Consider the following 56,876-nt stretch of genomic DNA (forward strand, 5'->3'; position numbering starts at 1 on the left):
TGAATACCTTCCGCAAGAGCACCGCTGCTATCGCCAAACGGCTGCTGCCGCGCAGATGGCTGGAGTACCTCAAGTCAGCCATGTTCGGTGCTGTCCCGGCACCGACGCCCGGCAACTATGGCCAATTGCAAGATCTGCAAAAACTTACTCCTCCCGTTGAATTTCTGATTGATGACCGGTTGATCGCCGAACTGTCGGCCATGGAGAATTTGATCAGCGGTTTCTACCGGGCAAGAAAAGGGCACGCAGCATGACCCACAGCGTCCTCATCTCCGGTGCAGGCCAACTCGGCTCGCGCTACCTGCAAGGCCTTGTGAACTGTGCCAGCCCGCTTTGCATTCACGTTCAAGACGTCGATCCGGTGTCGCTCGCGAGAGCGCAACAACGCTGGGACGAGGTCGCGAAAGCGAACAGAGCCCATGAGATCCAGTTGCACACCTCCCTCGCAACGGTGCCGGCAGCCATCGACGTCGCGATTGTTGCAACTACCGCACGCTGGCGACCTGAGGTGGTGCGAGAAATTGCCGCGCGGACGACGGTAGGCGCCTGGATCCTCGAAAAGGTGCTGGCACAGAGTGAGACAGGGCTCGACGAGATTGAGCATCACGTTGGCCACGCCAGAGCCTGGGTGAACACGCCGCGAAGAATGCTCGACTGGCATCAACAGATCAAAGCGCAGCTAACGCCCGGTAAACCAATGCATCTGAAGGTCAGTGGAGGTGCATGGGGACTGGCCTGCAACTCAATCCACTTTCTGGACATGTTCGCCTGGTGGACCGGTGAAACGCCCACAACATTTGATACCAGTGAACTCGCACCTGGCTGGATCGAATCCAAGCGCCCCGGCAACTGGGAGGTCATGGGCACGCTTAAAGTCGACTTCTCGGGCGGATCAACTGCGACCCTGGAAGCCGGCGACGGAGATGTCTTCTACCGCTTTGAACTCGATGACGGCATACACCGCTGGGCCATCGACGAAGCGGCCGGCACCGCAAAACGATCCGACGGACTCGATTTGCCGGGGCGCCTCCCCTTCCAGAGCGAAGTAAGCGGCGCACTCATCGAGTCGATTCTTGTCGGCAACGATTGCGCGTTGCCGACTTTGGAGCAGTCGCTCGAGATCCATCGTCCTTATATTCGAGCCCTGCTTGATCATTGGTGCGTCGCCGTCAATGCCGAAGCCGGCGCTGTCCCCATCACCTGAAACCGAGGAACATAGACGTGAACATCTGGTTGATCGGCGCGGGGCCGCATGCCCGCGAATACGCCAAAGTCTTGCAACATCTGGGCCTGGACTTCGAGGTGATCGGGCGTGGCGAATCATCTGCACTGGCCTTTGAGGCCGCCACCGGCCACGCCGTACGGCGTGGCGGCTTGGTGCAAGCGCTCGCTGAGTCAGGAGCGCCAGCACGAGCGATCGTGGCAGCGAGTTTCGAGGAGCTTGCGCCGGTTGCACTCCATTTACTGGAGGCCGGCACCCGGCGCATCCTGCTTGAAAAGCCCGGTGGCCTGAATCTGGCTGAACTCGGCGCGGTCGCGGCGGCAGCCGAGCAGCACCAGGCCAATGTGCTGATCGCTTACAGCCGGCGCTTCTACGCCGCGACCCGGCAGGCACGAAAAATGATTGAGGAAGACGGCGGCGCACTCAGTTGCAGCTTCGAATTTACCGAATGGGCTCACACGATCGTACCGATGCCCCTACCCGATTCGGTCAAGCAGTCCTGGGTCATCGCCAACTCGTCGCACGTGCCCGACCTTGCGTTCCATCTCTGCGGCTTCCCGAAGGACTGGAAAAGCTGGCGTGCTGGCGCGCTTGACTGGCATTCGGCTGCCGCGCGGTTTTGCGGCGCCGGCGTAACCGAACGCGGTGTGCTATTTAGCTATCACGCTGACTGGGAAGCTCCTGGCCGCTGGGCCGTAGAGGTGCTGACCCGCAAGCGCAGGCTTATCTTCAAACCAATGGAACAGTTGCAGGTCACCCACCTGGCATCAGTCAAAGTCGAACCCGTCGTCATCGATGATGTAATCGACAAAGAGTTCAAGCCGGGATTGCATGCTGAGACCCGCGCTTTCATTGAAGGCGACGACACGCTGTTCTGCACGATCACCGATCAGCTTGAACACGGCGCTATCTACAGCGAGATGGCCGGTTACACAGCGACGCCCGAGACAGGCAGCAAGGCGGCCTGAAAAGATGACCTCGCAACTGATCGTTTTCGACAGGGACGGCACCCTGATAAGGCATGTGCCTTATCTCTGCGATCCGGCGCAGGTGGTCTTGTTGCCGGGCGTGCGCGAGGGCTTGACGCGGCTACGGGCCGCCGGTCACCTATTGTTTTTGCACACCAATCAGTCGGGGGTCGGTCGCGGCTATTTCCCGTTGGAGATGGCGGTTCGCTGCAACAACGAAATGCTGCGTCAGCTCGACCTCGGTCCGGCGCCGTTCGAAGAGATTTGCATCTGCCCGGAAGTGCCCGAGGCGCCCGCACTGTATCGCAAACCATCACCCAGGTTCGGCCTCGAACTGCTCTCGAGATATTCGAAACAGGCCGCCGATATCTGCTATATCGGCGACAACCTGAGCGATCTCATGACGGCTGCCAACCTCGGCTGCCGCGGCATTGGCGTAAACACCGGCGTGCACAACCTGCACCAAGAGCTCGCGGCTCGTTCGCTTGAGGCACATTTCGAGGTATGCGACAACTTCGGCGAGGCCGTTGACATGCTGTTGGCCTGGAGCAGTGAACATCATGGCTGAACCTCGCCTGCTGGTGCTCGCAGGTGGCTTCGGCACGCGCCTGCGCAGTGCCGTCTCGGACGTCCCCAAACCGCTGGCACCGGTCGCAGGCGAGCCCTACCTCGGCTATCTGGTCGACAACTGGATCGCCCAGGGGGTACGTTCGATGACCTTTCTGCTGCATCACCAATCCGAACTGATCGAAGAATTCGTTGGCGGGCTTGCGCAAACAGGTCGGCTTCACGGCTGCGAAGTCGACTTCCTGGTCGAACCCGAACCGCTGGGAACGGGTGGTGCCGTAGCCTACGCGGTACGGCAACATGCCCTCGCGGGTTCCTTCCTTGTCAGCAACGCCGATACCTGGCTCGGTAGCGGTATCAGTGCGGTATTTGCGGCCGAATCGCCTTCAATGGCCGTAATTTGCGTAGAAAATACGGAACGCTATGGCAGCGTACGGACGTCGGCCAATAAAATAGCCCTTTTTGAGGAAAAGCAAAGCAGCCGCGGTAAGGGCCTGATTAATGCGGGTCTGTACCATCTCGATGCGGACCTGTTTAGGCATTGGGATGGCAAGCCCTTTTCCCTGGAGCGGGATGTCTTCCCGGATTTGGCGGCCGCCAGCCGGCTGACAGCTGTTTCACTGAATACCGACTTTATCGATATCGGCGTGCCGGAAGACTATTTCCGGTTTTGCCGATGGATAGCGTCAAACAAGGCGGGAACCCTGTGAGCTTCGAATTATTCTTGATTTCAGAAAATGCGTCGTTGCGCGATGCATTGACGCAACTTGAAGCCAACCACCATGGCATCGTGCTGACGACCAATGCCGAAGGCATGGCGACCGGATTGGCGACCGACGGGGACGTGCGGCGCAAGCTGCTCGAAGGCGCGCAACTCGAGGACGCCATCAAGTCCTGCGCCAACCCTGACTTCGTCTGGGCCGACAAGGCAAGTTCGCGCGAACTGCTGCTCAAACAGCTCGACCACCACATCAAAGTCATACCGCTGCTCGACGAAAACCGGCGCCTGGCCGGAATCGTAAGCCGCGACCACATGCCGCGTCAGATCGAGGAGCCAGTCTATGCGCGGGCGCGCTCGCCGGTGCGGATCAGCTTTGGCGGTGGCGGTTCAGACCTCACGCATTTCTTCGCCGGTGAAGGCGGAGCCGTGATCAACACAACGATCTCGCTCTACAGCCACGCCACTTTGCGCAAGCGCGACGACACGCGCATCGAGATCCATTCACGCGACCTCGGTGAATCGCTGCATGCCAACGACCTGCAGCACGCGCTGTCACAAAAGGGCCGTTTCGGGCTGATCCTGGCATTGATCAAGGCAGTACACCCAGACTTTGGTTTTGAGCTCTACCTGCATTCCGATTTCCCGATGAATTCCGGGCTAGGTGGCTCGGCCGTACTCGCGGCAGCCGTGCTTGGCTGCTTCAATCAGTTTCGCCAGGACCGCTGGGACTCGCACGAAATCGCGGAACTCGCATTTCAGGCCGAGCGGCTCTATCTGGGTATTGCGGGCGGTTGGCAGGACCAGTATGCGACGGTGTTTGGCGGCTTCAATTTCATGGAATTCCGGATGGACCAGAACATCGTTCATCCACTGCGGATACCGGCCGATGTTCAGCTCGAACTTGAGGAAAGCCTGGTACTTTGCGATACCGGCTCACCACACGACTCCGGCGACATCCATCAGGACCAGCGCCAACAGATGCAGCAGCACGACATCAGGCAGAAAGTGCAGAACAATGTCGAGCTCACCTACCGCATTCGCAACCATCTGTTGCGCGGCAGGCTGCTGCAGTTCGGCCAGGCGTTGCATGAGTCGTGGCTGCTCAAACGCCAGTTCAGCAGCAAGATATCGAACGACCGGCTCGACCAAATCTATGAGGACGCGCGCGCGCACGGAGCCCTTGGCGGCAAGCTGCTTGGCGCCGGCGGCGGCGGGTTCTTTCTTTTTTATGTCACACCGTTCCGTAAACACGAGCTCATTGGAAAGCTCGAAAGCCTGGGCCTGAATGTGCGCCCATTCCGCTTCGAGCAGGAAGGGCTGCGCGCCTGGTCCGCGCGCGAAGGCAAGAATCAACCCCACCCGGAAAAGACATGAGCATCAGCATCTCCAATTTTGAGGTCGGAGCCGGCAGGGCATTTGTGATCGCCGAGATCGGGAACAACCACAACGGCAGCTTTGAGCGCGCCAGGCAGATGGTCGACCTGGCCGTCGAGATGGGCGCGGATTGCGCCAAGTTCCAGCTGCGTAAACTCGACGAGGTCTACCGCCAGCGCACCCTGCGCAAGGACGGCGAGGACCTCGGCACCGAATACGTGCTCGACCTGCTGCGCCGCTTCGAACTCTCAATTGAACAGCACCGCGAACTCGCAGCCTATTGCGGGAGCAAGGGCATTCTCTACCTCTGCACGCCGTGGGATCAACACAGCGTCGACGTGCTCGAGCAGTTGCACGTGCCGGCCTACAAGGTAGCCTCGGCCGACCTGACCAACCTGCCGCTGCTCGAGAAGCTCTGCGCAACCGGCAAACCGCTGATCCTGTCTACCGGCATGAGCCTGCGCGAGGAAGTCCAGGTCACCGTCGACTTCCTTAACAAGCGCAACGCTTCGTTCGTGCTGCTGCACTGCAACAGCACCTACCCGGCGCCGCTGCACGACATCCACCTGCGCTGGATGGAAAAACTCAAACTGATCCATCCACTGGTTGGTTATTCAGGCCATGAGCGAGGTATCGCCGTCACCCTGGCCGCGACCGGCCTCGGTGCCTGCGTGATCGAACGCCACTTCACGCTGGACCGCGGCATGGAAGGCCCCGACCACGCGGCCAGCCTCGAGCATGCGGAATTCAAGCGCCTGATCGAGGGTATCCGCGAGATCGAGCAGGCGCTCGGTGACGGCCGTGAGCGCCGCATCTCACAAGGCGAGATGATCAACCGCGAGAACCTCGGAAAAAGCCTGGTCGCCGCGAAAGCCCTCAAGAAGGGCTCGATCGTCCGGCCTGAGGATGTGCAGGTGCGCAGCCCTGGCCAGGGCCTGTCGCCGCAGCACTACGAAAAACTGCTGGGCCGCACCTTGCAGCACGACATGGCGGCAGAGGACTTCTTCTATCCGTCGGACCTCAAGGACGAACGGATCGAGCCACGGCCTTACCGCTTCAAGCGCCCTTGGGGGGTGCCTGTCCGTTACCACGACTTCGGTGAATACAACTCGCGCATCAAACCCGATCTGTTCGAATTTCACCTGTCGTATTCGGACATGGAGCTCAAGCTGGACGATTTCCTGAGTGGCACTTATCCCTGTGATTTTGTGGTCCATGCGCCCGAGCTGTTCGCCAACAGCCGGCTCATGGATCTGGCCTCGCCCGACGAAGACTACCGCCGCCAGTCGATCGCTGAAACCCAGCGCGTCATCAATATCACGCGCGGCCTCAAACGCTTCTTTCCGAAGACCATCCGACCGCCGATCGTCGCGAATATCGGCGGCTTCACGATGGACGCGCCGCTGCCGCCCGACGTCATCACGGCCTATTACGAACGCTTCGCAAAAAGCCTCGGCGAACTCGACATGGAAGGCGTCGAACTGATCCCGCAGACCATGGCGCCGTTCCCCTGGCATTTCGGCGGTCAGCGCTTCCAGAACATCTTCGTCCGCATCGAGGAAATCGTCGACTGGTGCCAACGCCTGAACCTGCGCATGTGTTTCGACATCTCGCACACGCGCCTGACCTGCAACCATTTCGGCATCGACTTCTATGACTTCGCCGAAAAGATCGCGCCGATCTCGGCGCACCTGCATCTCGGCGACGCCCAGGGCCTCAACGGCGAGGGCCTGCAGATCGGCGAAGGCGACATCGACTTCACGCGACTCGGCAGAATCCTGGAAAAAGGCTGCCCGACCGCTTCGTTCATCCCCGAGATCTGGCAGGGCCACAAGAACGGCGGCGAAGGTTTCTGGATCGCGCTCGAAAAGCTGGAAGGTACCCTGTGAGCTTAGAGCAGATCAAGACACAGATCGAAGCGTCCATCGCGGTCAAGCAAGCGCTGCTGGCTGACGGCGCGTTGCTGCAGCAGATCGAGAAACTCGCGCAGGCTTGCCTGGCCTCGCTGAAGGCCGGCGGCAAGATCATTTTTGCAGGCAACGGCGGCAGCTTTGCCGATGCACAGCATCTGTCGGCGGAGTTCACTTCGCGTTTCCTGTTCGACCGCGCGCCGCTCGCGTCGGTGGTACTGGCAGCCAACAATTCAGCGATCAGCGCGATCGGCAACGACTACGGCTATGAGTTCGTGTTTGCGCGCGAGCTCGAGGCACTGGCGAAACCGGAGGACGTCTTCATCGCGATCTCGACCAGCGGCAACAGTGCCAATATCCTGATGGCCGTCAAGGTCGCCCGCGAGCGCGGTGTGAGCACATTCGCCTGGACCGGCGCGAGCGGTGGCAAGCTCAATGAAGCTTGCGAATGCCTGCGTATTCCGTCGAATGAAACCGCGCGCATCCAGGAGTGCCACATTCTGGTCGGGCATATTCTGTGCGGCCTGGTCGAGGCCTGGTATTTTCCAAAGGGAGCCGAAAAGAAATGACAAAAATCGTGGCGCTGATTCCGGCGCGAGCGGGCTCCAAGGGAGTTCCCCACAAAAATATCAAACCCCTTGGCGGCCACGCGCTGTTGGCCTGGTCGATCGCCGCCTGCCTGCGGTCGGCAACCATCGACCGCGTCATCGTTTCAACCGACTCGGCCGAATACGCAGCGCTGTCACGGAAACTCGGCGCCGAAGCGCCGTTCCTGCGCCCTGAAGCGATCTCGGGCGACCGTTCGACCGACTATGACTTCATTGTCCACGCGCTCGACTGGCTGGCAGCCGAAAGCGGCGAGCCCGAATACATCGTGCATATCAGGCCAACCACGCCACTGCGCGACCCGCAGTTAATCGATGACGCAGTGAAAGCTTTCATCGCAGCGCCGCAAGCAACCGCGCTGCGATCGGTACACGAGATGTCCGAGTCGGCCTACAAGACCTTCGAGATGGCGGAGGGGGGCCAGCTCAAGCGCCTTGGTGCGGACAATACCGAGCTTGACGCGGCGAACAACGCGCGCCAGCAATTTCCGAACACCTACCAGGCCAATGGCTATGTCGATGTGCTGTCGAGCGCGTTCATCCGGAAGTCGGGTCTGATGCACGGCAACCATGTGCTGCCCTTCATCACGCCATCGGTGGTCGAGGTCGACACGCTTGACGATTTCGAACACCTGGAATTCCAGATCACCCGGATGCCGGGTGTATCACAAAAACTTTTCAACTGAAGACAATCATGGCCGCACATTCTTTTTCCCGCCTGCCCCAATCCGTTCCACCGGTCTCGACCGCCAACCGCCTGATCCAGACCGCGATCCCGACGCCGGGCACGCGCGAAGTGCTCGAACGGCTTGAGGCCTGCGAATCGCGTTCCATGCACGGGCAGTTGCCGCTGGTCTGGGATCGGGCCGAGGACTACAGCATTTACGACGCCGCTGGCAACCGCTGGATCGACTTCACCTCGACCATTTTTGTCGCGAACGTCGGACATTCAAATCCGCGCGTGACCGCCGCCATGAAAGAAACGCTGGACCGCCCGCTCTATGGTTGTTATGCCTATGCGAACGAAAACCGCGCGCGCTATCTCGAAAAACTGGTCGCGTTCGCCGGTGCGCCGTTCGAAAAGGCTTTCCTGCTTTCGGCCGGCACCGAGGCGACCGAAGGCGCACTCAAGCTCATGCGCATGAACGGCCAGAAGGAAGGCAAACGCCGCCGCGGCGTGATCTGCATCGAAGGCAACTGGCACGGCCGCACGATGGGCGCGCAAATGCTCAGCAGTAATCTGGCCCAGCGCGAATGGATAGGCTACCAGGATGCCGACATTCACCACATCCCGTTCCCCTATCCATGGGCCCTGGCCGGGCGCACGCCGGAAGCGTTTCTGGACGAAAGCCTGGCCAGGCTCGAGAAGGCCGGCATCGACATTGCGCAAGACGTTTGCGGCTTCATGCTCGAAACCTTCCAGGGATGGGGCGCAGTGTTCTACCCGCCAGAATATGTACAGGCCATCGAGCGCGTCTGCCGCAAGCATGGCATCCTGCTGACCTTTGACGAAATGCAGGCGGGCTTTGGCCGCACCGGCAAGGCCTTCGGCTTCCAGCACTACGGCGTGACACCCGACCTGATCTGCTGCGGCAAGGGCATGGGCGGAGGCGTACCGCTGTCCGGCGTGATCGGCCGCGCCGCGATCATGGACCTGCCCGATGTCGGCAACATGAGCAGCACGCACTCGGCGAACCCCCTGGTCTGCGCCGCCGGCCTCGCCGTCATCGAGGAGATGGAGGATCGCAATCTTGTCGCCGAGACCGCGCGCAAGGGCGAGCTGCTGTTTGCCGCACTGCACAAACTGCAGGCGCGTTTTCCCGATCGCATCTCACACCTGCTGGGTCGAGGCCTGATCGCGGCGGTACTGTTCAAACACCCCAAGACCGGCACGGCCGACGGCCCGTTCACGAGTGAGGTCGCTGAACTCTGCATGCAGAAGGGGTTGCTGGTCGTGCATACCGGGCGCGAATCGATCAAGATCGGCCCTCCACTGACGATCACCGACGAAGCCCTGCTCGAAGGTGTGGATGTGCTCGGCGAGGCTATCGCCGAGATCGCGGCCAAATGATCACGCAGATTCGCCATACCGGCCTGGTCGTCGCCGACCTCGATGCGGCGCTGCGCTTCTGGCGGGACCTGCTGGGGTTCACCGTGGCACGGCAGATGGACGAGTCCGGGCCGCACATCGACGCAATGATGGGCCTGAAAAACGTGCGCCTGACAACGTCGAAACTTACCGCACCTGAAGGCGGCATGATCGAGTTGCTTTATTTCCATTCGCACCCAGACAGGCCAGCCTGGACCGGAACACCTTATTCCACCGGCTTTACGCATGTTGCAATGACCGTGAAAGATATCGACGTCCTCTGCAAAAAACTCGCAGGTGCGGGCGTCACTTTTTTTGCACCACCACAGCATTCCCCAGACGGCAAGGTCAAGGTCACCTACTGCCGGGGGCCCGAAGGCGTATTGCTGGAACTGGTCGAAATATTGCAGGAATGATCCCACAATGATCTTTACCCAACACTCTCACCAAGCCAGTTGCCCGCTCTGCAGGCAAGCAACCGCCAGCGTGCTGTCTACTACTTTGCGACGAGGCACAGGTATCGTTTTTTATTGTGAGTCCTGCCGACACGGTTTTCTTTCGGAGAATCAGGCACCGGACGCCAAAGCCTACTACGCAGAGAATTACCGCCAGGAGTATTCGCACAATGCCGAAGCCGCGGCGACCAACGCGCGCGAGATTTTCGACGTTTACAAAAATTACCAGCATGATCGGCTCAAGGCCATCAGGCCATACCTGTCGGCCGAAACCCGCCTGCTGGAAGTCGGCGCCTCATCGGGGCAGTTCCTGGTCAATGTCAAGGATCGCGTGGCGCTCGTCAACGCGATTGAGCTCGACAAGGCCTGCTGTGACTTCATGTCATCGGAGCTGGACATAGAGGCGGACTCAGAATTTCTGCGCGAGTCCCGCTTTGCGGACCAGCGATACGATGTGGTCTGTGCATTCCAGGTGCTCGAACACGTCGAGGATCCCGTTGTGTTTCTGCGCGACCTGCAACAGTCGACCCAAAAAGGTGCGACGCTGTTTATTGAAGTGCCCAACCTCAACGACCCGTTACTGTCGGTCTGGAATGTCAAGGCATACCAGAAGTTCTTCTACCATTCAGCGCATCTGCACTACTTCACCGAAGACTCACTAAGGAAAACCGCGCAGCTCGCGGGTTTCGGCAACGCGCAGATCGATATCTCATTCACTCAGGACTACAACCTGTTGAATCACCTGAACTGGATCATGAACAACGGACCCCAGGCGACCTGCAATGTTGGCCTCAGCGAAATCGACCTGGCCGGCACGGACACCGATATGTCGGCCTGGCTCACCGCGAAGATGAAAGCACTCAACGATGAATACGTCGCGCGACTCGTAAAGAACAAGGCAACCGCCAACATGATGATGGTGATCAAAAATGTCTGAGCGTATTGGTTTCATGCAGGGACGGCTGTCGCCGCTCGTCAACGGCCGCATCCAGGCTTTTCCATGGGACTGCTGGCAAGGTGAGTTTCCCACGGCCGCGGCTCATGGCTTCGGCCTCATGGAGTGGACGCTCGATCAGGACCTGCTCTACAGCAACCCGCTGCTGACCGAGGCTGGCCGCGCGGAGATCACGGCGCTGCGGGCAGGGCACGGGATACGCGTCGGTTCGCTGACTGGTGACTGCTTCATGCAGAGCCCGTTCTGGAAGGCCGATGCGGCACAAGCCGAGCAGTTGCAAGAGGATTTCCGCGCCGTGGCCAAGGCTTGTTCCGCGGTCGGCATCGTCATGATGGTCCTGCCACTGGTCGACAACGGCAGCCTGGCGACACGCGCTCAGGAAGACCGACTGGTCTCCGTGCTGCAGGCTCACGCCCCGCTGCTGGCCGAACTTGGCGTGCAGGTGGTCTTTGAGTCGGATTTCGGGCCGTCCGAGCTCGCACGTTTCATCGACCGGCTCGATCCAGCATTGTTTGGCGTGAACTACGACATTGGCAACAGCGCTGGGCTCGGCATGCGGCCTGCCGACGAAATCGCGGCCTACGGCCATCGCATCGTCAACGTGCATATCAAAGATCGCGTGCTCGGCGGTACCACGGTGCCACTTGGCACAGGCAGCGCTGATTTCGAAACTGTTTTTTCGGCACTCGCAAAAGTTGACTACAAAGGCAATTACATCCTGCAAACCGCCCGGGCACATGACGGCGACCATGCGGGCGCGCTTTGCCGCTACCGCGACATGGCTGTCAACTGGATAGCACGCCATGGAGCTTGAACTCAACGGCAAAACAGCCCTGGTCACCGGTTCCTCACGCGGAATCGGCCGGGCCATTGCCGAGGCGCTGCAAGCCGAGGGCTGTAGGGTCGCGATAAACGGACGCGACGCCGATGCCTTGAAGTTGGCATCTATGACCCTGAAATCCGCGGCGGCTGTCGCGGGCGATGTCTCCGACGCAGGCCAGGCACGACAGGTTGTCGATGAAGCGACCCGGGCGCTCGGCAGGCTCGACATTCTGGTTTGCAATGTCGGTAGCGGCCGTTCGGTGGCACCAGGCCTGGAGACTCCCGAGGAATGGCAACGCGTGTTCGCACTAAACCTCTGGAGCGTCACCCATACGGTCGAGGCAGCGCGTACCGCGCTCGCCGCTTCGCGCGGCGCTGTGATCTGCATCTCGTCGATCTGCGGGCTCGAGGTCATTCCGGGTGCACCGGTTACCTATTCTGCTGCCAAAGCCGCATTGCACGCCTACGTGCGCGGCATTGCCCGACCACTCGGCGCCCAGGGTGTGCGCATCAATGCGATAGCACCCGGCAACATTCTGTTTGACGGCTCCGTGTGGGACAGAAAACTGGCAGCCGATGCAAATGGCGTGCAGTCAATGCTGGCCGCCAACGTCGCACTGGCGCGCCTCGGTACGCCGCAGGACATCGGTCAACTGGCGGCGTACCTCGCCTCACCACGCTCGGGTTTTGCAACCGGTGCAGTCTGGACACTCGACGGCGGCCAGGTCCGCGCATAGCGGCAACTCGAAGGAACACCCATGACTACCGCATTCAAAAAGTTCGATCTCACGGGAAAAACCGCGCTGATCACGGGTGCCGCAGGCTTGCTCGGCCGGCAACACGCTGCGGCCCTGCTCGAAAGCGGCGCGAGCGTGGTGCTTACCGACATCGGCGAGGACGCACTCGCGTCGGCTAGGGAATTTCTCGCGGGCACAGCGGAAATCGACCGCATCCACACGGCGATCCTCGATGTTTCGAACCCGGAAGCGGTCGCCGCGCTATCCGCGCGACTCGCGGCTGCCGGACAACGGATAGACATTTTGGTCAACAACGCGGCGATTGACCCCAAGGTTACGGCTGGCGCCGGCATGGTCGAAAGCTCTCGTCTCGAGAACTTTCCGATCGATCAATGGAATCTGCAAGTCGCGGTCGGGCTGACCGGCGCGTTCCTGTGCAGCCAGGTCTTCGGCACTGCGATGGCCGCCGACGACAAGGGCGGCGTAATCCTGAACATCGCATCAGACCTTTCGGTGTTCTCGCCGGACCAACGCCTGTATCGCAAACCGGGACTGCCCGAGCATCTGCAGCCCGTCAAACCGGTTACTTACTCCGTCATCAAGGCTGGCCTGATCGGCTTGACGCGTTACCTCGCAACCTACTGGCCAGAACAGGGCGTGCGCGCCAATGCAATTTCTCCGGGCGGTGTGTTCAATGGCCAGGGCGAAGAGTTCGTGACCCGGCTCAGCGCATTGATCCCGTTGGGCCGCATGGCGGCTGGCGACGAGTACCGTGCCGCCGTGCAATTCCTCTGTTCGGACGCCTCTTCGTATATGAATGGCCAAAATATCGTGATGGACGGAGGAAGGTCGGTCTGGTAGCAGCGTCCCACGGGCCGTTCAGCGCTGCGATGGCATCAACCACCAACCCCCATCACCACTCTCACCGGCTTTGCACACGTATGGTTTATTTCTCAATCGACAACGACCATCACACCAACCTGGCGTTGTCGATCATAGAAGAGAATCGGCTTCCCAAGTCCGGCGTGACGTTCATTTCACACCGGTCACCGCGCAACCAGTTGGCAGGGTCGCTAGGCTTCGCTCTTGAGCCGGTGGACGTCCATCCGCTATGTTCCGGCCTCAGCTTCAAGAATCCAATAAGTTACTTGAAGGCATATTTTCACCAGATACGGCTAAAGCACCGCTTTCAGTTCCGGTCGGGAGACTTGCTTGTCATCACAACGGAATATGAAATCAACAACGCATTTCTAGCCGCGCAGATGCGGCACGCTGGTGGACAGGTTTATCTCTACGACGAAGGCATTGGGTTTTATTTCAACAACAGCAGCTTCCACGACCGGCATCTTTCGTGGACCGACCGGTTATTCCTGGTCCTTTACAACTTTGCCTTCAAGGCATTGGGTATACCGGCCTATGCCAAAAAAGGATTCGAAGGCCGGATGTATGTCCGAATACGCGAGAAATACCTCAATGCCATCTATTCGAGAATGCGCCTGCCTATCGATCGGCCCGTGGAGATTCGCGGTTATCGGCATTTTTTGGTGTCCGAACAGTCGTTTTTGCCAAAGAATGATCAGGTTGCGATCTTCTTCGCCAACAATCTCGACGCTTTTGGCCTGAAAACCGAAGAGCTTGCAATCTCCGCAGAAGCCCTGCGCGTGTTGGCCGCAGCTTTTTCGGAGGTTCACCTGAAAATTCACCCGGGAGATTGGGCCGCTCAAAACGAAGTGTGCAGCTTCTACACTGCGCTGGCTGCTCAGCATTCCAATATTCATCTCATCGATAACGCGATCTCCAGCAACACTGCCATGGAGCAAATAAGGCCTGGGGTTGTCGTTGGAACCATGGGCGCGGCGATGTTCGATGCTTTCTTTTTCGGCTGTCAGCCGATTTTCCTATTTCATCTGCTGCCATCCGTCAGAGAATTCGGCGTCTGCAACTTCACCTTGGATGGCTTGGGCTACCGCTACATCGCGAATCTGCGGGAAATTGACCCGGGATACAAGTCCGGCGTGAACATTTCCTCGTTACTCTACGACGGCCCGCAGACCTGGAATTCGAACGTGGAAACGCCGGCTTCGCAGACTTAGCCAGTCATGAGACACCCATGCTCAAACATCTGATCAAACAAATTCTGCCGCCCATTCTTTTCGTATTGGCGCGCGGAGCCTTGCAGCGGCTGAAGCCGGAACGACCGATTTATGACGGCCTCTATCGGGATGCAGCGGAGCTACAGCCGTCAAATGACAATCCATTCGAGCACCCGAACTGGATTTCTTATGTTTCCGAAAGGGCTCACTCCCGCGTCGACGGTGTCAGTCACCAAGACATGAACGAGATGTGCCTTTCGCTGATCGCATCGATCGCGCCCGCCGGTGATCACGCAGCCTCTTGTCGCATCGTCGATTTCGGTGGCGGCGTGGGTATGTATTGGCCGGCCCTGAAAACGCAAAATAAAGGGGGCAGGCAGCTTGATTTCACGGTCGTCGACAGCTCCGCCAACTGCGCACTCGGAACCAGGTTGTTCGGCGCAGATGGCGTGTCTTTTTCAACTGATTTTGAATCGCTGTTGACACACAGCGCCAAGATAGACGTACTTAACGTTTCAAGTACGCTCCAGTATTGTCTAGATTACGAAGCAACGCTGGCACTGCTGTGTCGCAGCCAGGCCAGGTTCATCATCGTATCCCGCCATCCGGCCCCCGGGGGCAATCAGCCTGTGGCCTACACCATGCAAAACGTCACGACCGTCAAAGGTTTTTGCGGGCGGATCCCGGTTGTATTGCTCAGCGTCGAACGGCTGGCTCAACTGATGCGCGGCCAGGGCTATGAGATGATTGCGGACTACTACAGTAACGCCGATTCCGGCAAATACTGGAAGAACGGCAAGAAGGCGATTCCAGAAGAATTCTCCCAAATTGTCGATCACGCCCTGGTTTTTCAGAAGCAACCGGGGCCACCTGCCGGCGATGCATCTGCGACTTCCGTCGTTGCTCTATGACCGGGAATAGAACGTGCTTGTAATCATCTTCGGGCGTGCCGCCCAATTCATCCTGCTCCTTTTGGTCATGCGGGTGGCTACGACTTATTTGCCACCTAGCGAAATGGGCCGTCTCTCGCTGATCACCGCCGCCACAGCCTTTTTTGCGCTTTTCCTCGTCAACCCGATTGGTATGTTCATCAATCGGAGGTTTCACGCCTGGGATGAACTCGGCCGCGCCAAACACTACCTCAAGCTGCACTGGATCTATCTTCTTGGTGTCTGCCTGTTCGCGGCGCTGACGCTCGGCGTGCTCAACAAAATCCACGCCTTCGGCTTCCAGTTCAATACCGCGTGGCTGCTGGTGCTGGTCTGTGGCTCGCTGTTGTTCAACACGATCAACCAGACCGCAATCCCATCGCTGAACCTGCTGGAGTTGCGCGGGCGTTTTATCGTCCTCACGCTCGCAACAATCGGCGTGGGCCTGGCGAGCGCCTATGCGCTGGTCGAATCCTTCGCACCGACAGCTGAATACTGGTTGCTCGGCTTGCTGATCGGCCAGACGGTGTTCGCGATCATTGGCGTCAAGTTGTTTTTCGACAAACTCAGCCCGGAGCAGCCCGCAGACAAACTGTCGCGCTCGCACCTCAAGCTGCTGTTCGACTTCGCCTGGCCGGTTGCAATCTCGGTCGGGTTTAATTGGCTGCAGACGCAAGGCTACCGCTTTTTCGTCGCCGACTCGCTGGGCTTGGCCGCACTCGGCCTGTTTGTCGCAGGCTACGGAATCAGCGCAGGGCTGATGGCCGCGTTCGAATCGGTGCTGACAACCTACTTCCAGCCGCGTTTCTACAAGCGGGTCAGCACCAGCACGATCGAGGAACAGTCCGCCGCCTGGAATAAATATGCTGGCGCGATCCTGCCCTCGCTGATGCTCGTAACCTTTTTGTTGATCAGTCTGGCGCCGGAGTTGACGCGATTCATGGTGGGCCCGGCATACCAATCGGCATCGCAGTTCGTGATCTGGGGCGTCCTGGCAGAAGGTGCACGCGTTGTTGCTGGCGTCTACAGCATGTCGGCCCACGCCAAGATGAAGACCCGTCTGCTGCTGCTGCCGAACCTGCTCGGCGCGGTCATCTGCATCGTGCTGATCAAGTTTCTGGCGCCTGGCATGGGTGCGCATGGCGTGGGTCTGGCGCGCTCGCTGGCCGGCGTCGGCATGTTGGTCGCCATGCACTACCTGATGATCGTCGCGCTCGACATGCGGCTGCCATTGCGTATGCTGTTCAAAGGCACCGCAATGGGCGCTGGCCTGATGCTGCTTGCGACGGCCGGCCGGTGGGCCATGAACAGCCAGGGCATCATTGCGGCGGGTGTGTTGATCGTTGTCACCGGGCTGGCCTTTCTGCCGATGTTCTACTGGCTGCTTTATCCATATTTGCCAAGGCACGACAAAGTTTCATGAAAATCCTCCTTGTTTGCATGTCGTATGACTATGGAGACCCGACGCGCGGTCATTCGTACGAGTACTACAATTTTTACCAGAGCCTGCTGGCGCTCGGACACGAGGTCGTGTTGTTTGACTACATGACCGAGATTCAGCACCTGGGCAAGCCAGCCATGAACCGCAAGCTGCTCGAGGTCGCGGCGGCGTCCAGGCCTGACTTCGCGATGTTCTCGCTTTACACCGATCAGTTCGAGCCGGACACGATCAAGGCGATGAAACAGCTCACATGCACACTGTGCTTTTTTCACGACGACACCTGGCGCGTCGAATTTTCCCGCTACTGGGCGCCACAGTTCGATTTCTTCACAACACCCGACGTATATGGTGAGCGGAAATACCGAGCATTGGGCCTGGAAAATGTGATCTATTTCCCGTTCGGCTGCAACAACAGCATTTACCGAAAAGCGTCTGTCGAAAAAATATACGACGTGTCGTTTGTAGGTGCCTGGCACCCCTATCGCGAATGGCTCATCAATCGCCTGCGCAGAGCGGGGTTCAATGTCAAAGTTGCCGGGTACCGCTGGCCAGGCGGCATCGTGTCGCACGAGGAGATGGTCCAGCTGTTCAATGAAAGCCGCATCAACCTGAATATGTCGAACTCGACCTCCTGGGACGCGCGTTACCTGCTGTCGTCCCCGCGCGGTCTGGTCAATCGCATCCGCTCGCCGAAGTCCGTCGAACAGATCAAGGCCCGTCATTTCGAGATTAACGGCACTGGCGGGTTTCAGCTCTCGTACTACGTTGAGGGACTGGAACGGCACTACGGTATAGGCACAGAGATCGCCATCTACCTGGACCCCGACGACCTTCAGCAAAAGGTTGCGCTTTATCTTGCAGAGACTGCACTGCGAGAAAGCATCGCCGATGCCGGTTATGCCCGGACTCTTGCGGAGCACACCTTCGGCCACCGCTTTCGACACGCGTTCGCCAGGATGGGACTCATCGATGCCTGACAATACACTGCCACTGGTCTGCATCTGCATCCCGACTTATAACGCGGAAAAAACCGTCGCAGCCACTTTGCATTCGGTGCTAAACCAGAGTTACGGGAACCTCAAAATTCACGTGGTCGACAATCATTCGACCGACAGCACGATCGCAGTTGTCGAAGGATTTTCTGACAGCCGCATCACGCTCTACCGCAACGCGGTCAATATCGGTGGCGAAGGCAATTTCAATCGTTGCATCGAACTGGCAACGGGGAAATACACCGCGATTTACCATGCGGACGATATCTACGAATCAGATATGGTCGCGTCACAGGTCGCATTTCTCGAGGCGCACCCACAAGCCGGAGCAGCGTTTACACAAGCACTGCTGATCGATGAGGACAACCGCCTCATCGGTGCGATCCAACAGCCCCCCGAATTGGCGGCCACTGGCCCGCTGCATCATTTTCCTGAGGTCTTCAGGGCGATTCTCAAGCACTCCAATTTCCTGATCTGTCCCAGCGTGATGGCGCGCACCAACGTTTATCAGCAGAACATCAAGAGCTGGCGTGGGGAACTGTTCGGCCCGAGCGGCGACCTTGACGTCTGGCTCAGGATGCTGCAGCTTGGGCCCGTCGGAATACTGCCGGGAGCGACCATGCGATACCGCATCAGCAGCAGCCAGTGGTCGGCAAATGTGCGCCTTGATACGCGCCGTGCGGCTTTTTTCACAGTGATGGACTACTATCTCGCACAACCCGACGTGCGCAAGCTGGTTACCGCCGAGGATATGGTCAACTACGGACGCCTCGAACGTCGCGACCAGGTCATGCGCGCCGCCAACGCCCTGTTGCGCGGTGAGCCGCAGCTGGCTCAGGAACTTTTCCCCAATGTATTTTCACGGGACGCCCTAAAGGCAGCTCTACAGACCAAACGGGGGCTCGGCGTTTTTCTGCTGGGCCTGTACCTCAAGGTCATGCTCGGTTTGCGACTCGATGGCCTGGCAAGGATTTCGCTGGTTCATCTCAAGAGGATAAGCAAGAAGTGATTCCCGCTCCAGTGTCCGACGAAATTTACATCGACACGCCGCCGGCCTACCGGCAGGACCAGATGTTCGACTTGTCGAATCTCGCGCTCAATCGCGACGGGACATTGGTGCCCTACGCGCGCGTGCGCGAAGTGCACGCCAGTGCCGGCAGAACCGTACGCACCGCCGATTACCTGATGTCCTTGCCAGCAAACAACACCCCCAAGGACTACTACTCGCTCGGCGTCCTCGACAACTTCAAGATGCTGGCTGCACGTCCTGATGTACACCTTCGAGCCTTTTTGGTGCTGGAGCCGCCCGTCGTCGACCCGAGTATCTATAAGGCCTTACCGGAATTGACCGCAGCTTTCGAGCGGGTCTATGTCCACAACTTGAACGGTGACGGCTATTCGCTCGCAGGTGTTGACAGCTCGCGATTGCGCCAACTCTATTGGCCGCAGCCTCGCGAAGATGTTATGGAACCCTACTGGTCTCGGCGTGACCGTCTCAATCGCATCGTGGTGATCAACGGAAACCATGTGCCACGCAAAGTGCCGAACGAGCTCTACAGCCGCCGCATCGAGGCGATGACCGAACTGGCGGAATCCGGTGTTGTCGATCTTTATGGTCGCGGTTGGGCCAAATTAAAGGCTCGTACGTCTCTCTGGTGGCCCTATATAAGCCGGCGCAAAACGCTGCTGTCGATTTACAGAGGCTCGTGCGAATCGAAATACGAGGTACTGAGTCAATACAACTTCTGCCTCTGTCTCGAAAACATGGCGATGCAGGGGTACGTAACCGAGAAAATTTTCGACTGCTTCTATGCGGGAACGATTCCCCTGTATTTGGGCGCTCCCGATATCAAGCAGTTGATCCCCAAAGAAGCCTATATCGATTGCCGCGAATTTTCATCATGGCACGATGCCTACAAGGCGGCTGCGGCAATGTCGCCCGAAGCGGTTCGGCAAATGCGCGAACACGGCCGACGGTTTGTTCAAAGCGAGCAGGGCCGACGATATACCGATTCCTTGCTGAGGATTGTCGGAGACGCGCAATGAATCCCTCGTATTCTGTCGAATCCGATTCTCAGCGCGCTCGAGGGCGACCAGGATGATCAGAAATCCATTTTTTGAGCTTCCATGGGGCAAAGATTCTCAGGTATTGCTGATCTTTCTCACGGTATTTTCGTGGTCGCTCTTTCCGGTGATGCTGAAGCAATTCAACATCACGCTGTTCCAGGCCGGTTTCGCGATCTGTCTGCTCGTGATCTGTCTGTTTGTCGCCCTCACAGCACAGCGCAACCAATTGACGCTGACGCCTCTGCATAAACTCATGCTGATTTTCTGGGCGGGCTATCTATGCATGCTATTGATCGCTTCTGTCCATGCGACATCGAGAACCAGCATCGTGCAGTGGTGCATCCTGTTCACCAAGTTCCTGTTTTTCCTGTTTCTGCTTTTCCACATCAATCGAAAATTTGTCTACGCAAGCCTGCGCATTTATTCGAACTTGATGGTCGCGACGGTTGTTTTTTCGCTTGCCGCCATAGCGGCGGTGTTGCTCGGCATCCATCCCTTCAGCACGATGGAAGTCGGAGGACGTGCGGCGGACGTTTTCTTCGGTGCCTACTACATCACCAACACGCCCATATGCCCGCCCACGCCGGTGTTCCGCATTCAGGGACTCAGCGAGGAGCCCGGAACCTACGCGTTCGCATTGATGCCCGCGCTGTTCTGGTTCCTCATCGCGGAGAAGGCTTATCTTCGGTCCACCGTTATCGTGCTCGGATTGATGCTTAGCATGTCCCTGGGTGCCGGGCTTTTTCTCTGCATGGTGCTGGTGCTGATTTTGCTTCTGATGGTCATCAAAAGGTCTGTTGGCGATCATAAGTTGGTGATCTTCCTGGCGGGTGCAATAGGCGCCATTGCCCTGATGTACAGCCTGGCCGGCGCCTGCACTAAACAGTATCTTGAGAACTTGAGCGACAAATCCGCCATGGCACTGGTCGAAGGATGCATGAAAGAGCATTCTTCTGACCGTGAGACCTGCGTACACCGGGTTGCCCATGCCCTGAGCACCACACCGACCGGCAAGTCGTTGTCACTTCATGACCGAAAAGAGGGGCTGCGTATCGTCATCGATTACTTGAAGGCGCATCCGATCGGAACTGGCACCGCGCTCGGCATGCAAACCGTGCAGAACTCGATTGCTGTAGGTTATGCGGTCGCGACACTGGAATCCGGCGTCGCCGGTGGAATCTTTTACCTCGGCCTTTTTGCGACGATGGGCTGGCTTGCCCTGCGAACCATCGTCAGGGCGGACAACAAATCATTTGATGGACACGTCAACGTTGCGGTGTCGTTAAGCATCGGCGCCGTTCTCGTAATGGGCGCCCAGCGGATTCAGCCCGACCTGAGCTTCTGGCATATGTGGCTCTACGCAATATGGTTTCACCTCCTGCAGCCAACAGCATCGGGCGCCAGCACCGACTCACGAGCTCTTTGAAAATCAACATCCGCAGAGCACAAATTTGTGACCTGCGATCTTCAAATATTCCATGCCACGACAAACATGATTCCGCGACTCCTGAAAATTATTGATATGCCACCGGGGGAAAACCTGTGGGCCAGGAGCATCGTGATTGCGGGCGTCGGCATCTGGCTCATATTTTTCACGCTGGGACTGTCTGGCTACGTCGGCGCGAAGGATTCTTATCTGCTTTTTTCGGCCGCGACCGGCGTCATGCTGATCACCGGATGCCGTCAGAAACACAGTTACGGCTATTTGTTCCTGACGGTATTTCTGTGGCTCGGGCTCTGGTTCAAACTGACGATTCATACCATTTTCAATTACCCGTATGTCGAACCCATCGGATTGTTCGAGGGTGCGCCCGCAGCGTGGGACGAAGTACTACTGGTGGCAAGCGTGGCCAGCTTGGGTGTCATTGCGGGCGGCATAGCCTATGCAGCCCTGGCAAGACGTGTCAGCCCCATACGTGATGAAAAGAAACTCGTTGTGCCTTCATGGTACGAACCAAATAGGAAATGGCTATGGCTTGCGCTGGCGCTCGCGACGGCAGGGGTGCTGGTTGTCAATCTGGCATACGGAATACATCGAATCGGCCTTGCACCAAAAGCGTCTCTGATGTGGCCGATGAACTCGGTAGTAGCCTGGCTGCTCAACATCGGCCTGGCTACTTTCGTTGCCCTTTTTGCCTGGTGGGACATCACGCTCGGGAAAAACCCCGCCTTGGCAGCTTACGGAATTTTGATTGAAGCTTTTCTCTCGAGCACGTCGATCCTGAGCCGGGCAGCCTATATCTTTCACGCCGTTCCACAACTTTTCGTTTTACACCAATTCAGGCACAAGCTGGCGGGCTGGTCGCGCCTGAAAACAGTCATGCTTGCCGCTGCCTTTTGCGCGCTGCTGGTGGTATCCATATCGGCCGTCACGACATTCCGGAACTATTTCTACCAGACCGGCCTGTATACAAGCACGGCCTACCATGAGGCCTACTACCGTTGGGAAATTGTCAGCGGCCAACTCGGCACGCTGGAGGATCAACTCAAAATCGCCCCCCCGGAAAAGCGTCCGCCAATCATTGAATTGATGCGGAAACTGAATATCGAAAAAATACAGCTGGAAGCGATCATGGCCGCCGAAAAGAAGAAATGGGCGGAAGCCATGGGCACGGATTCGGCGCAATCCCGGCTGTTACTCAATGAGTTTGGTTATCAGCTGACCGACGGTTTTTCAGCCCGCCTTTTACAGCTAAGTGTTGACAGATGGATAGGCCTGGAGGGCCTGATGGCCGTGCAGGCCTATCCAAACAAGGACCCGGCGCTCTTGCGTCGTGGTTTTCTGGAGAAGCCGGCGATAGGAAAACCCGATATTTACCAAAGCATCTCGAAGTCTGTATACCTCAAGTCCGACGGTACAAAATTCAGATTTGCAAGCCTGCCTGGCGGGCCGGCCTTCCTTTATTACAGCAACTCGCTCTGGATCGTCGCATTCGGAATGGTTGTTTTTACGTTCCTGGTGCTACTTGTCGAGCTTTTGATACGAACCTTGACCCGCAACCCCATTCTCTGTTCGCTTTACGGCGTCGTGATGGCCAGCACCGCTGTTCAATTCGGCGTGGCACCGCAGCAAAGCATTCCCTATTTTCTGGTTCTCGGCTGCGGTATCCTGCTGGTATGGACGGTCCATACGCGAGGTTTTGCGTTCGCTCTGTACAAGTTGAAACTGGCAAAAGCCCCGCCACCACGTGACAACTAAAACGGCAACAACCCTTTTTGTCCACGCCACCAATGTGCACTCCGGCGGAGGGCAGTCATTGCTGCGCGCGCTGCTTGAGGCTCTGCCGGCTGGTCGTGACACAACTGCGTTGCTCGATAGCCGCATGCCAGTGCCGAAGACTCATCTTCCGCACCTGAAAGTCATTACTGTTGCGCCTACCGTGTGGCGTCGTTTCTGGGCTGAATGGTGGCTTTCCAAATCCGTGGAGGCAGCTGACCTCGTGCTGTGCTTCGGCAATTTGCCGCCGCTCTTCAAGCTGAAGGGACGCGCCGTTGTGTTCGTGCAGAACCGTTATCTCGTCGAACCGGTGACGCTCGCCAGCTTTCCTCTCAGGACACGCCTGCGGCTGTTGATCGAAAGGGCTTGGTTCGCCCACAAGGCCCAAAACGCGCAAGCCTTCGTCGTGCAAACTCCGTCGATGCGCGACCTGCTCAATGCCTCGGGTCTGACAAAGGACATACCGGTTTCTGTACTGCCCTTTGTGAGCACCAGCGCCGGCTATGAGAGAAACAGCACCTCGAAGGCATGCGATAGCGCATGCGGCTTCATCTATGTAGCTTCAGGTGAGCCTCACAAAAATCACAAACGGCTCATCGAAGCCTGGACCCTATTGGCACGCGACGGTGCGCGTCCTTCGCTACGGCTGACTGTCGACGCCAAGGCCCACCCGGAACTCTGCGCATGGATCGATGAAAAGAAGGCCCGTTCCAACCTGGATGTTGAAAACCTCGGCGCGAGGCCTCATGACGAAATCCTGCACCTCTACGCCCAGGCGAAGGTGCTGGTTTATCCGTCACTGTTCGAGTCGTTTGGCCTGCCACTGATCGAAGCGCGCCAAGCAGGCCTGGCAATCCTGGCGTCAGAACTCGACTACGTACGCGACGTGGTCGACCCCGAGCAGGTATTCGACCCCCATTCACCGGTCTCCATTGCCAGGGCAGTGAAGCGCTTTCTCGGCCAAAGCGAGCAGCCGCTTCCCCTCATGAACGCCGGCGAATTCCTCGCCCATGTTTTCCCCGAAGAGTGACCCAATTGCGTATCCTGATCGTCAGCCAGTATTTCTGGCCAGAAAGCTTTCGCATCAACGATGTCGCGAAAACGCTCGTTGAAAAAGGCTTCGAGGTCGACGTATTGACCGGCAAGCCCAACTATCCTGAAGGCTCGGTTTTTCCCGGCTACCGGGCTTGGGGCTGCCAGCGTGAATCATGGGCCGGCATCTCGATATACCGGGTACCCCTTGCGCCGCGCCGAAAAAAAGGCGCGTTGAACCTGGTCTTCAACTATCTGTCGTTTGTCGCCTCAGGCACACTTTTCGGTGCGTGGCAGCTGCGGGGCAAACGCTACGACGTCATTTTTGCCTACGGTACTTCGCCGATCCTCCAGGCGATCCCGGCGTTGTTCCTCGGTTGGCTGAAAAACCGCAAGGTTGCCGTCTGGGTCCAGGATCTCTGGCCGGAAAGCCTGGAGGCCACGGGTTATGTGCGTAATCCGCGTGCACTGGCGTTGGTGGGGTCCGTGGTCAAAAGTATCTACGCACGCACCGACCTGCTTCTGGTGCAATCGCAGGCATTTGTGCCCAAGGTTCGCGAATTGGCCGGCGACACACCCATCGCCTACTACCCGAATTCGGTTGACCCGCTATTTGCCGCGCCAGGCGACGCACCTGCGCCTCCGATACCGGTTATGGACAGCGGCGCGTTTTGCGTCGTATTCGCCGGCAATATCGGCGCCGGCCAGGCCGTCGAGGCCATTGTCGAGGCCGCTACCCTGCTCCGCGAGCGTCCGGATGTCCAGTTTGTGGTCGTCGGCCAGGGCAGCCGCCAGGCCTGGATGGCCGAAGAAGCTGCGGCACGCGGGCTCACCAACCTGCACCTGCCCGGCCGTTTCCCGGTCGAATTGATGCCCGGCCTCATGCAAAAGGCCTCAGCGTTACTTGTAACCTTGACCGACCAGCCGATTTTCGCGGCGACCATTCCCAACAAGATCCAGGCCTATATGGCCGCCGGACGACCGATAATTGCCTGTTTGAACGGGGAAGGTGCCCGCGTCGTCGAGGAAGCTGGGGCTGGCCTTTCGGTTCCGGCCGAGAATGCGCCGGCCCTGGCCGCCGCGGTGATCCGGCTGGCTGGGATGGGCGCACCAGAACGCGCCACTCTTGGCGCCAACGGCCAACGGTATTTCAAAGAGCATTTCGACCATGACATGCTGACACATCAGCTCATGGACCACTTCCGCGCACTGGCGGAATCTTCTTGAGGTTTTTCGATGAGAGTTCTTGTATTGGGCGCCAGCGGCATGATCGGCAGCGCCATGATCCGCGTCTTGAGCCAGAAAAAGGATTGGCAGGTCTTCGGCAGCATGCGAAATGCCGCGGCGCTGCGCTTTTTTGAGCCCGCCATCGCCGAGCGCATGCTGACCTTTGTCGATATCAACGACCGCGACAGCGTCATCCGCGCATTTGCCCACGCCCGACCTGACGTGGTCGTCAACTGTATCGGCCTGACCAAGCACCATACCGAAGCTGATGATCCGTTGCTCGCGATTCCCATCAATGCGTTGCTGCCACACCAGCTCGCCGGGCTGTGCCTGGCGGCGTCGGCACGTTTGATCCATATCAGCACCGACTGCGTCTTCTCGGGCGCCAAGGGACACTACATCGAAGCTGACGCTGCCGATGCAAAAGATGTCTATGGCAAGTCCAAGCTCCTCGGTGAGGTGCTGGGCCAGGGCGCGATCACTTTGCGCACCTCGACAATAGGCCACGAATTGCAAAGCGCTTACGGGTTGCTGGAATGGTTTCTTGCACAACAGGGTTCCTGCAAAGGCTTCAACAAGGCCATCTTTTCGGGTCTGCCGAATGTCGTGTTCGCCGAAATCGTCCGCGACATCGTGATTCCACGGCCTGAGCTGTCCGGCCTGTACCACGTTGGCGCCTCCCCGATCGGCAAATACGACCTGCTCAAGCTGATCGCCGCAGCCTACGGCAAGACCATTGATATTCAGATGGACAATACGTTTACGATGGACCGATCGCTCGATTCCAGCCGTTTCCGCGAAGCGACAGGCTACACCGCACCGGCCTGGCCCGAGCTTATCGACATCATGCATTCCTCCAAACTGTAAGAATCAGCCATGTTTGACAACAAAATACTGATGATCACCGGCGGCACCGGCTCCTTCGGCAACGCCGTCCTCAAACGCTTTCTCTCAACGGAAGTGCGCGAGATCCGCATCTTCAGCCGCGACGAAAAAAAGCAGGAAGAGATGCGGATCGCGCTGAACAATGACAAGCTCAAATTTTACATCGGCGACATCCGCGACTACGACAGCATTCACCAGGCGATGAAGGGTGTCGACTACGTGTTTCACGCGGCAGCACTCAAGCAGGTCCCGTCCTGCGAGTTCTATCCGATGGAGGCGGTGCGTACCAATGTACTGGGCGCAGAGAATGTCATGAACGCAGCGATCGCCCACAACGTCAAGCGCGTCGTCGTCCTGAGCACCGACAAGGCGGTCTATCCGATCAATGCCATGGGTGTGTCCAAGGCAATGATGGAAAAACTCATGGTCGCCAAGGCACGCATGCAAAACGATGGCGAGACCGTGCTTTGCGCCACGCGTTATGGCAACGTCATGGCGTCGCGCGGCTCGGTGATCCCGTTGTTCGTCTCGCAGCTCAAGAGCGGCGCGCCGCTGACCGTGACCGACGCCAGCATGACCCGCTTCCTGATGTCACTCGACGATTCGGTCGACCTGGTGCTGCACGCGTTCGAGCACGGCCAGCAGGGCGACATCTTTGTACAGAAGGCGCCAGCCTCGACTGTCGCCGACCTCGCGCAAGCGCTCAAGGACATTTTTGGCGGCAACGACCAACCCACCAAGATCATTGGCACGCGCCATGGCGAAAAGCTCTACGAAACGCTGGTGTCGCGCGAGGAAATGGCCCGGATCGACGACATGGGCGCGTACTACCGCATTCCCGCAGACAACCGCGACCTCAATTACGCCAAGTATTTCAGCGACGGTGAAGAGCGGATTTCGCAACTGGACGACTACACATCGCACAACACCGAGCGGCTCAATGTCGCCCAGGTCAAGGCGCTTTTGGGAAAACTGGATTTTATTGAGGAGGCACTTCGTGTTTAAAGTGATGACGGTAGTCGGGACCCGGCCCGAATTGATCAAGATGAGCCGCGTGATTGCGGCGCTCGACAAGCACACCCAGCACATTCTTGTGCACACGGGCCAGAATTTCGACTACGAGCTGAACCAGATTTTTTTCGAAGACCTGCAGATTCGCAAGCCCGACCACTTTCTCAATGCAGTCGGCGAAAATGCGGCCCAGACCATCGGCCAGATCATCATGAAGGCCGATGAAGTGTTCCAGGCTGAGAAGCCCGACGCCGTCCTGCTCTATGGCGACACCAACTCATGCCTGGCAGTGATCGCGGCCAAACGGCGGAAAATCCCGGTATTCCACATGGAGGCAGGCAACCGCTGCTTCGACCAGCGCGTTCCCGAAGAACTCAACCGGAAGGTGCTCGATCACCTGTCGGACATCAACATGGTCCTGACGGAACATGCACGGCGCTATCTCATCGCCGAAGGCGTGCGGCCCGAAACCATCATCAAGACCGGCTCGCACATGCGTGAGGTCGTCGATCACTACCGCCCGCAAATCGACAAGTCCGACATCATTTCGCGCCTGTCCCTCAAGCCCAATGAATTTTTCCTGGTCAGCGCGCATCGCGAGGAAAACGTTGACTCGCCCGACGCGCTGAAGGACCTGCTCGAGACCTTGACCGAGCTTGTCAAAAAGTATGGCTTCCCGGTGATCGTTTCCACCCATCCACGCACGCGAAAACGGCTGGAGGAGGCTGGTTACGAAGGCCTGGACAAGCGCATCGTGTTCGGCAAGCCGCTCGGGTTTTTCGACTACATGAAACTGCAGGTCGAAGCCAAATGCGTGCTGTCCGACAGCGGCACCATCACGGAGGAGACCTCGCTGCTCAATCTCTGCTCCATCACCCTGCGCAATGCCCACGAGCGCCCCGAAGGCATGGACGTCGGCACCCTCATCATGAGTGGCCTCAAGAAGGACCGCGTGATAGACGCCATCGAGATCGTGACGTCGCAATATGACCGCGACCGGCGCCCGGTTCTGCCCATTGCCGACTACGAAAATCCATTCGTCTCGACGCAGATTGTACGTGTCGTGACGAGCTACATCGACTACATCAACCGGGTTGTCTGGTCAAAAAAATAGTACGCGTGGCGGCTATGGCGGCAGCTCCGCCTGCGCCATAGTCACGCCGTCACAATCTCTGGCTGAAAGCAGAGGCACAGCGCCCGCCAGGGGCCAGGAAATCGCCAGATCCGGGTCGTCCCAACGGATGCAGCGTTCATGTTCGGCGGCGTAGTAGTCGGTGGTCTTGTACAGCACGTCGGCAAATTCGCTAAGCACCAAAAAGCCGTGCGCAAAGCCCGGCGGCACCCAAAGCTGCCGATGCTCCTGGGCCGACAGCTCGAACGCGACCGAACGCATGAAATTCGGCGAGGAGCGCCGGACGTCGACCGCAACATCCCAGATGCTGCCGCTGACCACCCTCACGAGCTTGCCTTGGGGTTGCCTGAGCTGGTAATGCAGGCCGCGCAGCACGTGGCGAGCCGAGTGCGAATGATTGTCCTGTACAAAACCGCCGTCAAGCCCGGTTGCCCGCTCAAAATCGCGCCTGTTGAAGCTTTCGAGAAACAGGCCCCGCGCGTCGGCATGAACTTCAGGCTGAATCAGCAGCACTTCGGGCAGGGCCGTCGGGGTGACTTTCATGAGAGCTCCTCAACCATTTTGGCGACACCGGTTTGCCAATCGGGAATGTCGACCCCGAAAGTCCGCCGCAGCTTCGAAGTATCAAGTCGCGAGTTCAATGGGCGGCGGGCTGCCTGCGCGTAAGCAGTTGACGCCACGGGCTGGACCACATCGATGGGCACACTGGGCAACAGGCCGGTTTTTTGTGCCTGCTCAACGACAAAACACGCATAGCCATGCCAGGAAGTTTCACCGGCGGCAGCCGCGTGATAAAGCCCGGCCAATTGCTCATCCGCGAGAACGCGCGTCAACGCCAACACAGTCAGGTCGGCCAGCCAGGCCGCTGCGGTGGGTGCACCGAACTGGTCGTTAACCACCGCCAGCCGGCCGTCCCTGCGCAACTTGTGCAGGATTTTCTTTGCAAAGTTTTCACCATGCGCCGCATAAAGCCAGCTTGTGCGGAAGATCAGGTGCCGTGCGCAATTTTTCGCGACCAACTGGTCGCCGAGCAGCTTGCCAAGGCCATAGGCGTTCAGCGGCAAGGCGGTGTCGTCCTCGGTCCACGGCCGCGTTCCTCCGCTGCCATCAAAGACATAGTCGCTCGAATAGTGAACAAACCAGGCGCCGGTCTCTTCACACGACCGGGCCAGCACGGCCGGTGCATCGGCATTGATCGCGTTGACCATATCAGGCTGGCCCTCGGCCGCATCAACGTCGGTGAAAGCCGCCGCATTGACGACGATATCGGGCCTGGCTCCGAGTACGGCGTTCCGGATACCAACGCTGTCGGCAAGGTCGCCGCCAGGCTGACTCCGATCAGGTGCAATCACCTCGCCCAACGCGGCCAGGCTGCGCAAGAGCTCCGCGCCCAATTGCCCGCTCTTGCCGAACAGCAGGATCTTCAGCATGGACTCACCCGGTATGGCCGCGCTCACGCACCGCTTGCAGCCAACCTGGGTTGTCCAGGTACCAGCGCACGGTGTGGCGCAGGCCGGCTTCGAAGCTCTGGTCAGCATGCCAGCCCAGCTCATGGCGGATCTTGCTCGAATCGATGGCGTAACGGGCATCATGGCCGCGGCGATCGGCTACATGGGTGATCAAGCCGGCATAGCCGGCCGGCACCGGCCGCAATTCATCGAGCAGGCGGCAAATCGTGCGCACGACATCCAGATTGGTTTTTTCTCCCTGGCAACCGATGTTGTAGGTCTCACCGGGCCGGCCGGCCTCCAGCACCATGCGGATCGCCTTGCAATGGTCCTTGACATACAGCCAGTCGCGCACCTGCAGGCCATCACCGTAGACCGGCAGGGGCCGCCCTTCGAGCGCTGCAACAATCATGTGGGGGATCAGTTTTTCCGGAAACTGGTAGGGCCCATAGTTGTTGGCGCAGTTGGTGGTAAGCACCGGCAGGCCATAGGTGCGATGGCTGGCACGCACCAGGTGGTCGGCGGCCGCCTTGCTTGCGGCATAAGGGCTGTTGGGTTCATAGCGGTCAACTTCGCGGAAAGCCGCCGCCGCCGACGTCAGCGAGCCATAGACTTCATCCGTCGACACCTGCAAAAACCGAAAGTTCGTGCCGCTTGATCCTTCCAGCCCCGACCAGTAGGCGCGCGCGGCCTCCAGCAGGCGGAAAGTGCCTACGATATTGGTCTGCACAAACTCTTCGGCCGCGTCGATGGAGCGGTCGACATGCGACTCCGCCGCGAAGTTGATGATGGCGCGCGGCCGGTGCAACGCAAGCAGGCTGGCCACCCACCGGCTGTCGGCGATATCGCCGTGCGCAAAGACATGGCGGCTGTCACCCTCAAGCCCACGAAGGTTGTCGCGGTTGCCCGCGTAGGTGAGCTTGTCGATATTGAGGATCGGCTCATCGTGCAACGCGAGCCAGTCCAGAATGAAGTTGGCTCCGATAAAACCGGCTCCGCCAGTGACCAGAATCATGGATAGCCTTTGTTGACGGCACACGTGCGGCAACGGCGCCTGGACCGGGATTATCCCCCAGCCGCGGCGCCGCCAACGAAAAACGGGCCTGGAGAACCAGGTCCGTTTGGCATCAAGTCTGGAACAGGCTCAGAAATGAATCCCGCGCATCATCTGCTGCATCGCCACCGCTTCGGCCGACAGCGTCGGTTTGGCGCTCTTGTCGCCCTTGGCGGCCGATGAGTCGGGGAACATGCGAAAGCTGGTGTTCATGGCGATCTGGGCAATGCGCGGCACCAGCGCATGCATGAGCTGGCCGGTGATACCCAGGCGCGTAGCGACGCGCACCGGCTTGAAGATGCAGGCCTGCGCAATCATGTCGGCGGCCTCTTCAGGGGACAGCGTGGGCACGTTGTTGTACAGGTTGGTCGGCGCAATCATGGGCGTGCGCACCAGCGGCATGTTGATGGTGGTAAAGCTGATGCCGACGTCGGCAAACTCACTGGATGCGCAGCGCGTCCAGGCGTCCAGCGCGGCCTTGGAGGCCACATAGGCCGAGAAGCGCGGCGCATTGGTCAGCACACCGATGGAGCTGATGTTGACCACATGGCCCTTGCGCTTGGCAGCCATGCCGGGCAACAGCCCCATGGTCACGCGCAGGCAGCCAAAGTAATTGAGCTGCATGGTGCGCTCGTAATCGTGAAAGCGGTCGTAGCTGGCCTCAATGGCGCGGCGGATGGAGCGGCCCGCGTTGTTGATGAGGAAGTCGACGCCGCCATGGTTGGCGATCAGCTCCTTGATGAAACGGTCGCAATCCACCATGTCGGCGATGTCGGCCGGGTAAGCCACGAAGTTATAGCCCTTGGCCTTGGCTTCCTTGCAGGCTTCGTCGAGCTTGTCCTGGTCGCGCCCGCAGATGATGGTGATGGCACCCGCATCGGCAAACTTGTGCGCCGCCGCCAGGCCGATGCCTGACGAACCACCGGTGACCAGCACCACCTTGCCGTTGACCGTGCCCCGCAGCGAGCGGTCGATATGCAGGTCGGGATCCAGGTGGCGTTCCCAGTAATCCCAGAGGCGCCAGGCGTAGTCTTTCAGGTTGGGACATTCGATGTTCGAACCCTTGAGCGCGGCCAGGGTGTCGCGGCAGTCAAAGCGGGTCGGGTAGTTGACAAACGTCAGCATGTCTTCCGGCAGGCCCAGGTCGGCCAGCACCGCATTGCGTACGCGGCGCACCGGCGCCAGCGCCATCAGGCTCTTTTTGACGCCGCGCGGGATAAAGCCCAGCAGGGCGGCATTCACGAACAGGTTCATCTTGGGCGCATGGGCTGCGCGGCTGAAGATGTCCAGCACATCGCCGACGCGGTAGCCCACCGGGTCCACCAGGTGAAAGCATTTTTTGGCAATACCGGTTTTGTGGCTGAGGTGGTCCAGCGCATCGACGACAAAGTCGACCGGAACGATGTTGACCCGCCCGCCCTCCAGCCCCACTGCCGGCATCCAGGGCGGCAGCAGCTGCCGCATGCGCTGGATCAGCTTGAAGAAGTAGTACGGCCCGTCGATCTTGTCCATTTCGCCGGTGGTGCTGTCGCCGACCACCATGGCAGGGCGAAACACCGTCCACGGCACCTTGCATTCCTTGCGCACGATTTTTTCGCTCTCGTGCTTGGTCATGAAATACGGGTGTTCGTAGTTTTCGGCTTCCTCGAACATGTCCTCGCGGAACACGCCTTCATAGAGGCCGGCAGCGGCGATGGAGCTCACATGGTGAAAGTGGCCGGCGTCAATCGCCTTGGCAAATTCCACCGTGTTGCGGGTGCCGTCAATGTTGACGGCCACCTGGCTTTCCTCGTCGGCGCTCAGGTCATACACCGCAGCGAGGTGGTAAAAATGCCCGACCTGCCCCTTGAGTTTCTTGATGTCTTCACTGCTGACACCGAGCTTTTTGCTGGTCAGGTCGCCGTGCACGGCAACGGCGCGGGCGGCGGGTACACCCCAGTATTCCCTCAGCGCCGCCACTTTGCCGGCGCTTTCCTTGCGGATCAGGAAATGAACGGTCGTTCCTTTTCGTTCCAGAAGTTTTTTTACCAGGCGCTTGCCAATGAAGCCTGTGGCCCCTGTAACGAAATAATGCATTTGTGTTTCCTCCGCTGAACGGCCAAGTCAAAAAGTGATTCTTGCTTAAACGGCATGACTCTCTATTCAGCAGAAACCCGCGCTCAGCCTGACTGCACGTACTTTTCCGTAGAGCCGCATGCCTAGAACCTGTTCACGGTTCTAGAACGCAACACCTAAACGCCGTCACAGGGAGGGCTTATATTTTCCCCGTGCGTGCGGCATACTGCCCGCGAAGTTCCATAACCACAAACTGTCTGGAGTAAACCATGGTCAAGAAACTGCAAAAAATGAGCGCCGACAAGAAGTCCGGCCCACAGCTGTCCGGTGCCGTCAAGGAATCCGCCCAGCAAATCTGGCTGGCCGGCCTGGGCGCCTTCTCCAAGGCGCAGGAAGAAGGCGGCAAAGTGTTTGAGACCCTGGTCAAGGAAGGCCTGTCCATCCAGCGCAAGACCCAGGCCGTGGCCGAAGGCAAAATTTCTGAAGCCACCAACAAGATGGCCAGCATGGCCACCGACATCCAGTCCAAGGCCGGCCACCAGTGGGACAAGCTGGAAAACATCTTCGAAGACCGCGTGGCCAAGGCCCTGAACAAACTCGGCGTGCCTTCCGCCAAAGACGTGGACGCCCTGATCGCACGCATTGACGAGCTCAACCGCAATGTGCAAAAAATGGGCGGCAAGCCAGCAGCCAAAACCGCAGCGGCAAAACCCGCCGCCAAAAAGGCGGCACGCCCCGCGGCCAAACGCCCAGCTGCACGCAAATCGGCCTGAGCACACGGTGCTCTGGAAAAAAGGGACATGCCGTCCCTTTTTTTACGCCCGCGCCCAGTCGCCCCACAGCTCACCCAGCACCCTGACTTTGCTGCAGAGCAGCAAATAGTTCCAGGAGCGCCGTCTACACTTTCCAGCCATGACCCAAGCCAAGCCTGCAAAAAATAAACGCCCTGCCAAGCCGCGCATTGCTTTGGCGTTGTCAGGCGGCGGTCCGTTGGGCGCCATCTACGAAATCGGTGCGCTGTGCGCGCTCGACGAATCCCTGCAGGGGCTTTCATTCACCGAACTGGACCACTATGTCGGCGTGTCCGCCGGCGGTTTCATCGCGGCGGGCCTGGCCAACGGCATGACGCCGCGCGAGCTGTGCGCCGCCTTCATTGAAAACGGCGACCAGGCATCGGAGGTGTTTGACCCGGCCTGGCTGATGGTGCCGGCATACGGCGAATTTTTGCGGCGCGGCATCATGTTGCCCGGCTTGCTGGCGTCGGCGGCCTGGCGCGCCACTTTCGGGCGCAAGTCGCTGGTCAATGCGCTGGAGGCGCTGGGCCCGGCCTTGCCCACCGGTGTTTTCTCCAATGACGAAATCGACAAGCGCCTGGCCGCGCTGTTTTCCAAACCCGGCCGCACCAACGACTTTCGCCAGCTTCGCACACGGCTGACACTGGTCGCGACGAATCTGGACAGCGGGGACGCCGCGCCCTTTGGCCGCCCCGGCTGGGACCACGTGCCCATCTCCAAAGCCGTGCAGGCCAGCTCGGCCCTGCCGGGCCTGTTTCCGCCGGTGGAGATCGACAGCCACTGCTACGTGGACGGCGCGCTGAAAAAGACCATGCACGCCGGCGTGGCGCTGGACGATGGCGTTGACCTGATGTTTTGCCTGAACCCGCTGGTGCCCTTCAACGCCACCCGCGCACCCGCGCTGGCCATGAACCAGCGCGTCATGCGCCGGGGCCTGCCGGCCGAAAAGCAGGCCATTCCGCGCATCGTGCAAGGCGGCCTGCCCGCCGTGATGAGCCAGACCTTCCGCTCGATGATCCACTCGCGGCTGGAGCTCGGCATGAAGCACTACGCGCATGCCTATCCCGGCACCGACATCGTGCTGCTGGAGCCTGACGCCCGCGACACCGAGATGTTCCTGGCCAATACCTTCAGTTACCGGCAACGCCGCGAGCTGGCCGAGCACGCCTACCAGAACACCCGTCAGATGCTGCGCTCGCGCAAGACCACGCTGTCTGCCACGCTGGCGCGGCACGGTGTGTCGCTGAACCTGGACGTTCTGGAAGACCCCAGGCGCCACCTGGTGACTGAAAGGCCTGCAGCCACGCGCGTGGGCCGCGCCATTGCCTCGCTCGAAGACGTGATGGAAGATTTGAGCCACGCGCTGCGGCCCGCCGCGCACAAGCTGCCCGCGCCGGCCCGGGCTTAACCCAAAGGTTTGCCAAAGGTGCGTGCCATCCCGTTCACCTTGTTGCAAACCGCCATGCGGATTGATGGACTTCCCTAGTGTCGCCCGGGGAAACGCTGGGTTAGAGTAAAGAACAACACGAGGTAGACAACTTATGGCGAAAAAAGCGCCGCGCCGTACAGCAGAACGGATCCTGGAGGTCACCCTGGACCTGTTCAACCGCTTTGGCGAGCCCAATGTGTCGACCACGCTGATCTCCGCCGAGCTCAGCATCAGCCCCGGCAACCTGTACTACCACTACCCGGCCAAAGACGAGCTCATCAACTCGCTGTTTGACCGCTACGAAAAATCCCTGAGCGAGCTGCTCAATGCCAGCGACGGCGTGCGTGATGTGGAAGACGCCTGGTTTTTCATGCACACGCTGTTCGAGCTGATCTGGCAGTACCGCTTTTTGTACCGCGACCTCAATGACCTGTTGAGCAAGAACCGCCGGCTGGAAACCCACTTCCAGTGGGTGCTCAAGAACAAGACCCGCGCCGTGAAAACCCTGCTGGACGGCATGAGCCGCTCGGGTGCCGTGACGATTGATTCGCGCGAGGTCGAGGCCACGGCCACCAGCATGGTGGTGGTGCTCACTTACTGGCTGAGCTTTGAGTACGTGCGCGACCCGCGCAACGCGCTGGAGCCTGCCAACGCGCAGGCCGCCCTGCTGCGCGGCGCGCACCACGTGCTCAACCTGCTGATCCCCTATCTTGAGCAAAGCCAGCGCGCGCACCTGCAGGCGCTGGTCGGGGCTTACAGCAACCCGGCTTGAATTCCGTCAAACTGCCGTCATTCATAACACCAACAATTTTTACCAAGGAGACAACACACATGGCCAAATGGACTGCCTTTCCCCACGCCGGCGACTACACATTTGATGCCGCCAGCCTGAAAAAGAGTTGGACCCGCCTGCACCAGGGCGACTGCGAGCCCCTGCCCAAGGATGCCGATGTGCTGCAGGCCTGGGTACTGTTTCATAACGGCGACTTCCAGAAAGCGGCGGAAGCCGGCGCCAAGGCCGGCGGCGACGGCATCACCGTGGCCAACAAGGCCACCAGCATGTACGCCACCTACCTCGAAACCAAGGAAAAGGCCAAGCTGGACATGTTCATGGAAGTGGCCGCACGCGCCGAAGCCCAGCAAAAAGCCGACCCGAAGAACGCCAATGCCTGGTACTGGCAGGCCTACGCGCTGGGCCGCTACAGCCAGGGCATCAGCGTGGCCAAGGCGCTGGCCCAGGGCCTGGGGACCAAGGTGAAGAATTCGCTGGAGCAGGCCATCAAGCTGTCACCCAAGCACGCAGACGCGCACATTGCGCTGGCGGCCTTTCATGCCGAGGTGATCGACAAGGTGGGCTCGCTGATCGGCGGGATGACCTACGGCGCCAAAAAAGACATCGGCCTGGCGCTCTACAAGGACGCGCTGAAGCTGCACCCGGGCTCGGCCATCGGCATGATCGAATACGCCAACGGCCTGGTCATGCTGGAAGGCGACAAAAAAATGAAGGAAGCCACCAAGCTGTACGAGCAGGCCGCAGCCAGCAAGCCGCTGGACGCCACCGAACGGCTGGACGTGGAGATGGCCAAGGCCGAACTCGAAGACTGAGCGGTACCGAAGCCTTACTCAGCACTCCCGGCAGGGCCCGCGCGTCGCAAGGCGCACGGGCCCTGCCTGTTTTTCGCTATGATTTTGATAGCTGCTTGCGCAAGTCAGCATTGGCCTGCAGGCCAAATTGATGCTCAAAAACAGGCCGAAATGGCCTTCAAGCTGGTGCTTTGGGAGCGGTTTTGGCGATTTCCAGCGCCGCAAAGCAGGTTTTGAGACATCTTTTGAGTGCCAAACAGGGCTGAAAGGTATAAGAGTCTTGCGCAAGCAGCTATCAAAACCATAGCATCAGCAACGTGGGCCCGCCTGCGTCAGGCGCCGGGCCAGGCCGGCTCAAGCCCTCACACCGGCCGCGCCGCATCCACCCAAGGCTTGCCCCGGTACCACGCATGCCGGGCCAGCCGCAGCATGGGCTTGTCGCCGGAGGTGTCTCCATAGGCATACAGGGTGACGCCGTCCAGCGCTGTTTCCCCATAGCGCGCCAGCGCCCAGGCCTGCAGTCGCAGCACCTTCTGCTCGCCATGGCAGTTGGGGGTGCTCATGCGACCAGTGAGGCGGCCGGTGAGATGCCCGTCCTCACCCTCGCCCACCACCTCCATTTCCGTGCAGAGCAGCGCGTCAAACCCCAGCTGCCGCGCCACCACCTGCAGGTAGATGTCGGGCGACGCGCTGACCATGACGCAGCAATGCCCGGCCTCGCGGTGCCAGGCCAGGCGCGCCATGGCGTCCTCGCGCAGCTGGCCGGGAAAATCGTGGGCCAGCCAGCGGGCCGTCCAGCCCTGCATCTCGGCCAGGCTGCGGCCGGCCAGCGTGGCCTGCATCAGCTTGCCTTTGGCGACGTGGTTGGGCACCAGGCGCAGCGCATAGCCGGCCAGCCACGGGAAGCAGCGGAGCAAGGCCCCCAGGAACCGCGGCCAGCCCAGGCCGCGCGCCAGGAAAGGAATGAAGGTGTCGCGCCGGGTCAGCGTGCCGTCGAAGTCAAAGGCGGCAACGACGGGACCGGCCTCGGCGGCGCTCACCTCGGGCATCGCACCTGCCCGCAGTAGCGCACGCAGAAGGGGCAGCCCGTCATCGGCAGCCACGAAGGAATGTTGAAGTAGCGTTTGAAAATCGTGCCCAGCACGCCTTCGCGGTAGGCCTGGTATTTGAAGCCCGTGCCTTCAACCGCGTAAAAGGGCACGCCGTCCTGCTCGAAGCTGAGCACACGCACCGACTCGAAGTAAGGCGAAAACTCTTCCAGCTTCGGCTTGTCGGCGACGATGACACGCACCGTTTTGCCCTGGTAGAGCGAAAAGTCGACCAGCATGTCGTCCTGGCGCGCATGGAACTTGCCGACGCCGAACACCGGCATGTACTGGCGGCGTTCGAAACCGAAAATCGACGCGGGCGTGTAGGCCTCGCCCATCAACACCACGCCGGGCACGGTGACCTGCTGCAGCATTTCGGCCGTTTTGTAGCTGCGGATGATCTGCGGATAAAGCTTGGTCGTTTTCCAGGTATCCAGCGACGTCATGTACAGCCCGGCCACCACCAGCACATGCAGGCCGGCAAACACGGCCAGCCCTTTGGCGCAGGCCTTGAGCCTGTCGGCCGGCAAGGCAAACGCCAGAAAAGCAAAACCAAAAGGGTAAAACGACAGCACCCAATGCAGGCCAATCACCTTCTTGCCTGACAGCAGCGCAAAGAACAGCAGTGGCACCACCACCAGGCAGGCCAGCAGGCGCTGGCTTCGTGCGGCGGCCATCAGCGCATCACGGTAGCGCACAGCCATCCACACCGCCACGGGCGTGATCAGGTAGACCATCATGCCGACGTAGGTCAGCGGCTTGCGCCATTCGAACACCGCGTCTTCGTTGCGGTTGTAGACGTTGAACATGATGTTCGACCAGCCGTGCGACATGTTGTAGGCGATGTTGATGGCCGGGCCGGGCAATGCACACAACACCAGCAGCGCAAAACCCGCGAGCCGTTCACGCCGGTACAACACGAAGTAGACGAGATAACTGAAGCCGAGTACTACCGAGAAGTATTTCGAAAGAAAGGCACAGCCCAGGAAAAGCCCCGACAGGGCGTAGAGGCCGTAAGCGGCGCGGTCCAGCGCCGCCCGGCGCTCGGCGCGCATCAGCGCGGCAACGGACAGCGCCGACCAGAAAATCAGCGGTGTGTCGGTGGTGATCAGGACGTTGAGCCAGTTCAGCGGCGCCAGCCAGAAGAACAGCACAGCCCAGGCGGCGCGCACCTTGCCCGCGGGCTTGAGCGCCCACCACAACGCCGCACCCAGCGCCAGCGGCAGCAACACGATGGGCAGGCGAATCGACCAGAGGCTGTCGCCCAGCGTGGCGCGCATCAGCGCAATCAGCCAGCCCACCATGGGCGGGTGGTCTGAATAGCCCCAGGCGGGGTACACCCCCCACCAATAAAAAAAGGCCTCGTCGCCGGTGACCGGAAAGGTGACGGCGATCCAGAACCGCAGCAGCAGTGACAGGAGGCCCGCACCCAGCAGCCAGCGGCTCAGCGAAACGGGAAAGGCGGCGGTGTCGTGGTTCTGGGGCATGGAAACTGGGAGAACGGGTAGGTCTGGCGGCTTTGCATGGTGCGGGAAAAGCCAGGAATGAAGGCCCGCAGGGGCTAGCGAAAACTGATTTCCTTGCGGATGGCCGCACTATAAAGCAAGGCCACCACGCCAATGGCAACGGCCAGCCACAGGGTCAGCAGCCGCACCAGCACGGTAATGGAAAGGGCTGCAGCCGGTGTGGCGCCCTGTGCCACCAGCAGGCCGGTCAGCACGGCTTCGGTGCCGCCCAGGCCCGCCGGCAGGGCAGACAACGCACCGGCCACCATGGCGACCGCGTAAAACCCGGTGGCTGTCAGCAGGCCGAGGGGGACATTCATCTCGCGGCACACCAGCCAGACCGCGACGCCCTGGGCTGCCCAGGCGGCAAGCGTGAGACCAAACCAGAGCAGCGGCCGCACTGCCAGGCACAACCAGGCTTCCTGCAGCCAGGCAAAGCGCTGGAACAGCCACGCACGGTGTTTAAACAACAGGCCCAGCACCAGCGCCAGCAGCAGGGCCGCGGCGGCCAGCAACCCGGCCAACCAGCCGGGCGACGACGGCATCGCACCATGGTTCAGGCCCCACCACACGGCGGGCAGGCACAGCAGCAGCAGGCACAGCAAATCGGCCAGCCGTTCGGCGCCGAAGATGGCCAGGCTTTGCGCGGTGCCCAGCGGACGCTGCGCCAGCATCAGGCCGCGCACAGCTTCACCCACATTGCCCGGCGTGGGCGTGAAGGCATAACCGGCCAGATAGAGCCTCAGCCCCTGCAGCCAGCCGAAATGGCGCCCAAAGTGGGCCATCCACAGCCGCCAGCGCAGGCCGCGCAGCAAATAGTTGAGCAGGCACAGGCCTGCTGCCTGCACGCCCGTCCACGACCACAGCAGCGCGAGCGATGTCTTGGGGCTGTCACCCCAGATCAGCAGCAAGGCCGCATAAGCCGTGGCTACCACGCCGAGCACCAGCAACAGCCGCTTGAACGGCAAGGCGCCCTGCGCGGGCGGCGGAGCGCCCCCGGGAATCACAGGCGGCGGCTCAGGAAGATGGCCAGCCAGAGCGCGCCGGCCGCCAGGATCCACGGGTCCCGCAGCATGTCGCGCGCCACGTCTTCGCCGCGGCCGCGGTGCACCTGGTAGGTGTAGCGCAGCATGCCGAAAATGACCACCGGCACGGTGTAGAGCAGGCGCTCGCCGTGCTGCAGCTGCGCCTCGGGGCTGGTGGCAAACAGGCTGTAGGTGGTCAGCGTGGCCGTCATGGTCGCGGCCATGAAGGTGTCGAGCAGGGCCGCCGGGTAGTGCGCCAGCACGGCGCGCTGGCTGGCTTCTTCATGAAAAGTTTCGGCCTTGCGTTTGGAAAAACCGAGGAACAGGGCCACAAAAATACCGGTGAGCAACAGCCAGCGTGAAGGCGGAATGCCGACGGCCACGGTGCCGGCCAGCAGGCGCAGCATGAAGCCCGAGGCAATGATGGACACGTCGACCACCGGCACCTGCTTGAGCCGCCACGAATAGGCCAGGTTGAGCACCGTGTACAAGCCCAGCAGCACCAGCAGCGTGCGATTGCCCGCGGCCAGCAGCAGCCCCGCCACCAGCAACAGGCCCGCCAGCACCAGCGCCAGCGGCACGGCCACAGCGCCGCTGGCCAGCGGCCGGTGGCGCTTGGTGGGGTGCAGGGCGTCGCTGGCACGGTCATGCCAGTCGTTGATGATGTAGACCATGCTGGAGAGGCAGCAGAACGCGGCAAAGGCGTAGAAGACGCGCAGGTCCAATGCGGTGTCCTGCCAGTTCTGGCTGAACACCAGGCCGGCAAACACAAAGGCGTTTTTGAGCCACTGATGCGGCCGCATGAGCCGTATCAATGCAGCCAATGCCTCCCCTACCACTCTTGTCATTCGTAGCCCCTCAGCGCCCCAAGACTCGCGCTCTTCAACGAAGAGGCTCGCAGTTCGCAGGAACAGGCGATTATCCATAGCAGCATGGGTATCACACGCGCCCCTTTGTTTCGCTTCCAATCGCCTTGTGGCGTAGCGCCATCCAGGTAAATACCAGTGGAACTTCCCTTAAATACTCGCGAAATGCGATTGCAACGCTCAGGCCATCGACGTTTGGAGGAATCGTCACCAGAGCGAGCCGGTCATCGTTCAATAGGCTACTGCCAGCCCCCATTTGATCAGTCGCACGGCAAGCTTCGCACAACAGCTTTTCAGCCCCGAGATGCTTGCTATACGCCCTGAAGGACGAAAAGCCGCCCGCTTCGACCAGCTTGACGAAGACAAGACCTGACTCGGCACTAACGCTTGCACTAACCCGGTCGCCGTAGGCCAAATTCCGCACCAAAAACGAACTGTTCCTGACGCTGAAAGTTCCATCCGGCAAGTCGTCCGCATTGACGGTTTCCGAGTGAAATCGGATGTACGCAGGAACCTTGTCATTGACGATCAATATCTTCATGAGAATTGGCAATACTCAGGCAGGATTTGTATTGAAGGGCCGCCTGTTTCAAACGGTGAGGAGGAAGAAGATGTCATCGGGAAGGGGGAGAACACCCCGTGGAGAAGCGGGCTTCAAGCATAACTGACGGACAGGCAACGGACATTGCCGAATACCGCCAAAATGAAGTCATGTCTTTCGCACCTTCCCCCACCCTCGCTGCCACTCCTTCCCTGCCCGCGGTCTCACCCCACGCCCTGCAACTGGTCGAGACCCTGGTGCGCATGAACACGGTCAGCCACAACTCGAACCTGGCCTTGATTCACTTCGTGCGCGACGAGCTGCGAAAACTCGGCGTGGCCAGCCGCATCACCACCAATGCCGACAAAACCAAGGCCAACCTGTTTGCCACGCTGGGCGAAGGCAAACCGGCCGGCATCATCCTGTCAGGCCACACCGACACGGTGCCCTGGGACGGCCAGGACTGGACGCTGGACCCGCTGTCGGGCACGGTTAGCGATGGCAGGCTGTACGGCCGCGGCAGCTGCGACATGAAAGGTTTCATCGGCCTGGCGCTGGCCCATGCCGGGGATTTTTTGAACAGCCACGCGCCGTTTGCGGTGCACCTGGCGCTGAGCTACGACGAGGAAGTCGGCTGCATGGGCGTGAAGGAGCTGATCGCCGACATGAAGGACGCGGACATCAGGCCGCTCGCCTGCATCGTGGGCGAACCGACGAGCATGGTGCCGGCCACCGCGCACAAGGGCGTGTACCGCTACAAATGCTGCGTGCGCGGCAAGGAGGCGCACTCCTCGCTCACGCCGCAATCCGTCAACGCCATCGAGATGGCGGCGCGTGTCGTCGGCAAGCTGCGCGACATGGCCGACGGCTTTGAAGCCAACGAGCCGCGCTATGAAGGCTTCGACGTGCCCTTCAGCACCGCCAGCGTCGGCCAGTTCCGCGGCGGGATTGCCGACAACGTGGTGCCGCGCGACGCGGAGTTTCGCTACGAATTCCGCAACCTGCCCACGGCGGATGCAGTTTTAATGCAAAAAGAGCTTGTAGCCTATGCGCAACGTGCGCAACCAGCTATGAAAAAGATAGCGCCCGACGCCGGCTTCAGCTTTGAGACGATTTGTGAAGTACCGGCCTTCCTCGGCTCCGCCGGCGACGCGGTGACCCAACTGGCCCAGCGCCTGGCAGGCACGAAAGAAACCACGCTGGTCGCTTTCGGCACCGAAGCAGGCCTGTTCAAAAACGCCGGCATTCCCACAGTGGTGTGCGGACCCGGCAGCATCAACCAGGCGCACCAGCCCGACGAATTTGTGAGTCTGGAGCAGCTCGCGCGCTGCGAGGACTTCATGCAAGGCTTGGCGAACACCGGCGAGCTTCGCTAGAGGCGGGCTTTCGCGCAGGCCATCGCGGAACCGGCTTTGCCGGGCCGCAGGTGGCGCCCCCTTAGGGGGAGGCGGCCGCAGGCCGCTTCGGGGGGTTACGTCCGTATTCGGCCGTCGCCCGTCAGCATCGACAGTTCCACGAAGTGGGACGCCACATGGTCGGTCGGCGAGAACGTCACGGAAAATCCGCCCACCGACTGGGTGCCGATGGCTTCCATGCCCGAAATCAGCGACTCGCGGGTCATCTTGGCGCCGCCGCGCTTGAGGCCGTCCACCAGAATCCTGGCGGCCACATAGCCTTCCATGCTGGAGAAATTGACCTTCGCGTCCTTGCCGGCCGCCTTCACCGCTTCAGTAAACTCGCGCACAATCGGCCGCGCTCCGTTGTAGGGCGAAGGCATGACCTGTGACACCACCACGCCTGCTCCATCCTTGCCCAGCTCATCGGCCAGCGCCTGCGTTCCGACAAACGACACGTTGTAGAACGTGCCGCCGTAGCCGGCCTTGCGGGCTTCGCGGATGAAGGCGGCGCAGGCCTTGTAAGCACCGATCTGCACGACCGCATCGGGGCCCGCGGCCACCAGCGTGGTGACGGCCTTGGCCACGTCCACCGTGTTGCGTTCAACAGTCGCCTGCGCCACGGGCTTCAGGTTCTGCGCACCCAGGGCCAGCGTGACGCCGTCCAGCCCGGCCTTGCCGTAGGCGTCGTTCTGGTAGAACACGGCGATTTTCTTCAGCCCCAGGGCGGTCAGCTGTTTGACGATAAGGCCGGTTTCGTCGTTATACGAAGCGCGCACGTGGAAGGCATATTTGTTGAAGGGGTCACGCAAGGCCATGGCACCGGTAAACGGCGCGATGAACGGGACTTTGTCTTTGGTGGCCAGCGGCAGGGCGACGATGCTGGTGGGGGTGCCGATGTAGCCGAACAGCGCAAACACCTCGTCGTCGATCAGCTTGCGGGTATTTTCGGCGCAGCGGGCGGGCTCATAGCCGTCATCCAGGTTGCGGATTTCAATCAGGCGCTTGTTGACGCCGCCCTGTTCGTTGACCTGGTCGAAGTACACCTTCGCGCCCTGGTAGAACTGGATGCCCAGCTGCGCAGCCGGGCCAGTGAAAGGCGCCGACTGGCCCAGGATGATCTTGTCGGTCTGGGCATGCGCGATGTTGAAACCCGCCAGCACGGAAGCGCCGGCAGCGCCGGCAGCGGTGGAAAAGGTTCTGCGAGTAATGTTCATGACGCTATCTTCGCAACAAAAATTTACAAACGGCTTGATTTGTAAAAACTAAGTTACAAATACGTGAGATAGGTCACTACTTTAGCGGAAGCCAGCAACGCAACAGCCGGTAATTTGTCACCTTTTGCATCATCCAGCCCACAACACTCGCCAATTTCCGCTATCTCACCCTTCCTATTCCCGCACCCGCCCGGTGGCATCAATCAGGCTGAGCTCCACCAGTTTGGAGCCCACGCGGTCCCCGTCAAAGTGAACCCGAAAGCCGCCCAGGCTCAGCTCCTGCATGGTGTCCAGTGCCTTGCGCAATTTGACGCGGGTCGGGTCCTTTCCGGCCTTGCGCAGCGCTTCGACATAGGTCCAGGCGGCGATGTAGCCTTCGAGCATGTACACATTGGGTTTGCCCAGTTTGGCCGCTGTAGCGTCGGCCTGCAGTTCACGGACCAGGACGCTCTTGGCGTTGTCCGACTTGGGTGTGACGCGCACCACCACCACACCGGCACCGGCTGCACCCAGCTGCTCGGCCAGCAGGCTTTCGCCAGTGCTGGAAAAGCCGTAGATGGGCCCCCGAAAGCCTTTGGCACGCAAATCGCGTATCGCGCTGGCGGCGCCGGAAGCGTCGCTGATGACCAGTACGGATTCAGGCTTCTTGCCCAGAATCTGTTCAACGCTCGTGGCCACACTGCCGCCCGAGAGGGCCGACTTGGCCACCAGGTTGGCGCCCAGCCCGCCCATGGTGCGCTCGGCCGAATCCAGCGCCGCCATTGACTCGGCATCCTTGCCGTGCAGGATGGCCAGCTTGCGCATGCCCAGGGTTTCGGCATGCCGCGTGATCATGGCGGCTTCTTCCGAATAACCGGGCCGGACCGAATACACGTTGGGATAGAGCGAGCCGCGCAGCTCGTCGGCGCCGGCCATGGGGGCGAACAGCAAAATGTCGGTGTCTTTCAACAGCGGATTGACGGCCGTGACCTGTGGTGAGCCGTAGTAACCGAAGAGCGAAAACACCTTCTGGTCCAGCAGCTTGCGGGTGTTGGCCGCGGCGGTATCGGGGTTGCCCGCATCGTCCAGCGTGGTCAGTTCGATCTTGCGGCCGTTGACACCGCCGCCGGCATTGACGTGGTCGAAATAAAGGCGCGCGCCCTGGGCAAACGGCACAGCCAGCGTGCTGCCGGGCCCGGTCATGGCCAGGGATTGCCCCAGGGTGACAGCGGTTTTACTGATGCCATCTTCGGCATACACCCCCGGCGCCATCAGGGCGGCCAGTGCCGCTACCATGGTGATCCTGGCCAGCACGCGGAATGAATGCATTCCTGTTTTTGTTGTCATGTCGTCTCCTCATCCCCGGGGGCCGGTATGCCTGCCAATATAAAGTTGAACCATGAGCAATACCATCAGCATCTCCCCTATGGCCAAGGCCGAACCTGACACCGGGCTGAAGCCTGCGGCCCTGCAGGTGCTGGGCGCCTGCCCGCACGACTGCCCGGACACCTGCTCGCTGCTGACCACGGTGGAAGATGGCGTGGCCATTCGTGTGCAGGGCAACCCGGACCACCCCCACACCGGCGGCGTGCTGTGCAACAAAGTCTCTCGCTACACCGAACGCACCTACCACCCTGAGCGCCTTTTGCATCCACTCAAACGCAGCGGGCCCAAGGGCAGCGGGCAGTTTGAACCCGTGAGCTGGGAAGCGGCGCTGGCCGACATTGCGGCCCGCCTCAAAGCCATCGCAGCGCGCAACCCCGAGGCCATCGTGCCTTACAGCTATGCCGGCACCATGGGCCAGGTGCAGGGTGAAAGCATGGCGGGCCGGTTTTTCAACCAGCTCGGCGCGTCACTCCTGGACCGCACCATCTGCTCATCAGCCGGCGGCGAGGCCCTCACGCAAACACTGGGCGGCAAGGTCGGCATGCGGGTGGAGTTTTTCGCCGAATCGAAACTCATCATCATCTGGGGCAGCAACTCCATCGGCAGCAACCTGCACTTCTGGCGTTATGCACAGCAGGCCAAACGCGACGGCGCCAAGCTGGTATGCATCGACCCGCGCAAAAGCGAAACCGCCGAGAAATGCCATGAGCACATCGCCCTGCTGCCGGGCACCGACGCGGCGCTGGCACTGGCGCTGATGCACGAACTGATCACCCACGACTGGCTCGACCATGACTACATCGCGCAGCACACCCTGGGCTGGCAAGACCCCGACGGCGGACTGCGCGAACGTGCGCTGCAGTGGCCTCCCGAACGCGCGGCACAGGTCTGCGGCGTGCCGGCGGAACAGATCCGATCGCTGGCCCGCGACTATGGCGAATGCTTCGTCAACCGGCAGCCTGCAGCGATCCGCCTGAACTACGGCATGCAGCGCGTGCGCGGCGGCGGCAATGCGGCGCGCGCCATTGCCTGCCTGCCCGCGCTGACGGGTGCGTGGCGGCACCGGGCCGGCGGCGTGCTGCTCAGCAGCTCGGGCCTGTTCCCGGTCGACAAAGCTGCCCTGCAGCGGCCCGACCTGCTGCAGGACCGCCAGCCGCGCACCATCAACATGAGCACCATCGGCAACGCCCTGCTGGAACCCACGTCGGTGCAGTTCGGCCCGAAGATCGAGGCGCTGATCGCCTACAACAGCAACCCGGTGGCAGTGGCGCCGGAATCCGGAAAAGTGGTTCAGGGCTTCGCGCGTGAAGACCTCTTCACTGTGGTGCTTGAGCACTTCCAGACCGATACGGCCGACTACGCCGACTACATCCTGCCGGCCACCACGCAGCTGGAGCACTGGGATGTGCATGCCTCCTACGGCCACACCGACGTGCTGCTGAATCGCCCGGCCATCGCGCCCATGGGCCAGGCCAAACCCAACACGCAGATCTTTCGCGAGCTGGCCGCCCACATGGGCTTTACCGGGCCCTGCTTTGCCGACAGCGACGAGCAGCTGTGCCGCGCGACGTTTGGCGACAAGGTGGACTTCCAGCAGCTGCTGGACATGGGCTTTGCCACGCTGACGCTGCCCGATGCGCCGTTTGCCGAAGGCAACTTCCCCACGTCGTCGGGCCGCTGCGAATTCTTCAGTGCCCGGCTGGCAGCCACAGGCGCCGACGGCTTGCCTGGCCACGTGCCCAATTACGAAGCAGCCGACACGTCCGACCTGTTCCCGCTGGCCATGATCTCGCCGCCCGCGCGCAACTTCCTCAACTCCACCTTCGTCAACGTGAAAAGCCTGCGCGATATGGAAACCGAACCGGTGCTGGAAATCCATGCGGACGATGCCGCCGCGCGCGGCATCACCACGGGCGCGGTCGTCAAGGTGTTCAACCAGCGCGGCGAGTACCGCGTCAAGGCCGAAGTCTCCGCGCGGGCGCGCCCCGGCGTGGTCAACGGCCTGGGTATCTGGTGGCGCAAGCTGGGCCTGGACGGCACCAATGTGAACCAGCTCACCAGCCAGCACCTGACCGACATGGGCCGCGGCCCCGTCTTTTACGATTGCCTGGTGCAGGTGCAGCGCGACGCTGAAACAGCTTGAGGCACGGTGAGCCGAACGCGCGCCAAGACACTGACCGGCCTGGCTGCTGCGCTGGCCGCAGCCGCGCTGTGCCTCACGGGGTGTGCTGACCTGGGTTACTACTGGCAGTCCGTCAGCGGCCACATGCAGATGCTCAACGCGGCCCGGCCGGTGGACGACTGGCTCGGTGATGCGCAAACATCGGCCTCGTTGAAAAGCCGGCTGGAACTGTCGCAGCGCATCCGCAGCTTTGCGGTGGCCGAGCTGAAACTGCCCGACAACGCCAGCTACCGGCGCTATGCCGACCTGCGCCGCAGCGCCGTGGTCTGGAACGTGGTGGCAGCGCCGGCGTTTTCGCTCACGCTCAAAACCTGGTGCTTCCCGGTCACGGGCTGTGTAGGCTACCGCGGTTACTTCAATGAGGCCGACGCGCGCGCCGAAGCGGCGCGGCTCAAGGCCGAAGGCCTGGAAGCCAGTGTTTACGGCGTGCCCGCGTATTCCACCCTGGGCTGGATGAACTGGGCAGGCGGCGACCCCTTACTCAACACCTTCATCGGCTACCCCGAAGGCGAACTGGCCCGGCTGATCTTTCACGAACTGTCGCACCAGGTGGTGTTTGCGCCGGGTGACACGATGTTCAATGAATCGTTTGCCACTGCCGTCGAACGCCTGGGCATCGAGCGCTGGCTGGCCACGCAGGCTGGCGATGACGCACGCAAGGCCTACGCGGTATTCGATGGCCGGCGCCGGCAGTTCCGCGCGCTGGCACTGGCCACGCGCCGCGAACTGACCGCAATTTATGATCAAAATGATGCCGCAGCCCAATCAGAACCTGCGCAAGCAGCTAGCAAAATGATAGCGTACCAGCGCTTTCGTGACGCCTATGCCGAACTCAAGGCATCATGGGGCGGCTTTGCAGGTTACGACCTGTGGGTGGCGAACGCCAACAATGCCTCGTTTGGCGCACAGGCCGCATACGACGAACTGGTGCCGGGCTTTGAAGCGCTGTTCGAACGCGAGGGCCGCGACTGGCAACGGTTTTATGATGCAGTCAAAAAGCTGGCCCGGCTGCCCAAAGACGAACGGCGCAAGGCACTTGAACAACACAACATGGTGAGCCTTGCGCAGGCACACAGTCACCCACGCAAGGCCGGACAGTCCAAAGAGTAGTTCAATCTGGGCAGCGTCCCGGCACATCCGCCAAGGGGCGTATCTGTATGCTTACACGCACATGATCGTGAGGCGGTGTCCCTGATGTTCCGTATGTTCGACGACTTTCCAGCCGAGCCGGGCATACAGGGCCTCGCTGTTCGGCGTAAACAGGTAGACCTTGTCTTCGCCCATGCTGGCGGCCTCCCGAACCACATGCCGGACCAGCGCCGACCCAATCCCCTTGTTCCTGTGCTCGAGCGCTACATAAACACTGGACAGCCAGGGAGACAAGTGGGAATGGGTAATCGTTTGTGGCAGCAAGCTCGCCGACCCCAAAAGCCGGCCTTCGCAAACCGCCACAAAGGTCATCGGCAACGCGCCCTTCTGCGCGGATGCCTTCAGCCTTTGTGTGCGCTGCTCAACCGTAACCGATGTATTGAGATAGCCGAATTGCGCCTGGTGCCACGCGGCCAGCGCCGCAAGGTGCTGCGGGTGGTCGGCAAGATGGCCAATGCACACAGGAGATGCTGCGTGCCTCATGCCAGTTGAACCCAGGCAGCAACAGACATGGGCGGCACGGTCACAGTGTGCTCGTCGCGGCCCGCCAATTCCCGGGCCAGCAACGCGTCGACATCGTGATGATCCGCATCAGCACGCCCGAGCTTTCGGGCCATGGGTGTCACCGACCTGACCGCCTCCAGAGGCAGTTCGATTGAACGTGCACCATACTGAAGAGGTGCTGATGTCTGCACCTGCACACTGCCGTAGCGCGTCAAAATACTTGGGAGCCTTGCTGCCATGTACGGATTGATGCCTGCGTCCAGCATGACATCGCCTATGAACACAATCGCCTCATGTGTTTCTGGCGATGCAGGCGGCCAGATGCTGCTGTGTACGCCGCGGAAAAAATCCATCTCCAGAAATGCCAGCGTCCCTCCCGGTCGAACCCATTTCGCCACCCGTGCAACGGCGGCCTCAGGACTTGCGACATACAGCAGGAAGTACCGGCCAACAATGGCGTCAAACGTCCGGACGGGCTCAAAGTTGTCAAGCTCAGCCAAAACAAACTTCACGTTTCGAAAACCCGCGTTAGCGACGCGCAACGCGGCAGCGTCAAGCTGGGCCTGGTCCCGGTCTATTGCCACCACTTCGCCGCCGGGCCCCACACGGCTTGCCAGCAACAAGGTCATATCACCGCTTCCGCAGCCCAGTTCCAGGACCTGGGACCCAGGCTGTACGCCGGCCCCTGTCAGCAGGTTCTCGGTAAGCGGCAGTATTGCCAGCCCCTGCATTTTCAACCGGTCGCGCTCTTTTTCACTGCTGTGCAACGGGTAGATTTTCATCCTTCATGGATCCTTTTTCCTGGTTGTCATGTCGTTCCAGAGCGGCGGCAAAGTACCCGCACCAGATGCCCGAATCGGGCAGGCATACATCGGCGATGTGACGCCAGCAACGTGATTCTCGAAAGAGCAGTATCCAGCCCCTGCAAAGCTCTGCACAGTGTGTGAACTACGGTATCCAGAGATCTCAGCCCGGTAGGCAATACCGTAGCCAAGCCGGCTCTGACCACGACCGGGCTAGAAAATCCCGTATTGCGCGGCCCGGTGCGCAGCTTCAGCCCGCGTTTTGCTACCCAGGGCTTTCAAGGCAGCGCTCACATGCATTTCAACCGTACGAGGACTCAGGGATAGTGTGCGTGCGATCTGTTTGTCGGTCTGTCCTTGCGCTACCTGCCTCAGCACCTCGGCTTGGCGCACTGTCAGCCGGAAAGCAGGTGCCGCAGCGCCCTCGTTGCCGGCGAGAAATTCAAGCACGGTATCGCGCACCCCGGGCCATGCCGGCTCCTCCTCCAAAGGGATGTTGTTGTGCGAGTCAACCGGAACGAAGCGTGCGGCAGGAATGAGTGTGGCCAGCCTTTGCCCTTCGTCTATCGGATACAAAATGTCTTGGCGGGCATGCAGAACCAGGCAAGCGGTGTCAATCCGCTGCGCACTTGCGCTGAGGTCCAGGTCATAAAACGCGCGGACGCTCTGTGCAGCGATGGCGCCGTTCATGCGCTGGCTGACGATTCGATCATGGGCCTCAAGTTGCCCGGCCGAGGCGTCCGGGAGAAATTGCGCCGTGAATATGCGCCGAAAAGATACCGCAAACTCGCTTCTCCCATCCAGCCCGGATTCGTACACCTGCAACGCCGCCATGGCATCGTCCCGTTGCGCGGGAGTCAATTCACGCCGCAAACGCCCGCGAACGGCCCCTCCATAGATAACCAGGCGCGTCAACCGGGCAGGATGGCGGGCGGCATACTCGATTGCTGCATACGACCCCGTACACACCGCCATCATGGCAAAGCGCGTCAGACCCGCTGCATTGACGACCGCCTCAATGTCTTCCACCCAGGCATCCAGGGACATGCGCGCAGGCTTGCGCTCCGAAAGCCCACAGCCCCGCATATCGAGCCTGATCACGGTGTGACGGGCGGCCAGCGCGCCCATCCAGTGCCTGCTCGCGGGTCCAGGCGATGTCAGGTCGTTGTCGGTGTACTGCAGGGTGACCCATACAACTGGCGGCCCGCAGCCAGTTGCAGTGAAAGCGATGGCCGTTCCATCGGCGCTTTTGCAAAAATGAATGGAATTTGGATTCTTCAAAAGAGGGGGCTGTTGCAAATTTGTCTGACAACGCACGGGTAGATGGGGGTGCGTCAACAGTGCTCAGTATCACATCACAACGCAGTGTCTTGAACAGGGCCGAAAGCGTAGCCCGCTTTGAAATACTGCCTGAACGAAACGTCGGCACCGGTAAGCGTTTTATGATGCAGTCAAACGGCTGGCCCGGCTGCCAAAGACGAACGGCACAAGGCGCTTCAAATCAACAACACGGAGACCACGAATGGCTGACATCCAGATCCAGCGCGAACACACCCTGGGCCTTGCGGAGGCGCGCAAGATAGCCTTCAAATGGGCCGAGCAGGCCGAAGAAAAATTCGACATGGAATGCACTTACGAAGAGGGCAAGGACGAAGACCTGGTCAGCTTTACCCGCTCGGGTGTCAGCGGCACGCTGACCGTCACCAAGGACCGCTTCGATCTCCAGGCCAAGCTGGGTTTCCTGCTCGGCGCCTTCAAAGACAGGATCGAGGACGAGATCGTGAAAAACCTGGACGCCCTGATCGCGAAAAAGCCTGCGGCCAAAAAAGCCACCACCAAAAAGAAGGCGGCCTGAGTTTTCAGGCTCATTTCCCCGTGAGCTACAACCTCGCCCGGTTTGACCTGGTGTCGGTGCGCCTGGCGGTGGCCTGCGCCCAGACAGGCAGCCTGACGGCCGCGGCACGCGACTCGCACCTGGCGCTGGCTGCCGCCAGCCGGCGCATCCGGGAGCTTGAGGACGCCCTGGGCGACGCGCTGTTCGAACGCCACCCACGCGGCCTGCTCCCCACGGCGGCGGGCCGCGTCTTCGTCAAGCACGGCCTCACCCTGCTGCAGACCATGGAACAGTTGGGCGGCGAACTGGCCGACCTGCGGCGCGGCATCGCGCGCCACATCCGGTTGTGTGCCAGCAGCGCTGCCATCAGCCAGTTTTTGCCGCCGCTGCTGGCACGCTATGGTGAGCTGCACCCGCAGGTGCATATCGACCTGGAAGAGCAGGTGTCGGAAGCCGTAGCGGCTACCCTGCGTGAAGGCCGGGCCGACGTGGCGGTGTTCGTGGAAGGCCCGGGCACCACCGGGCTGGACACCCGGTTGTTCCGCGAAGACGAGCTGGTACTGATCCTGCCCGCCGGCCACACGCTGGCAGGCAGCAAGACACCGCTGGCCTTTGTCGATGCGCTCGACGAGGAATGGATCAGCCTGACCGCTGGCGCCGCCATGCTGCAAAAGCAGCAACAGGCCGCGCTGGCCGCCAACCGGCCGCTGAAATTACGCATGCAGGTGCGCAGCTTTGACGCGGTATGCCATATGGTGGCCTCAGGCCTGGGTGTGGCCATCTTGCCCAAAGCCGCCACGCTGCCCATGGTCAAAAGCATGAAACTCAGCTGGCGGCCGCTGGCCGACGCCTGGGCCCAGCGCCGCCTGCTGACAGCCACCATCACGGGCCAGCCCGATGCGGGTATTGCCTCGCTGGTGGACTTCCTCAGCCCGAAAGAGGCCCCGCCTTCGCAAAACGCGAAACCCAAGGCCCCAAAGCGCAAATAGACGGGACCAGCTGGCGGCGGCACACTGCCCGCCATGCCCTCTCCTGAAAAATCCCCTCCAGCTTCCGGTGTCTCCACCGCGCAAGGCCCGCTCGCCGGGCTGAAAGTGCTGGAGCTCGGCCAGCTGATCGCCGGCCCCTTCGCCGCCAAGACACTGGCGGACTTCGGCGCCGACATCATCAAGATCGAAACGCCGGGCGCGGGCGACCCGCTGCGCAAATGGCGCTTGCTCAAAGACGGCACTTCGGTGTGGTGGCAGGTGCAGTCGCGCAACAAGCGCTCGGTCGCGCTGGATCTGAAGAGCCCCGAGGCACAGGCCATCGTGCGCCAGCTCGCGCTTGACGCCGATGTGTTGATCGAGAACTTCCGTCCCGGCGCCATGGAAGGCTGGGGCCTGGGCCCCGACGAGTTGCTGGCGCTGAACCCTCGACTCATCATGCTGCGCATCAGCGGTTACGGCCAGACCGGCCCCTACCGCGACAAGCCGGGCTTCGGCGTGGTGGCCGAGGCCATGAGTGGCCTGCGCCACCTGACGGCCGAGCCGGGCCGTGTGCCGGTGCGTGTGGGGGTGAGCATCGGTGACACGCTGGCCGCACTGCACGGCGTCATTGGCATCCTGCTGGCGATGCAGGAACGCCAGCGCTCCGGCAAAGGCCAGGTGATCGATGTGGCGCTTTATGAAGCGGTGTTCAACTGCATGGAAAGCCTGCTGCCTGAATACAGCTCCTTTGGCGCGGTTCGCGGCGCGGCCGGCAGCGCCCTGCCCGGCATTGCGCCCAGCAACGCTTATCTGTGCAAGGACGGCGGCTATGCGCTGGTGGCCGGCAACGGCGACAGCATCTTTAAACGGCTGATGGCCACCATAGGCCGCAGCGATCTCGGCAACGACCCGGCGCTGGCTGATAACGCCGGCCGCGTGGCGCGCGTGGAAGAAATCGACGCAGCCATCGGCCAGTGGACCCTGGGCCTCACGGTCGATGAAGTGCTGGCGGCGCTCGACAAGGTCTCGGTGCCCGCGGGCCGCATTTACACCGTGGCCGATATCGCGGCCGACCCGCACTACCAGGCGCGCGGCATGCTCGACGAAGTTCAGATGGACGACGGAAGCACGCTGGCAGTACCCGGCATCGTGCCCAAACTCTCGCGCACACCGGGCGGGCACCGTCGCAATGCGCCGCAGGTGGGGCAGGACACCGTTGCGGTGCTGCGCGAGATCGGACTTTCAACCGAACAGATTCAGGCGCTAAAGGACAAGGGCATCGTGGCCGGGAAGGACGTCAGCGCATGAACACCGCAAAACGGATTTACTTTAATGAGGTCGCTACGCGCGACGGCTTCCAGATCGAACCCGCTTTCATTTCCGCCGATGACAAGGTCGCGCTCGTCGATGCCCTCAGCGAATGCGGCTACGCCAAGATTGAAGTGACATCGTTTACCTCGCCCAAGGCCATTCCCATGCTGCGTGACGCCGAAGAGGTGATGGGCCGCATACGCCGCGTGCCTGGCGTGGAATACACCGTGCTGGTGCCCAACCTGCGCGGGGCGGAGCGAGCGCTGGAGTCGCGGGCCGACGAACTCAACCTGGTGATGTCGGTGTCGGAAACCCACAACCTGGCCAACCTGCGCATGCCCCGCGAGAAAAGCTTTGCCGCGCTCTCTGATGTCATTCGCCATGTCGACGGCCGCACGCCCATCAACATTTCGCTGTCGTGCTGCTTCGGCTGCCCGATGGAAGGCGAAGTGGTCGAGGACGAAGTGCTGCGCTGGAGCGATCGCTTCGCCGCCTTCGGCGCAGACCGCGTGCGCGGCCTCACGATCTGCGACACCACCGGCATGGCCCACCCGGCTCAAGTCGGCCGCATGGTGAAAGCGCTGCAAAAACGCTTTGAAGGCCTGCAGCTGACCCTGCACTTTCACAACACGCGCGGCATGGGCCTGGCCAATGTGCTGGCGGCCGTGCAGGGCGGCATCACGCGCTTTGACGGCTCGCTGGGAGGCCTGGGCGGCTGCCCCTACGCGCCCGGCGCCAGCGGCAACATCAGCAGCGAAGACGCGGTACACATGCTGGATGCGATGGGTTACGACACCGGTATGGACCTTGAAAAGCTGCTTGCGGTGGCGCGACAAATGCCCGGCATTGTCGGCCATGACGTGCCCGGGCAAGTGGCCAAGGCGGGCCGCATTACCGACTTGCATGCGCCGCCGCCTTATGTGGCTGAACTGAGGACGGCATCGGCATGATTCGGCAGCTGGACCATTTGGTGCTGACCACGGCGGACGAAAAAGCCTGCGTGGATTTCTACACCCGCGTGCTGGGTATGACGCTGGAAACTTTTATCGGCGGCACACCACCGGTAGAGCGCAAGGCCTTCAAGTTCGGCCAGCAAAAAATCAACCTGCACGTCAAAGGCAATGAGTTCGAACCCAAGGCCCACCTGCCAGTGCCGGGCGCCCTGGACCTGTGCTTTCTGGCCAACATTCCCCTTGCCGAAGTGATCATCCGCCTCGAGCGGGAGCGTTGCCCAATCATTGAAGGCCCCGTGCTGCGTACCGGCGCCACACAAAAAATCCGCTCGGTCTATGTGCGCGACCCCGACCGGAATTTGATAGAGATTTGCGAACCCGCCTGAAACAGCATCCCAAAACTACAACCGGAGACAACGACATGAGAAAACGTAATTTCTTCCACCATCTCGCCATCCTGGCAGGGGCGATGACCGGTCTGGCAGTGCTGCCTGCCGCGGCGCAGCAGGCCTATCCCGGCCGCCCGGTCACCGTCATCGTGCCGCAGGCGGCGGGCGGAGCCAACGATGCCATTGCGCGCATCGTGTCCCAAAAGCTCGGCGAAATCATGGGCCAGACCTTTCTGGTTGATAACCGGCCCGGCGCGGGCGGTAATGTCGGCACCGCCCAGGTGGCCAAAGCCAGGCCCGATGGCTACACCCTGCTGCTGACGACCAACAGCGCGCACGTCATCAATCCCGCCATCTACAAAAGCACCGGTTTCGACCCCGTGAAGGATTTCGAGCCGGTCGGCCTGGTGGCCAACGCCGGCTATGTGCTGGTTGCCAACTCGGCCTTTCCCGCCAATTCGGTGGTCGAGCTGATTGCCCAGGCAAAAGCCAGCCCCGGCCAGATCAGCTATGCCTCGGCCGGCAACGGCACGCTGAACCACCTGATCGGCGAAATGTTCAAGCGGGCGGCCGGCGTGGACATGCTGCACGTTCCCTACAAGGCTTCGGCTGCCGCAGCCACCGATGTTGCCGGCGGACAGATTCCGGTGTCGGTACAGAGCCTGCCGTCGGCGCTGCCCTTCCTGCAGTCCGGAAAAATCAAGGTGCTTGGCGTAGTGAACGAAAAGCGTCTGGCCTCCTTGCCAAATGCGCCGACGATTGGCGAAACCCTGCCAGGCTTCGGCTCGACACCATGGTATGGGCTGTTGGCGCCCGCCGGTACGCCCAGGGAAGTCATCGTCAAGCTGCAGGCCGCCCTTGAAAAAACCCTGGCCAGCAGGGACGTGGCAGACAAGCTCGCGGCACAAGGCTGCGACGTAATGACCGCCAGCCCAGCGCAGTTTGCTGCGTTGATCCAGGGCGACCT

55 protein-coding genes (2 of these 55 only partly in view) are annotated in these 56,876 nt (G+C 60.6%); 41 read left to right on the top strand and 14 right to left on the bottom strand.

Annotated features, from left to right (window positions below):
* The 28 genes from AC1DZE_RS03805 to wecB all read left to right on the top strand — a co-directional run.
* Positions 1-254, top strand: partial view of a TIGR00180 family glycosyltransferase gene (locus tag AC1DZE_RS03805; RefSeq protein ID WP_477699790.1) — the 3' portion only. 964 nt of this gene lie to the left of the window's left edge; the window shows 254 of its 1,218 coding nt (coding positions 965-1,218); its start codon lies beyond the left edge, outside the window; the stop codon is at positions 252-254.
* Positions 251-1,204, top strand: coding sequence for a Gfo/Idh/MocA family oxidoreductase (locus AC1DZE_RS03810; RefSeq protein ID WP_477699791.1), 954 nt, complete (start codon positions 251-253; stop codon positions 1,202-1,204). Before AC1DZE_RS03805 ends, AC1DZE_RS03810 begins: the two co-directional genes overlap by 4 nt.
* Before the next feature lie 17 nt (positions 1,205-1,221).
* Positions 1,222-2,190 (top strand): Gfo/Idh/MocA family oxidoreductase, encoded by a 969-nt coding sequence (locus tag AC1DZE_RS03815; protein ID WP_477699792.1) that lies wholly within the window; start codon positions 1,222-1,224, stop codon positions 2,188-2,190.
* A gap of 4 nt (positions 2,191-2,194) precedes the next feature.
* Positions 2,195-2,758, top strand: a complete 564-nt coding sequence (locus AC1DZE_RS03820; protein WP_477668511.1) for a D-glycero-alpha-D-manno-heptose-1,7-bisphosphate 7-phosphatase — start codon at positions 2,195-2,197, stop codon at positions 2,756-2,758.
* A complete protein-coding gene (locus AC1DZE_RS03825) occupies positions 2,751-3,467 on the top strand; it encodes a sugar phosphate nucleotidyltransferase (protein WP_477699793.1) in 717 nt (238 codons plus the stop codon). The genes AC1DZE_RS03820 and AC1DZE_RS03825 overlap by 8 nt, the downstream gene beginning before the upstream one ends.
* Positions 3,468-3,481: 14 nt before the next feature.
* Positions 3,482-4,852, top strand: coding sequence for a GHMP family kinase ATP-binding protein (locus AC1DZE_RS03830; protein WP_477699794.1), 1,371 nt, complete (start codon positions 3,482-3,484; stop codon positions 4,850-4,852).
* Positions 4,849-6,741 (top strand): N-acetylneuraminate synthase family protein, encoded by a 1,893-nt coding sequence (locus tag AC1DZE_RS03835; protein WP_477699795.1) that lies wholly within the window; start codon positions 4,849-4,851, stop codon positions 6,739-6,741. The genes AC1DZE_RS03830 and AC1DZE_RS03835 overlap by 4 nt, the downstream gene beginning before the upstream one ends.
* Entirely contained in the window at positions 6,738-7,331 is a 594-nt protein-coding gene (locus tag AC1DZE_RS03840; RefSeq protein WP_477699796.1) for a D-sedoheptulose-7-phosphate isomerase, read from the top strand. Before AC1DZE_RS03835 ends, AC1DZE_RS03840 begins: the two co-directional genes overlap by 4 nt.
* Complete coding sequence (locus tag AC1DZE_RS03845; RefSeq protein ID WP_477668515.1) at positions 7,328-8,053, top strand: acylneuraminate cytidylyltransferase family protein; 726 nt, start codon at positions 7,328-7,330, stop codon at positions 8,051-8,053. Before AC1DZE_RS03840 ends, AC1DZE_RS03845 begins: the two co-directional genes overlap by 4 nt.
* 8 nt (positions 8,054-8,061) lie before the next feature.
* Positions 8,062-9,438: an aspartate aminotransferase family protein gene (locus AC1DZE_RS03850; protein WP_477699797.1), complete on the top strand. Its 1,377-nt coding sequence runs from the start codon at positions 8,062-8,064 to the stop codon at positions 9,436-9,438.
* Positions 9,435-9,872, top strand: coding sequence for a VOC family protein (locus tag AC1DZE_RS03855; protein WP_457281226.1), 438 nt, complete (start codon positions 9,435-9,437; stop codon positions 9,870-9,872). Before AC1DZE_RS03850 ends, AC1DZE_RS03855 begins: the two co-directional genes overlap by 4 nt.
* A gap of 7 nt (positions 9,873-9,879) precedes the next feature.
* Positions 9,880-10,848, top strand: coding sequence for a class I SAM-dependent methyltransferase (locus tag AC1DZE_RS03860; protein WP_477668518.1), 969 nt, complete (start codon positions 9,880-9,882; stop codon positions 10,846-10,848).
* Positions 10,841-11,680 (top strand): sugar phosphate isomerase/epimerase family protein, encoded by an 840-nt coding sequence (locus tag AC1DZE_RS03865; protein WP_477699798.1) that lies wholly within the window; start codon positions 10,841-10,843, stop codon positions 11,678-11,680. The genes AC1DZE_RS03860 and AC1DZE_RS03865 overlap by 8 nt, the downstream gene beginning before the upstream one ends.
* Positions 11,670-12,425, top strand: coding sequence for an SDR family NAD(P)-dependent oxidoreductase (locus tag AC1DZE_RS03870; protein WP_477672869.1), 756 nt, complete (start codon positions 11,670-11,672; stop codon positions 12,423-12,425). The genes AC1DZE_RS03865 and AC1DZE_RS03870 overlap by 11 nt, the downstream gene beginning before the upstream one ends.
* Before the next feature lie 21 nt (positions 12,426-12,446).
* Complete coding sequence (locus tag AC1DZE_RS03875) at positions 12,447-13,286, top strand: SDR family oxidoreductase (protein ID WP_477668521.1); 840 nt, start codon at positions 12,447-12,449, stop codon at positions 13,284-13,286.
* 29 nt (positions 13,287-13,315) lie between these two features.
* Entirely contained in the window at positions 13,316-14,518 is a 1,203-nt protein-coding gene (locus AC1DZE_RS03880; protein ID WP_477699799.1) for a polysialyltransferase family glycosyltransferase, read from the top strand.
* Between the two features lie 17 nt (positions 14,519-14,535).
* Entirely contained in the window at positions 14,536-15,429 is an 894-nt protein-coding gene (locus tag AC1DZE_RS03885) for a methyltransferase, TIGR04325 family (protein ID WP_477668523.1), read from the top strand.
* A gap of 13 nt (positions 15,430-15,442) precedes the next feature.
* Positions 15,443-16,870 (top strand): lipopolysaccharide biosynthesis protein, encoded by a 1,428-nt coding sequence (locus AC1DZE_RS03890; protein ID WP_477668524.1) that lies wholly within the window; start codon positions 15,443-15,445, stop codon positions 16,868-16,870.
* Positions 16,867-17,865 carry a CgeB family protein gene (locus AC1DZE_RS03895; RefSeq protein WP_477668525.1) on the top strand — a complete coding sequence of 333 codons (999 nt, stop codon included), beginning with the start codon at positions 16,867-16,869 and terminating at the stop codon, positions 17,863-17,865. Before AC1DZE_RS03890 ends, AC1DZE_RS03895 begins: the two co-directional genes overlap by 4 nt.
* Positions 17,858-18,889 carry a glycosyltransferase gene (locus tag AC1DZE_RS03900; protein WP_477699800.1) on the top strand — a complete coding sequence of 344 codons (1,032 nt, stop codon included), beginning with the start codon at positions 17,858-17,860 and terminating at the stop codon, positions 18,887-18,889. Before AC1DZE_RS03895 ends, AC1DZE_RS03900 begins: the two co-directional genes overlap by 8 nt.
* A gap of 11 nt (positions 18,890-18,900) precedes the next feature.
* Positions 18,901-19,926, top strand: a complete 1,026-nt coding sequence (locus tag AC1DZE_RS03905) for a glycosyltransferase family 10 domain-containing protein (protein ID WP_477673459.1) — start codon at positions 18,901-18,903, stop codon at positions 19,924-19,926.
* A 52-nt stretch (positions 19,927-19,978) separates the two neighbouring features.
* Positions 19,979-21,373, top strand: coding sequence for a hypothetical protein (locus AC1DZE_RS03910; protein WP_477673458.1), 1,395 nt, complete (start codon positions 19,979-19,981; stop codon positions 21,371-21,373).
* 66 nt (positions 21,374-21,439) lie between these two features.
* Positions 21,440-23,146, top strand: a complete 1,707-nt coding sequence (locus tag AC1DZE_RS03915) for a hypothetical protein (protein ID WP_477673457.1) — start codon at positions 21,440-21,442, stop codon at positions 23,144-23,146.
* On the top strand, positions 23,136-24,194 hold the full coding sequence (locus AC1DZE_RS03920; protein ID WP_477699801.1) for a glycosyltransferase: 1,059 nt from the start codon (positions 23,136-23,138) through the stop codon (positions 24,192-24,194). Before AC1DZE_RS03915 ends, AC1DZE_RS03920 begins: the two co-directional genes overlap by 11 nt.
* Before the next feature lie 5 nt (positions 24,195-24,199).
* Complete coding sequence (locus AC1DZE_RS03925) at positions 24,200-25,423, top strand: glycosyltransferase family 4 protein (RefSeq protein WP_477674056.1); 1,224 nt, start codon at positions 24,200-24,202, stop codon at positions 25,421-25,423.
* 9 nt (positions 25,424-25,432) lie between these two features.
* On the top strand, positions 25,433-26,290 hold the full coding sequence (locus AC1DZE_RS03930; RefSeq protein ID WP_477699802.1) for a dTDP-4-dehydrorhamnose reductase family protein: 858 nt from the start codon (positions 25,433-25,435) through the stop codon (positions 26,288-26,290).
* A 9-nt stretch (positions 26,291-26,299) separates the two neighbouring features.
* A complete protein-coding gene (locus AC1DZE_RS03935; RefSeq protein WP_457281241.1) occupies positions 26,300-27,313 on the top strand; it encodes a polysaccharide biosynthesis protein in 1,014 nt (337 codons plus the stop codon).
* Entirely contained in the window at positions 27,306-28,433 is a 1,128-nt protein-coding gene (gene wecB, locus AC1DZE_RS03940; protein WP_477699803.1) for a non-hydrolyzing UDP-N-acetylglucosamine 2-epimerase, read from the top strand. The genes AC1DZE_RS03935 and wecB overlap by 8 nt, the downstream gene beginning before the upstream one ends.
* Positions 28,434-28,445: 12 nt before the next feature.
* On the opposite strand, the gene rfbC is transcribed toward wecB, so the two are convergent.
* From rfbC to AC1DZE_RS03960, 4 genes are all read right to left on the bottom strand, one after another.
* Positions 28,446-28,994 carry a dTDP-4-dehydrorhamnose 3,5-epimerase gene (gene rfbC / locus AC1DZE_RS03945; protein WP_477673630.1) on the bottom strand — a complete coding sequence of 183 codons (549 nt, stop codon included), beginning with the start codon at positions 28,992-28,994 and terminating at the stop codon, positions 28,446-28,448.
* Positions 28,991-29,908 (bottom strand): dTDP-4-dehydrorhamnose reductase, encoded by a 918-nt coding sequence (gene rfbD / locus AC1DZE_RS03950; protein ID WP_477673629.1) that lies wholly within the window; start codon positions 29,906-29,908, stop codon positions 28,991-28,993. The genes rfbC and rfbD overlap by 4 nt, the downstream gene beginning before the upstream one ends.
* Positions 29,886-30,914: a dTDP-glucose 4,6-dehydratase gene (gene rfbB, locus AC1DZE_RS03955; protein ID WP_477673628.1), complete on the bottom strand. Its 1,029-nt coding sequence runs from the start codon at positions 30,912-30,914 to the stop codon at positions 29,886-29,888. The genes rfbD and rfbB overlap by 23 nt, the downstream gene beginning before the upstream one ends.
* Positions 30,915-31,043: 129 nt before the next feature.
* Positions 31,044-33,029: an SDR family oxidoreductase gene (locus AC1DZE_RS03960; protein ID WP_477699804.1), complete on the bottom strand. Its 1,986-nt coding sequence runs from the start codon at positions 33,027-33,029 to the stop codon at positions 31,044-31,046.
* 248 nt (positions 33,030-33,277) lie between these two features.
* Here AC1DZE_RS03960 and AC1DZE_RS03965 point away from each other — a divergent pair, with 248 nt between their 5' ends.
* The 4 genes from AC1DZE_RS03965 to AC1DZE_RS03980 all read left to right on the top strand — a co-directional run bounded on the left by AC1DZE_RS03965 (position 33,278) and on the right by AC1DZE_RS03980 (position 36,836).
* Positions 33,278-33,781, top strand: coding sequence for a phasin family protein (locus AC1DZE_RS03965; protein WP_431098472.1), 504 nt, complete (start codon positions 33,278-33,280; stop codon positions 33,779-33,781).
* A gap of 139 nt (positions 33,782-33,920) precedes the next feature.
* Positions 33,921-35,210, top strand: a complete 1,290-nt coding sequence (locus AC1DZE_RS03970) for a patatin-like phospholipase family protein (protein ID WP_477674127.1) — start codon at positions 33,921-33,923, stop codon at positions 35,208-35,210.
* Positions 35,211-35,343: 133 nt separating this feature from the next.
* On the top strand, positions 35,344-36,003 hold the full coding sequence (locus tag AC1DZE_RS03975) for a TetR/AcrR family transcriptional regulator (RefSeq protein WP_477699805.1): 660 nt from the start codon (positions 35,344-35,346) through the stop codon (positions 36,001-36,003).
* Between the two features lie 59 nt (positions 36,004-36,062).
* A complete protein-coding gene (locus tag AC1DZE_RS03980; RefSeq protein ID WP_477674489.1) occupies positions 36,063-36,836 on the top strand; it encodes a tetratricopeptide repeat protein in 774 nt (257 codons plus the stop codon).
* A 341-nt stretch (positions 36,837-37,177) separates the two neighbouring features.
* On the opposite strand, the gene AC1DZE_RS03985 is transcribed toward AC1DZE_RS03980, so the two are convergent.
* The 5 genes from AC1DZE_RS03985 to AC1DZE_RS04005 all read right to left on the bottom strand — a co-directional run bounded on the left by AC1DZE_RS03985 (position 37,178) and on the right by AC1DZE_RS04005 (position 41,840).
* Positions 37,178-37,864 carry an HAD-IB family hydrolase gene (locus AC1DZE_RS03985; RefSeq protein ID WP_477672896.1) on the bottom strand — a complete coding sequence of 229 codons (687 nt, stop codon included), beginning with the start codon at positions 37,862-37,864 and terminating at the stop codon, positions 37,178-37,180.
* Positions 37,852-39,390: an ArnT family glycosyltransferase gene (locus AC1DZE_RS03990; protein ID WP_477672897.1), complete on the bottom strand. Its 1,539-nt coding sequence runs from the start codon at positions 39,388-39,390 to the stop codon at positions 37,852-37,854. Before AC1DZE_RS03990 ends, AC1DZE_RS03985 begins: the two co-directional genes overlap by 13 nt.
* Positions 39,391-39,464: 74 nt before the next feature.
* The gene (locus AC1DZE_RS03995; RefSeq protein ID WP_477699806.1) at positions 39,465-40,415 is read right to left on the bottom strand and encodes a lysylphosphatidylglycerol synthase transmembrane domain-containing protein; all 951 of its coding nucleotides are present in this window, start codon (positions 40,413-40,415) and stop codon (positions 39,465-39,467) included.
* The gene (locus tag AC1DZE_RS04000; RefSeq protein ID WP_477699807.1) at positions 40,412-41,359 is read right to left on the bottom strand and encodes a decaprenyl-phosphate phosphoribosyltransferase; all 948 of its coding nucleotides are present in this window, start codon (positions 41,357-41,359) and stop codon (positions 40,412-40,414) included. Before AC1DZE_RS04000 ends, AC1DZE_RS03995 begins: the two co-directional genes overlap by 4 nt.
* A gap of 13 nt (positions 41,360-41,372) precedes the next feature.
* On the bottom strand, positions 41,373-41,840 hold the full coding sequence (locus tag AC1DZE_RS04005; protein ID WP_477672900.1) for a DUF4265 domain-containing protein: 468 nt from the start codon (positions 41,838-41,840) through the stop codon (positions 41,373-41,375).
* Positions 41,841-42,010: 170 nt separating this feature from the next.
* Between AC1DZE_RS04005 and argE the strand changes: the two genes are divergently transcribed.
* Entirely contained in the window at positions 42,011-43,216 is a 1,206-nt protein-coding gene (gene argE, locus AC1DZE_RS04010; RefSeq protein WP_477672901.1) for an acetylornithine deacetylase, read from the top strand.
* A gap of 95 nt (positions 43,217-43,311) precedes the next feature.
* Here the strand turns inward: argE and AC1DZE_RS04015 are convergent, their stop codons facing one another.
* Both AC1DZE_RS04015 and AC1DZE_RS04020 read right to left on the bottom strand, forming a co-directional pair.
* On the bottom strand, positions 43,312-44,451 hold the full coding sequence (locus AC1DZE_RS04015; RefSeq protein ID WP_477699808.1) for an ABC transporter substrate-binding protein: 1,140 nt from the start codon (positions 44,449-44,451) through the stop codon (positions 43,312-43,314).
* Positions 44,452-44,625: 174 nt separating this feature from the next.
* On the bottom strand, positions 44,626-45,777 hold the full coding sequence (locus AC1DZE_RS04020) for an ABC transporter substrate-binding protein (protein ID WP_477668546.1): 1,152 nt from the start codon (positions 45,775-45,777) through the stop codon (positions 44,626-44,628).
* Positions 45,778-45,856: 79 nt separating this feature from the next.
* Between AC1DZE_RS04020 and AC1DZE_RS04025 the strand changes: the two genes are divergently transcribed.
* Complete coding sequence (locus AC1DZE_RS04025) at positions 45,857-47,959, top strand: molybdopterin-containing oxidoreductase family protein (protein WP_477668927.1); 2,103 nt, start codon at positions 45,857-45,859, stop codon at positions 47,957-47,959.
* Between the two features lie 6 nt (positions 47,960-47,965).
* Entirely contained in the window at positions 47,966-49,108 is a 1,143-nt protein-coding gene (locus AC1DZE_RS04030) for an aminopeptidase (protein WP_477673330.1), read from the top strand.
* Positions 49,109-49,159: 51 nt separating this feature from the next.
* Here AC1DZE_RS04030 and AC1DZE_RS04035 read toward each other — a convergent pair whose 3' ends face one another.
* The 3 genes from AC1DZE_RS04035 to AC1DZE_RS04045 all read right to left on the bottom strand — a co-directional run bounded on the left by AC1DZE_RS04035 (position 49,160) and on the right by AC1DZE_RS04045 (position 51,582).
* Positions 49,160-49,630, bottom strand: coding sequence for a GNAT family N-acetyltransferase (locus tag AC1DZE_RS04035; protein WP_477699809.1), 471 nt, complete (start codon positions 49,628-49,630; stop codon positions 49,160-49,162).
* Positions 49,627-50,433: a methyltransferase domain-containing protein gene (locus AC1DZE_RS04040; RefSeq protein ID WP_477699810.1), complete on the bottom strand. Its 807-nt coding sequence runs from the start codon at positions 50,431-50,433 to the stop codon at positions 49,627-49,629. Before AC1DZE_RS04040 ends, AC1DZE_RS04035 begins: the two co-directional genes overlap by 4 nt.
* A 234-nt stretch (positions 50,434-50,667) precedes the next feature.
* The gene (locus AC1DZE_RS04045) at positions 50,668-51,582 is read right to left on the bottom strand and encodes an alpha/beta fold hydrolase (protein ID WP_477672967.1); all 915 of its coding nucleotides are present in this window, start codon (positions 51,580-51,582) and stop codon (positions 50,668-50,670) included.
* A gap of 394 nt (positions 51,583-51,976) precedes the next feature.
* On the opposite strand from AC1DZE_RS04045, the gene AC1DZE_RS04050 reads away from it, so the two are divergent.
* The 6 genes in view from AC1DZE_RS04050 to AC1DZE_RS04075 are tightly spaced (at most 35 nt apart) and all read left to right on the top strand, a layout consistent with a single transcriptional unit that may run on beyond the window.
* Positions 51,977-52,309: a polyhydroxyalkanoic acid system family protein gene (locus tag AC1DZE_RS04050; protein ID WP_477668551.1), complete on the top strand. Its 333-nt coding sequence runs from the start codon at positions 51,977-51,979 to the stop codon at positions 52,307-52,309.
* Between the two features lie 20 nt (positions 52,310-52,329).
* Complete coding sequence (locus AC1DZE_RS04055; RefSeq protein ID WP_477672968.1) at positions 52,330-53,277, top strand: LysR family transcriptional regulator; 948 nt, start codon at positions 52,330-52,332, stop codon at positions 53,275-53,277.
* A 33-nt stretch (positions 53,278-53,310) separates the two neighbouring features.
* Positions 53,311-54,564, top strand: a complete 1,254-nt coding sequence (locus AC1DZE_RS04060; protein ID WP_477668553.1) for a CaiB/BaiF CoA transferase family protein — start codon at positions 53,311-53,313, stop codon at positions 54,562-54,564.
* Positions 54,561-55,517, top strand: coding sequence for a hydroxymethylglutaryl-CoA lyase (locus tag AC1DZE_RS04065; RefSeq protein ID WP_477672969.1), 957 nt, complete (start codon positions 54,561-54,563; stop codon positions 55,515-55,517). Before AC1DZE_RS04060 ends, AC1DZE_RS04065 begins: the two co-directional genes overlap by 4 nt.
* Complete coding sequence (locus tag AC1DZE_RS04070) at positions 55,514-55,906, top strand: VOC family protein (protein ID WP_477668555.1); 393 nt, start codon at positions 55,514-55,516, stop codon at positions 55,904-55,906. Before AC1DZE_RS04065 ends, AC1DZE_RS04070 begins: the two co-directional genes overlap by 4 nt.
* A gap of 35 nt (positions 55,907-55,941) precedes the next feature.
* On the top strand, positions 55,942-56,876 hold the 5' portion of the coding sequence (locus tag AC1DZE_RS04075) for a Bug family tripartite tricarboxylate transporter substrate binding protein (RefSeq protein ID WP_477699811.1). It continues 49 nt past the right edge of the window; 935 of the gene's 984 nt are visible here — the first part of the coding sequence; the start codon lies at positions 55,942-55,944; its stop codon lies beyond the right edge, outside the window.

The organism is Polaromonas sp. P1_F1, from assembly GCF_056405795.1.

What these genes read in the sequence shown, in the direction of transcription:
- AC1DZE_RS03810 (WP_477699791.1), top strand. Translation starts at nt 251, where the DNA reads ATGACCCACAGCGTCCTCATCTCCGGTGCAGGCCAACTCGGCTCGCGC.
- AC1DZE_RS03820 (WP_477668511.1), top strand. Translation starts at nt 2,195, where the DNA reads ATGACCTCGCAACTGATCGTTTTCGACAGGGACGGCACCCTGATAAGG.
- AC1DZE_RS03825 (WP_477699793.1), top strand. Translation starts at nt 2,751, where the DNA reads ATGGCTGAACCTCGCCTGCTGGTGCTCGCAGGTGGCTTCGGCACGCGC.
- AC1DZE_RS03835 (WP_477699795.1), top strand. Translation starts at nt 4,849, where the DNA reads ATGAGCATCAGCATCTCCAATTTTGAGGTCGGAGCCGGCAGGGCATTT.
- AC1DZE_RS03845 (WP_477668515.1), top strand. Translation starts at nt 7,328, where the DNA reads ATGACAAAAATCGTGGCGCTGATTCCGGCGCGAGCGGGCTCCAAGGGA.
- AC1DZE_RS03850 (WP_477699797.1), top strand. Translation starts at nt 8,062, where the DNA reads ATGGCCGCACATTCTTTTTCCCGCCTGCCCCAATCCGTTCCACCGGTC.
- AC1DZE_RS03855 (WP_457281226.1), top strand. Translation starts at nt 9,435, where the DNA reads ATGATCACGCAGATTCGCCATACCGGCCTGGTCGTCGCCGACCTCGAT.
- AC1DZE_RS03860 (WP_477668518.1), top strand. Translation starts at nt 9,880, where the DNA reads ATGATCTTTACCCAACACTCTCACCAAGCCAGTTGCCCGCTCTGCAGG.
- AC1DZE_RS03865 (WP_477699798.1), top strand. Translation starts at nt 10,841, where the DNA reads ATGTCTGAGCGTATTGGTTTCATGCAGGGACGGCTGTCGCCGCTCGTC.
- AC1DZE_RS03870 (WP_477672869.1), top strand. Translation starts at nt 11,670, where the DNA reads ATGGAGCTTGAACTCAACGGCAAAACAGCCCTGGTCACCGGTTCCTCA.
- AC1DZE_RS03875 (WP_477668521.1), top strand. Translation starts at nt 12,447, where the DNA reads ATGACTACCGCATTCAAAAAGTTCGATCTCACGGGAAAAACCGCGCTG.
- AC1DZE_RS03880 (WP_477699799.1), top strand. Translation starts at nt 13,316, where the DNA reads ATGGCATCAACCACCAACCCCCATCACCACTCTCACCGGCTTTGCACA.
- AC1DZE_RS03885 (WP_477668523.1), top strand. Translation starts at nt 14,536, where the DNA reads ATGCTCAAACATCTGATCAAACAAATTCTGCCGCCCATTCTTTTCGTA.
- AC1DZE_RS03895 (WP_477668525.1), top strand. Translation starts at nt 16,867, where the DNA reads ATGAAAATCCTCCTTGTTTGCATGTCGTATGACTATGGAGACCCGACG.
- AC1DZE_RS03900 (WP_477699800.1), top strand. Translation starts at nt 17,858, where the DNA reads ATGCCTGACAATACACTGCCACTGGTCTGCATCTGCATCCCGACTTAT.
- AC1DZE_RS03910 (WP_477673458.1), top strand. Translation starts at nt 19,979, where the DNA reads ATGATCAGAAATCCATTTTTTGAGCTTCCATGGGGCAAAGATTCTCAG.
- AC1DZE_RS03915 (WP_477673457.1), top strand. Translation starts at nt 21,440, where the DNA reads ATGATTCCGCGACTCCTGAAAATTATTGATATGCCACCGGGGGAAAAC.
- AC1DZE_RS03930 (WP_477699802.1), top strand. Translation starts at nt 25,433, where the DNA reads ATGAGAGTTCTTGTATTGGGCGCCAGCGGCATGATCGGCAGCGCCATG.
- AC1DZE_RS03935 (WP_457281241.1), top strand. Translation starts at nt 26,300, where the DNA reads ATGTTTGACAACAAAATACTGATGATCACCGGCGGCACCGGCTCCTTC.
- rfbC (WP_477673630.1), bottom strand. Translation starts at nt 28,994, where the DNA reads ATGAAAGTCACCCCGACGGCCCTGCCCGAAGTGCTGCTGATTCAGCCT.
- rfbB (WP_477673628.1), bottom strand. Translation starts at nt 30,914, where the DNA reads ATGATTCTGGTCACTGGCGGAGCCGGTTTTATCGGAGCCAACTTCATT.
- AC1DZE_RS03960 (WP_477699804.1), bottom strand. Translation starts at nt 33,029, where the DNA reads ATGCATTATTTCGTTACAGGGGCCACAGGCTTCATTGGCAAGCGCCTG.
- AC1DZE_RS03965 (WP_431098472.1), top strand. Translation starts at nt 33,278, where the DNA reads ATGGTCAAGAAACTGCAAAAAATGAGCGCCGACAAGAAGTCCGGCCCA.
- AC1DZE_RS03970 (WP_477674127.1), top strand. Translation starts at nt 33,921, where the DNA reads ATGACCCAAGCCAAGCCTGCAAAAAATAAACGCCCTGCCAAGCCGCGC.
- AC1DZE_RS03975 (WP_477699805.1), top strand. Translation starts at nt 35,344, where the DNA reads ATGGCGAAAAAAGCGCCGCGCCGTACAGCAGAACGGATCCTGGAGGTC.
- AC1DZE_RS03980 (WP_477674489.1), top strand. Translation starts at nt 36,063, where the DNA reads ATGGCCAAATGGACTGCCTTTCCCCACGCCGGCGACTACACATTTGAT.
- AC1DZE_RS03985 (WP_477672896.1), bottom strand. Translation starts at nt 37,864, where the DNA reads ATGCCCGAGGTGAGCGCCGCCGAGGCCGGTCCCGTCGTTGCCGCCTTT.
- AC1DZE_RS03990 (WP_477672897.1), bottom strand. Translation starts at nt 39,390, where the DNA reads ATGCCCCAGAACCACGACACCGCCGCCTTTCCCGTTTCGCTGAGCCGC.
- AC1DZE_RS04000 (WP_477699807.1), bottom strand. Translation starts at nt 41,359, where the DNA reads ATGGATAATCGCCTGTTCCTGCGAACTGCGAGCCTCTTCGTTGAAGAG.
- AC1DZE_RS04005 (WP_477672900.1), bottom strand. Translation starts at nt 41,840, where the DNA reads ATGAAGATATTGATCGTCAATGACAAGGTTCCTGCGTACATCCGATTT.
- argE (WP_477672901.1), top strand. Translation starts at nt 42,011, where the DNA reads ATGTCTTTCGCACCTTCCCCCACCCTCGCTGCCACTCCTTCCCTGCCC.
- AC1DZE_RS04015 (WP_477699808.1), bottom strand. Translation starts at nt 44,451, where the DNA reads ATGAACATTACTCGCAGAACCTTTTCCACCGCTGCCGGCGCTGCCGGC.
- AC1DZE_RS04020 (WP_477668546.1), bottom strand. Translation starts at nt 45,777, where the DNA reads ATGACAACAAAAACAGGAATGCATTCATTCCGCGTGCTGGCCAGGATC.
- AC1DZE_RS04025 (WP_477668927.1), top strand. Translation starts at nt 45,857, where the DNA reads ATGGCCAAGGCCGAACCTGACACCGGGCTGAAGCCTGCGGCCCTGCAG.
- AC1DZE_RS04035 (WP_477699809.1), bottom strand. Translation starts at nt 49,630, where the DNA reads ATGAGGCACGCAGCATCTCCTGTGTGCATTGGCCATCTTGCCGACCAC.
- AC1DZE_RS04040 (WP_477699810.1), bottom strand. Translation starts at nt 50,433, where the DNA reads ATGAAAATCTACCCGTTGCACAGCAGTGAAAAAGAGCGCGACCGGTTG.
- AC1DZE_RS04045 (WP_477672967.1), bottom strand. Translation starts at nt 51,582, where the DNA reads ATGGGCGCGCTGGCCGCCCGTCACACCGTGATCAGGCTCGATATGCGG.
- AC1DZE_RS04050 (WP_477668551.1), top strand. Translation starts at nt 51,977, where the DNA reads ATGGCTGACATCCAGATCCAGCGCGAACACACCCTGGGCCTTGCGGAG.
- AC1DZE_RS04060 (WP_477668553.1), top strand. Translation starts at nt 53,311, where the DNA reads ATGCCCTCTCCTGAAAAATCCCCTCCAGCTTCCGGTGTCTCCACCGCG.
- AC1DZE_RS04065 (WP_477672969.1), top strand. Translation starts at nt 54,561, where the DNA reads ATGAACACCGCAAAACGGATTTACTTTAATGAGGTCGCTACGCGCGAC.
- AC1DZE_RS04070 (WP_477668555.1), top strand. Translation starts at nt 55,514, where the DNA reads ATGATTCGGCAGCTGGACCATTTGGTGCTGACCACGGCGGACGAAAAA.